Source organism: Pseudomonas sp. FG29, from assembly GCF_057809355.1.
The window spans coordinates 54,454-108,893 of record NZ_JBMDJU010000001.1 but is presented as its reverse complement, the minus strand read 5'-3'; the positions used below and the strand labels follow the sequence as shown (position 1 = coordinate 108,893).

The window sequence follows — 54,440 nt, the reverse complement described above, 5'->3', positions numbered from 1 at the left end:
CGGTGCGCAGCGCGGCGCAGACCCAACCGGGCCAGCGCCTCAAGGCACGCCTGAGTGAAGGCGAGCTGGACGTGCGTGTCGAAGACAACCACATACAACCGGCGACCCTGTCGCTGCTGGATTAAACGAATGGCGACATCCCTGCGTAGGAGCGAGCTCTGCTCGCGAACATTTATGATGCAGAAGCTTCGCGGGCAGAGCCCGCTCCTACACAAGCTAGGTCTCTTAGTCCTGACGCTGTGCCTGACCCTGCCCGCCCACGCCGAAGGCTTTATCACCCGCCTGCTGAACAAGCCAGTACCCGGTGGCGTGGCGGTGGTCGATCTGGGTGATCAGGCGCAGGCGCCCAAGGTGCGTTACCAGGGCAAGCCGGTACTGACCGTGCAAGAGGACGGCAAACGCTGGATCGCCATTGTCGGCATTCCGCTCAGCGTCAAACCCGGCGCTCAGCAAGTGACGGTCGAAGGCAGCCAGGCACTGAGCTTCCAGGTCGGCGCCAAGCATTACGCCGAGCAGCGCATCACCATCAAGAACCAGCAGCAGGTCACGCCCAACGCCAAGAACCTCGCGCGCATCGAGCGCGAGCTGGCCGAGCAGACCCGCGCCTATCAACAATTCAGCGCCCGCCAGCCAAGCAACCTGCTGTTCGACAGGCCGGTCAACGGGCCACTGTCGAGCCCCTTCGGCCTGCGCCGTTTCTTCAATGGCGAGGAGCGCAACCCACACTCGGGCCTGGACTTCGCGGCCAACCGTGGCACCTCGATCAAGGCCCCGGCAGCCGGCAAGGTCATCCTTATCGGCGACTATTTCTTCAACGGCAAGACGGTGTTCCTCGACCATGGCCAGGGGCTGATCAGCATGTTCTGCCACCTGTCGGCCATCGACGTGAAGCTGGGTGACGAGATCCCGCGCGGCGGCCACATCGGCAAGGTCGGCGCCACAGGGCGCGCCACCGGCCCGCACCTGCACTGGAACGTCAGCCTCAACGATGCCCGCGTCGATCCGGCCATTTTCATCGGTGCCTTCAAGCCCTGAGCCGACGCAACCGGCAACACCTGGCGTTTCGATTGGCAATGCTTTTTTGCTAGGGTACGGCGCCCCGGAACGCAGGCGCGACAAGGCCTGCTTTCTTCACTGCGTGCTTCGGAGCCGGATATGCCGAATGAGCTCACAATCTGGATGGACTGGCTGCAGCAACAGCCGAAACTGCTCACGCTGACCGCCACCCTGGCCCTGCTCGTCGCGGCCTGGCTGTCGAACTGGATAGTCAGGCGCATTCTGGTACGCGCCATCTACCGCGTGGTCGGAGCTACCGCACTGGGCCGCCATGGCCAGATCAAGGAAAGCGGCATCATCAAGCGCCTGTCGCATATCGTCCCGGCGCTGGTGCTGACCTCCGGCGTGGCGGTGGTGCCGGACATGCCCGAAGCCGTGGTGAAGGTCACGCAGAACGTCTGCAGTGCGTTCATCGTCCTGACCATCGCCCTGGCCATCGGCGCCCTGCTGGATATCCTCAACACCCTCTACCAGCGTCGCCGCGATGCCCACCTCAAGCCGATCAAGGGCTACCTGCAGGTCGTCAAGATCGCCATTTTCGCCATTGCCGCGATCCTCATGGTGGCCACCCTGATCGACCGCTCGCCGCTGATCCTGCTGTCCGGCCTCGGCGCCATGGCTGCGGTACTGATGTTGATCTTCCAGGACACCCTGCTGTCGCTGGTGGCCAGCGTGCAGATTTCCTCGAGCGACATCATCCGCGTCGGCGACTGGGTGGAGATGCCCCAGCTCAATGCCGATGGCGACGTGATCGACATTGCCCTGCACACGGTCAAGGTGCAGAACTTCGACAAGACCATCACCACCATCCCAACCAGGCGCTTCATCACCGACCCGTTCAAGAACTGGCGCGGCATGCAGGAATCCGGTGGCAGGCGAATCAAGCGTTCGCTGTATCTGGATCAGACTAGCGTGCACTTTCTCAGCGACGAGGAAATCGCCCGCCTGCGCCGCTTCATGCTGCTCGACGAGTACCTTGACCGCAAGGATCAGGAACTGCGCGAGTGGAACCTGAAACTGGCCGAGCACGGCAAACAGGCGGTCAACACCCGCCGCATAACCAACATCGGCAGCTTCCGTGCCTACATCGAGCACTACCTGCGGCACAACCCGAACGTGCACCAGCACATGACCCTGCTGGTGCGCCAGCTCAGCCCCACCGCCGACGGCCTGCCGCTGGAGATCTACTGCTTCACCAACACCACGGCATGGAATGCCTACGAGGGCATCCAGTCGGATATATTCGATCACCTGCTGGCCATCCTCCCCGAGTTCGGTCTGCGCGTGTTCCAGCACCCGAGCGGCGCGGACATGCGAGAGCTGCGCCCTGGCCTGCCAGCACCGGCCGAACAGCCCCACTGAGCCGCCCTCGAATCGATCGGAGCCTGCCATGATCACCGTGCATCACCTGAACAACTCGCGCTCGCAGCGCATTCTCTGGATGCTCGAAGAAATCGGCGTCGACTACCAGATCAAGCACTACCAGCGCGACCCGCAGACCATGCTGGCCCCCGCAGAGCTGCGCCAGGTGCACCCGCTGGGCAAATCGCCGCTGATCACCGATGGTGAACTGACCCTGGCCGAATCCGGCGCCATCATCGAATACCTGGCCGAACGCCATGGCGACTGGCTGCTGCCAGCCGCCGGCAGCCCGGAGCGCCTGCGCTGCCGTTACTGGCTGCACTACGCCGAAGGCTCGGCGATGCCGCCGCTGCTGCTCAAGCTGGTGTTCGACAAGCTGCGCAGCTCGCCCATGCCCTTCTTCATCAAGCCCATCGCCCGGGGCATCGCCGACAAGGTCAGCCAGGCCTTCATCACGCCGCAACTGAAGCTACATTTCGACTACCTGGAAAACCAGTTGAGCGAACACGACTGGTTCGCTGGCGACGCCTTCAGCGCCGCCGATATCCAGCTCAGCTTCCCGCTGGAGGCTGCCGCCGCGCGCGGTGTGCTGTCGAACCACCCGCGCCTGCACGACTTCCTGCAGCGTATCCACGCTCGTCCGGCCTATCGCCGCGCGCTGGAGAAGGGCGGCGCCTACGACTACGCCGACTGAGCCCGGATCAGGTCTGGCCAGCGAGGGTTCCCTCGCTGACCAGACGCAACAAACACGATTCGCTGAAAACGCCTCGTTTCGAGCAATAAAATCCATCGATAAAAACCAAACCGCAATAAATCGGCGTTTTTTTGGCAAGCATTGCCATATCCACGCACGATGGATAGGGTTTCCCCCATGAAAACCGCCAACGTCTTCTTTCTCGTCCGCCAGCTCGCATGTCTGCGACTGGTCAGCCCGCGACTGCGAAGCCTCATCTGAAGCTCCGTTTCCTGGCCGCTGCGGCCTCGTGTTCGCCTCCCTATTTCGCAGGACCTACTCATGAGCATGCTCAAAGACCCGTCGAAGAAGTACCGCCCTTTCACCCAGATCCAGATTCCTGACCGCACCTGGCCGGACAAGATCATCGACAAGGCGCCGATCTGGCTGTCCACCGACCTGCGCGATGGCAATCAGTCGCTGATCGAGCCGATGGACGCCGAGAAGAAGATGCGCTTCTTCAAGTGCCTGGTGGCCGTGGGCCTGAAGGAAATCGAAGTGGGCTTCCCGTCCGCCTCGCAGACTGACTTCGACTTCGTCCGCGAGCTGATCGAGGGTGGCCACATTCCCGATGACGTCACCATCCAGGTACTGACCCAGGCCCGTGACGACCTCATCGAACGCACCTTCGAGTCGCTCAAGGGCGCCAAGAAGGCCATCGTTCACTACTACAACGCCTGCGCGCCGAGCTTCCGCAAGATCGTCTTCAACCAGGACAAGGCCGGCGTCAAAGCCATTGCCGTGGCTGCGGGCACTACCATCAAGCGCCTGGCCGATGCTGCACCGGAAACTCAATGGGGCTTCGAGTATTCGCCGGAAGTGTTCAGCAGCACCGAAATCGACTTCGCCGTCGAGGTGTGCAACGCGGTAATCGAGGTGTTCCAGCCGACCCCGACGAACAAGCTGATCCTCAACCTGCCGGCCACCATCGAGTGCGCCACGCCGAACAACTACGCCGACCAGATCGAGTGGTTCGGTCGCCACGTCGACCGCCGCGATAGCGTGCTGATCAGCGTGCACACCCACAATGACCGTGGCACCGGCGTCGCCGCCTCCGAGCTGGCCGTCATGGCGGGCGCCGACCGCGTCGAAGGCTGCCTGTTCGGTAACGGCGAGCGCACCGGCAACGTCTGCCTGGTGACCCTGGCGCTGAACCTTTACACCCAGGGCGTCGACCCGGAGCTGGATTTCTCCGACATCGACGCCGTGCGCAAGGTGGTCGAGGACTGCAACCAGCTTCCGGTACACCCGCGCCACCCCTACGTCGGCGATCTGGTACACACCGCCTTCTCCGGCTCGCACCAGGATGCCATCCGCAAGGGCTTCGCCCAGCAGAAGGAAGACGCCCTGTGGGAAGTGCCCTATCTGCCGATCGACCCGGCCGACATCGGCCGCGACTACGAGGCGGTAATCCGCGTGAACAGCCAGTCCGGCAAGGGCGGCATCACCTTCCTGCTCGAACAGGAATACGGCATCAGCCTGCCGCGTCGCATGCAGATCGAGTTCAGCCAGGTGGTGCAGCGTGAAACCGACCGCCTTGGCCTGGAAATGACCGCCGCGCAGATCTACAAGCTGCTGGAAAGCGAGTACCTGCAAGCCACCCAACCCTATGCCCTGGAAGGCCATCGTCTGCAGGAAGAGAACGGCGAAAGCAGCGTCGAAGCGAAGGTCAGCGTCGACGGCCAGGAGCAACGCTGGAACGGCTCGGGCAAAGGTGCGCTGGAAGCCCTGGCTTCCTGCCTGCCGGTCGCCGTCGAGGTGATGGACTACCATGAGCACGCCATCGGTGGCGGCGCCAACGCCAAGGCGGCCTGCTACATCGAGATTCGCCTGGACGGCCAGCGCCCGCTGCATGGCATCGGTATCGACGAGAACATCACCACCGCCAGCTTCCGCGCCCTGTTCAGTGCGCTGAACCGCGCCGTCAAGCAAGCCGAGCTGAAAACCGAAGCAGCCTGATCTGCTTTACCGGTCAAGAAAAGGACGCTGCGGCGTCCTTTTTCTTTTGCAGGCAACTCACTTATGGGCATTGATGCGAAAGGGTCATGCAAACGAATCGACATGGCCAGCCTGCAGCCCTGACCTCTGCACTGTGCGTATCAAAAGCCGGTAATCATCAGCACGGCGAAAATCAAAGCCATCACGCCGATGGAAAACAAGACCGCGATACCCGCTGCGCGCCAGTTGGAGAGAAAGGCACCACCTGCCTGCTCATGATGCTGGATATCGGCTTCAGTCAGGTACTTGGCCAACATGACCATACCGACCAGTTGAGCGATGGCGAATGGCATCGCAGGCACTTCTTCGGGCAACACGAAGCCCGACGCGATGGTCAGGGCAAACAGTGCCACGGCGAAACCCCAAACCATCGCCACGCGGTCGGCCTTGCCTAGCAGTTGCAGGTTGTGCGCGAGCATCCAGGCACCGGCTAGCGGGGTGCCCAGGAATGTGCCGACACCGATGGCAGCGATGCGGTAGAGCGGCTGCACACTGGTGCCGGTACTGGCCGGTTGCAGATCCGCCTGCGGGGTCTGGAAGGGATTGTCCTGCTGTACGTCCATGTCTTGCAGCTCCAAGATCAGTTCAAGGTGAAGGTGTCGGCATCCAGGTGCGCCGGAAAGCGCTCGCGGTAAGCCGCTAACGCCTCGACCGAGAGCCGAGCGCGCAATACGCCGTCAGCGTCACCGGCGCCCGCGAGCGTCTCGCCCTGGAAATCCAGCACCTGGGAGTCGCCAGTATAGGCGTGTCCCTTGCCGTCCTCGCCGACACGGTTCACAGCCGCGACGTAACACAGGTTCTCGATGGCCCGAGCAGGCAGCAGACGGTTCCAGTGCTGACGGCGCGCGCCTGGCCAGTTGGCGGTATACAGCAGCAGATCAGTACCCGCCGCATCACGGCTCCACACCGGGAAGCGCAGGTCGTAGCAGATCAACGGACGCACGCGCCAGCCCTTGAGTTCCAGCACCACCTGCTCGTCACCGGCGCTGTAATGCTTGTGCTCACCGGCCATGCGGAACAGGTGACGCTTGTCGTAATGCGCCAGCGAACCGTCTGGACGTGCCCAGAGCAGGCGATTGCGGTAGCTGCCGTCTGCTGCCTGGATGATCAGGCTGCCGCAGATCACCGCCTCGATACGCTGCGCCTGCTCGCGCAGCCAACGCGTGGTCGGGCCATCCTCAGGCTCGGCCAGTTCGGCCGACTCCATGGAAAAACCGGTGCTGAACATCTCCGGCAGGATCGCCAGATCGGCGCCGCGCGCCTGCTCCAGCAGTGCCTGGAAATGTTCACGGTTGGCCGCCGGATCCTGCCAGGCCAGGGTGGTCTGGATCAGCGCCAGTTCGAGATCGGGTTTGTCGCTCATCGGGGTGCCTCACTCGCCGTAGGGCGGGTGAAACCCGCCAACTCCTCAGAGGCGGGTTGCACCCGCCCTAGTCTCACACCGCGCACAGCTTCTCGGCCGCCTGGCGCAAGGTTTCCTCACGCTTGGCGAAGCAGAAGCGCACCAGGCGCATGTCCGCAGGCGCCGACTGGTAGAACACCGACACGGGAATGGCCGCCACGCCGTGCTCACGGGTCAGCCACTCGGCCATGGCCACGTCGTCCAGATCGGGGCGAATCGCCGAGTAGTCGGCCAACTGGAAGTAAGTGCCCGGCGCACGGCTGAAGGTGAAACGCGAGTCGGCCAGCAAGTCGCAGAACAGGTCGCGCTTGGCCTGGTAGAAGGCTGGCAGCTCTTCGACGTGCTCAGGGTGCGCCGCCATGAAATCGGCCAGCGCGAACTGCAGCGGGGTTACCCCGCAGAAGTTGACGTACTGGTGGATCTTGCGCAGTTCGGCAGTCAATGCCGGCGGCGCCACCACGTAGCCGGTCTTCCAGCCGGTGACGTGGTAGGTCTTGCCGAAGGAGCTGACCACGAAGGCACGCTGATACAGCTCATCGTGAGCCAGCACGCTGGCGTGCGGCACACCGTCGTAGATCAGGTGTTCGTAGACCTCGTCGCTGATCACATGGATATCGCGCCCGCGAATCAGCTCAGCCAGCTTGTCCAGATCGGCAAGACTCAGCAGCGCACCACTGGGGTTATGCGGCGAGTTGAGGAAGATCAGCCGGGTACGCGGGGTGATGGCATCGGCGAGGCGTTGCCAGTCCACGGCGAAATCCGGCAGTGCCAGCGGCACATGCACGCAGCGGCCACCGGCCAGCTCAACCGAGGGCTCGTAACTGTCGTAGCAGGGGTCGAGGACGATGGCTTCGTCACCGGCACGGATCAGTGCCTGCACCGCGCAGAAGATCGCCTCGGTGGCACCGGGGGTGATGGTGATTTCGCTGTCGGCATCGCGCTGCACGCCATAGCTGCGGGCAATCTTCGCCGCCACCTGCTGGCGCAGCGTGGGCAGGCCAGTCATTGGGCAGTATTGGTTTCGCCCTTCCATGACGTGCCGCGCCACTGCCTCGCGCAGGGCCTGCGGCCCGTCAAAGTCGGGAAAACCCTGGGACAGATTGATCGCGCCGGTCTCCAGAGCGAGCTGGGACATGCGGGTGAAGATGGTGGTGCCGACGTTGGGCAGTTTGCTGACAATCATGGCTACAGGCTTCAAGCCCCGGGTGCAGGAAAGTGCGCCCAAGCTTATCGCCTGCAGCCTGTAGCTTGAAGCCTGGGGCTATTTTTTCTTGTCCCTGCGCTTCTTCTCGGCCTTCTTGTGATGACTCATCAGGCGGCGCTTCTTGTTCACCTGGCGGTCGGTGAGGGTGTTCTTCTTGCCCTCGAAGGGGTTCTCGCCACCCTTGTACTCGATGCGGATCGGCGTGCCGACCAGCTTGAGCACGCGCCGATAGGTGTTTTCCAGGTAACGGGTGTAGGCACGCGGTACGGCGTCGACCTGGTTACCGTGGATCACGATCAGCGGCGGGTTGGCGCCGCCCAGGTGGGCATAGCGCAGCTTGATGCGCCGGCCGTTGACCAGGGGCGGTGCGTGGTCGCTGACAGCGTCTTCGAGAATCTGCGTCAGGCGGCTGGTCGGCCAGCGGGTGATGGCCGATTTGAACGAGGCCTGTACCGACTTGTACAGATGGCCAACGCCGGTGCCATGCAGGGCGGAGATGAAGTGGATGTCGGCGAAGTCGACGAAGAACAGCCGGCGCTCCAGCTCGGTCTTCACGTAGTCCTTCTGGCCCTGATCCATGCCGTCCCACTTGTTCAGGGCGATGACCAGCGCGCGGCCGCTTTCCAGCACGAAGCCGAGCAGATTGAGGTCATGGTCGACCACGCCTTCGCGCGCGTCCATGACGAATACCACGACGTTGGAGTCCTGGATGGCCTGCAGCGTCTTGACCACGGAAAACTTCTCCACGGCCTCGAAGATCTTGCCGCGGCGACGCACGCCGGCGGTGTCGATCAGCGTGTACTTCTCGTCGTCACGCTCGAAGGGGATGTAGATGCTGTCGCGGGTGGTACCGGCCTGGTCATAGACGATGACCCGCTCCTCACCGAGCATGCGGTTGACCAGCGTGGACTTGCCGACGTTCGGCCGGCCGATGATGGCCAGCTTGATGCCGTCCTTTTCGCTCGGACCGGGGATGCGCGCGGCTTCCTGGCCTTCGAGCACTTCTTCCTCTTCAGCGCCCTCTTCCGGCTCGCCGGCATCCTTGGGGAAGCTGCCGAGCACCACTTCGAGCATCTGGGTGATGCCACGGCCATGAGCACCGGCAATCGCCAGCGGCTCGCCCAGCCCCATGGGGCTGAATTCGGCGCGAGCCAGATCGACGTCGAGGTTGTCGACCTTGTTCACCACCAGAAAGCTCTGCTTGTTACGCCGACGCAGGTGCTCGCCGATCATCTGGTCGGAGGCAGTCATGCCGGCGCGTGCGTCTACCAGGAACAGCACGGCATCGGCCTCTTCGATGGCCTGCAGCGACTGCTCGGCCATCTTCGCGTCGATGCCTTCCTCGTCACCGGAGATACCGCCGGTGTCGATGACGATGTAGGTACGCCCCTGCCACTTCGCCTCGCCGTACTGGCGGTCGCGGGTCAGACCGGAAAGGTCGCCGACGATGGCGTCGCGGCTGCGGGTCAGGCGGTTGAACAGTGTGGATTTGCCGACGTTCGGCCGGCCCACCAGGGCAATTACGGGAACCATCAGGCTCTCCACTTGGTTGATTCAGAAAATGCAAAGGCCGCTGCAGGGGCAGCGGCCAGGATGTTGCGTGCTACCGGAGGGTATCCGGCAGCATAGCCTTTCATTTGATCTTGAGGGCCACCAGCTTGCCGCTGTTGCCGTAGACGTACATCCAGTCACCCACGACCAGCGGTTGGGCACGCAGGCCGTCGCTGTCGATACGGGTACGACCGACGAAACGCCCATCGACCTGACTCAGCAGGTGCAGGTAACCCTCGAAGTCACCCACGGCCACGTAGCTGGAGAACACCGCCGGTGCCGACAGTTGACGGCGTGCCAGCGACTCGTTGCTCCACAGTGCCGAGGCACTGCGCTCGTCAATGGCTTCGACAGTGCCGCTTGCCAGGCTGACGTAGACGTTACCGAAGCCCTGGGCAACGCCCACCGAGCTGGAAGCCTCACGCTGCCAAAGGATACGACCTGATTCCAGATCCATCGCCGCCACACGGCCCTGGTAGCTCACCGCATACACGGTGCCACCGGACAGCAGCAGGCCGCCATCGATATCAACCACGCGCTCGAGCTCCGAACGCCCCTGGGCAATGGCCACGCGCTGTTCCCAGACCGGCAGGCCGCGCTGGGCGTCGACGGCGATGACCTTGCCGCTGGACAGCCCGGCGACCACCAGACGGTTGGTCACCAGCGGTGCGCCAGTGCCACGCAGGGTCAACACGGCCGGGGTGTTCTCGACGATCCAGCGCTGGCTGCCGGTGCTGGCGTCGAATGCGATCAGGCGGTCGTCCTGAGTCTGCACCACGACGATGTCACCATTGCTGGCCGGCGCAGCCAGCACTTCGCTGGTCACGCGCGAGCGCCATTGTTCTTCGCCGTTGCTGGCATCCAGCGCGATCACTTCGCCCTTGAGCGTGCCCAGCAGAACCTGACCATAGGCAGCGCCGATGGCACCGGAGACCGGGATGTCGAGCTTCTTGCGCCAGAGTACGTCGCCACTGGTGCGATCCATGGCCATGACCAGACCGTCGACGTCGGCGGCATAGATCACCTCGCCGTCGATGGCCGGAACCAGCATGTTGAAGGTTTCGCCCTGGCCATCACCGACCGAACGGCTCCATTCGGTGCGCAGCTCGACTTCTTCGTCGAACTTAGTCAGCTCGGCCGGTGGCAGTTCCTTCTTGCTATTGCTGCTGCAACCCACGGCCAGAAGGGCCAGGGCCAGCAGTGCGGCATTCTTCCAACGCATCACGTCAGGCATCCCCTTTAGCCAGGTCGTCCAGCTTCATCTGCAAACCGCCAACGGCGGCATCTTCTGCCAGGGCATCCTTGGCCTTCTGGTAGGCGGTATGCGCATCATCGCTACGCCCCAGTTGCACCAGCAGGTCACCCTTGAGTTCTTCACGGCTGGCCACGAAAGCATCGTCGACCTTGGCGTCGAGGAGCTTCAGTGCGGCATCGGCCTTGTCCTGCGCGGCCAGCACACGGGCCAGACGCTGACGCGCCAGCTCACCGAGAGTGGCGTCGGCCGGCTTGTCGACAACGGCCTGCAGTTCGACGGCGGCGTCATCCAGTTTGCCCGCTTCGACCGCGACTTTGGCCACGAACAGACGACCATACTGGGCGTAATGCGTGCCACCGTACTGGCTCTCGAGCTTGCTGCTGATCTCGGCGACCCTGGCAGCATCCGGTTTGCCGGACGGATCCAGCGCCGTTTCCAGCAGTTCCTGATAGAGCACGGACGCGCCCTGGGCCTGATTGGTCTGGTACTTGTGCCAGCCCTGCCAGCCGACCACAGCCACCAGCGCCAGCACGCCACCGGCGAGCAGAGGCTTGCCATTGCGATCCCACCAGTCCTTTATTTGCGCGATCTGTTCGTCTTCGGTCTGCATGTCTAACCCCGTACTCCTAATCGAGAGCCTGCTCAGGCGTGCTGAAGGCAGGCAGCCAGATGCTCGGCCAGAGCATCCCAGGCAACGCTTTGTTGTTCACTGTCGTCGCGCAGCGGCTTGCAACCTACCACGCGGCCTGCCAGTTCGTCGTCCCCCAGAATCAGTGCATAGCGTGCACCGCTCTTGTCGGCCTTCTTGAACTGGCTCTTGAAACTGCCACCACCGGAGTTGAGCAACAGACGCAGCCCCGGCACTTCGTCACGCAGGTGCTCGGCCAGCGTCAGCGCGGCCAGCTCGGCGGCCTCGCCAAAGGCGCAGATGTAGGCATCGGCGGCGCGATTGAGATCGGCCGGCAACAGCTCCAGAGTCTCCAACAGCAGCACCAGGCGCTCGACGCCCATGGCGAAACCGACACCCGGTGTGGCCTTGCCACCCAGCATGGAGACCAGGCCGTCGTAACGACCACCGGCGCACACCGTGCCCTGAGCACCGAGCTTGTCGGTGACCCACTCGAATACAGTGCGGTTGTAGTAATCCAGACCACGCACCAGCTTGTGATTGATCTGATAGGCGATACCGGCCGCATCCAGGCGCGCCTTGACGCCCTCGAAGTGCAAGCGCGATTCCTCGTCGAGGTAGTCACCCAGAGTGGGGGCGCCGACCAGCACGGCTTGCGTCGCCTCATTCTTGCTGTCGAGGATGCGCAGCGGGTTGGTGGTCATGCGGCGCTGACTGTCTTCGTCGAGCTGGTCGAAACGCTCTTGCAGGTAAGCCACCAGCGCATCGCGATAGGCCGCGCGCGCCTCGCTGGAACCCAGGCTGTTGAGCTGCAGGGTCACCGCATCGGCCAGGCCGAGTTTTTTCCACAGTCGCCAGGTGAGCACGATCAACTCGGCATCAACATCCGGGCCTGGCAGGTTGAAGGCTTCCACACCGACCTGGTGGAACTGGCGATAGCGGCCCTTTTGCGGCTTCTCGTAGCGGAACATGGGGCCGGCGTACCACAGCTTCTGCACCTGGCCACCACCGGCCAGACCATGTTCGAGCACGGCACGCACGCAACCCGCAGTGCCTTCAGGGCGCAGAGTCAGGGACTCTTCGTTGCGATCGAGGAAGGTGTACATCTCCTTGTCGACCACGTCGGTACCTTCGCCGATACCGCGAGCGAACAACTCGGTGTACTCGACGATGGGCAGGCGGATTTCCTTGTAGCCATAGCCATCGAGCAGGCTGGCCAGGGTACTTTCCAGGTAGCGCCAGGCAGGCGTCTGCTCCGGCAGGATGTCGTTCATGCCACGAATGGCTTGCAGGGACTTGCTCACTAAGAATCCTTAAAGCGCAGCGATCAGCTACGCACGATCACGGCAGCATCGGCGGCGGCCTTCTCGGCCGCCTTGTCGCGGATGAGCCTCTCCAGCTCATCCACCAGGTTTTCGTTGGTCAGCTTCGAGGCGGGTTTGCCATCGATATAAACCAGGTTGTTCGGGCTACCGCCGGTGAGGCCGATATGCGCCTCCTTGGCTTCGCCAGGGCCATTGACCACACAGCCGATCACGGCAACATCCAGCGGCACCAGCAGATCCTCGACGCGCGCCTCCAGCTCGTTCATGGTCTTGACCACATCGAAGTTCTGCCGCGAGCAGCTCGGGCAGGCGATGAAGTTGATGCCACGCGAACGCAGACGCAGGGACTTGAGGATGTCGAAGCCGACCTTGATCTCTTCCACCGGATCGGCAGCCAGGGAGATGCGGATGGTATCGCCAATGCCTTCGGCCAGCAGCATGCCCAGGCCGACGGCGGATTTCACCGTACCGGAACGCAGGCCACCCGCTTCGGTAATGCCCAGATGCAGCGGCTGCTCGATCTGCTTGGCCAGCAGGCGGTAAGCCTCGACCGCCATGAACACGTCGGAAGCCTTCACGCTGACCTTGAAGTCAGGGAAGTTCAAACGATCCAGATGCTCGACATGGCGCAATGCGGACTCGACCAAGGCCTCGGGAGTCGGCTCGCCATATTTCTTCTGCAGATCCTTTTCCAGCGAACCGGCGTTGACGCCGATACGGATCGGGATGCCCTTGTCGCGAGCGGCTTCGACCACCGCCTTGACGCGATCCTCGCGGCCGATGTTGCCCGGATTGATGCGCAGACAATCGACGCCCAGCTCAGCCACACGCAGGGCGATCTGATAATCGAAGTGGATGTCGGCCACCAGCGGCACACGCACCTGCTGCTTGATCCGGCCAAAGGCCTCGGCAGCATCCATGTCCGGCACGGAAACGCGCACGATATCGGCGCCGGCATCTTCCAGACGACGAATCTGCGCCACGGTAGCCGCCACATCGTTGGTGTCGGTGTTGGTCATGCTCTGTACGGCAATCGGCGCATCGCCGCCCACCGGTACCGAGCCAACCCAAATCTTGCGCGACAGCCGGCGCTTGATCGGCGATTCGCAATGCATGCTTTACAACCCCAGTTTCAGGCGAGCGGTCTCGCCAGTCATGTGCGGCGCAACGTCCACGCCTTGGCCGTTGTAGGTCACCTGGGCGCCGCGGGCGAAGCCCAGACGCAGCTCCAGCGGCGCCTTGCCGCTCAGCGCCAACTGATCACCTGCACGCTTGAGCCCACTCAGCAGAACCTTGCCATCGGCATCGGTTACCTGAGTCCAGCAATCGGCGGTGAACTGAACGTTCAGTTGCCCCTGCCCGGGAGCAGCGGCAACAGGCGCAGCGTTCGCCGGCTGTGCAGCGACAGCAGGCACTTGGGGCTGCGCCGGCGAAAGTGCCGGATTCGCACGAGGCGCCTCGGCAGCAGCAGGCGCCTGCGGAGCTTGATCAGTAGTCGGTTGAACAGGTTCCGCCTCTTCTCCCGGTTCGGTCGGAAGCAGCAAGGGGGTACTCGACTCGTCTACCTGGGCATCGACCACAGCCTGATCCTCAGGCTCGGCCAGCGAATGAATTTCCGTGGTGCCATCGGCCGCCTCGACCTCGACATGCTCGAGGCCCTGGTCGAGCAGGCGCAACGCGGTATCACTGCCCTTGTCCTGCCACCAGAAGAAACCACCGCCCACCAGAGCCAGCAGCAGCAGGAAACTGACCAGTCGCAGGATGCTCTGCGAATAACGCACGGGCTCCTCGATACGCCCCAATGCGTGCACGCTGCTACCTGTGGCATCGGTGCCGGTGAACTGGTCGAACTCCATTACCAGACGGTTCTGATCGAGCTCCAGCAACTTGGCGTAGGCGCGAATGTAGCCACGGGCGAAGGTGGTGCCGGGCAGCTTGTCGAAGGCACCTTCTTCGAGCTGCGACAGTCGCTGCGATGTCAGGTTGAGCTGGGTAGCCACTTCGGCGACGCTCCAGCCCTTCGCCTCACGCGCTTGACGCAGGGTCTCGCCTGGATTGCCTGCCATTGGCTGGCTGATTTCGGATTGCGCCGCTTTCATTGTTTCCCCGACTGGTATTGCTGGTATTCCTGAGACGCCGGATACAGGCGTTTCAACTGCAGCCCCAGACTGGCAGCCTTGTCACGATCCTCGAACACTTCGGCGAGCCGAGCGCCCAGCAGCAGGCTGCGGGCGTTCTGCGGTGCCAGTTCGCTGTAGGCATCGTAATAGCTACGAGCAGGGACATAGGCGCGATCCTCGTAGGACAGCTGCGCCATTTCCAGCAGAGCGCCGGGTTGGCGGCTGCTCAGGCGCAACGAGCGCTGGAAGTATTCCTTGGCCTGTTCGCGCTGACCGAGCTGCAAGGCGGTTAGGCCGAGGTTCTCGAACACACGCGAGCGTTCCGGATAAAGATTGTCTTCGGCGGCCTTGAGGTAGATCTCGTTGGCATCCTTGTAACGCTTCTGCTCGAACAGGAAGCCACCGTAATTGTTCAGCAGTCGCGCATCATCAGGACGCTGCGACAGCGCCTTGCGGTAATGTTCGTCGGCCAGCTTCGGTTCCATTTCCACCTGGAAGGCCAGGGCCAGCGCGGCGTGTGCGTCGGCGTTGGAGGAATCGATGTCCAGCGCGTTCTTCAGCGGCACCTTGGCGCGCTGCGTATCGCCTTGCTGGATATAGGCGATGCCCAGCTGCACATAGGCGTTCACCGCCTCCTTGCGCCCCTTGTCCGTCTTCATGGGATCCACATCGCCAGTGGTCACACAGGCGGTGAGCAGACTGACCAGTAACAACAGCAGGCTGGGGCGCAGGGGCATCGGCATCCTCTCTTCTAGTTTCGGTTGACGGCAGCAGGCGCTGCGTCACCGGCCAACTGGCGCACGGCGATGTAGCGCTCACTGCGACGGGTACGATCCATGACCTGGCCAACCAACTGGCCACAAGCGGCATCGATGTCGTCACCACGGGTGGTGCGCACCGTGACATTGTGCCCGGCCTTGTGCAGCAGATCCTGGAAACGGCGGATGGCGTTATTGCTCGGCCGCTCGTAACCCGAGAAGGGGAATGGATTAAACGGAATCAGGTTGATCTTGCAAGGTACGTCGGCCAGAAGTGCGATCATCTGCTCAGCATGCTCGGGCTGATCGTTCACCCCCTTGAGCAAGGTGTACTCGATGGTCAGCACGCGTTTCTCGCCCAGCTTGGAGATGTAGCGCTTGCAGGCCGCCAACAACATGTCCAGCGGGTACTTCTTGTTGATCGGCACCAACTGGTTGCGCAACTCGTCGTTGGGCGCGTGCAGCGACAGTGCCAGGGATACGTCGATGACTTCGGCCAGCTTGTCGATCATCGGCACCACGCCAGAGGTGGACAGCGTCACCTTGCGCTTGGAAATGCCGTAGCCGAGGTCGTCCATCATGATCTGCATGGCGGAAACGACGTTGTCGAAGTTCAGCAACGGCTCGCCCATGCCCATCATCACCACGTTGGTGATGGCGCGATCGATCTTCGCCGGCACGGTGCCGAAGGACTTGTTGGCGATCCATACCTGGCCAATGATCTCGGCACTGGTCAGGTCGCTGTTGAAACCTTGCTTGCCGGTGGAGCAGAAACTGCAATCCAGGGCACAACCGGCCTGCGACGACACACACAGGGTGCCGCGGCCGTTCTGCGGGATGTAGACCGTTTCCACGCAGCTACCCGACGCCACACGCACCACCCACTTGCGCGTGCCATCGGCAGAAATATTTTCGCTGACCACTTCCGGGCCGCGAATCTCGGCAGAGGCCTCGAGCTTCTCGCGCAAGGCCTTGCCGACATTGGTCATGGCGGCGAAATCATCGACGCCAAAGTGGTGAATCCACTTCATTACCTGGCCGGCACGGAAGCGCTTCTCGCCAATGGACTCGAAGAACTGTTCCATTTCCGGCTGGGTCAGGCCCAGCAGGTTGATCTTGCCGGTGGTATTGGTCATGGCTTCACCCTCGCTTCATTCGCCAATCAGCGAATGCGCGCGCACAGCTCGGTAGCGGAGAAGAAGTAAGCGATCTCGCGAGCAGCGGAGGCTTCAGAATCCGAACCGTGAACGGCGTTCTCGTCGATGGAAACGGCGAAATCGGCGCGGATGGTGCCGGCAGCCGCTTCTTTCGGGTTGGTCGCGCCCATCAGCTCACGGTTTTTCAGGACGGCGTCTTCGCCTTCCAGAACCTGAACGATAACCGGGCCGGAAGTCATGAAAGCAACCAGATCCTTGAAGAAGCCGCGCTCGCTGTGCTCGGCGTAGAAGCCAGCAGCTTCACGCTCGGACAGTTGCACCATCTTCGAAGCCACGACGCGCAGGCCGGCCTTTTCGAAACGGGTGGTGATCTCACCGATGACGTTCTTGGCGACAGCGTCAGGCTTGATGATGGAGAAAGTACGTTGAACGGCCATTGTGTAGCTCCAGAGAAACTTAGGGTTAAAGCGAAAAATTAAACCCGCGAATTATACGCGGGTTCCGGTTAAAAGCGTAGGGCAGGCGCCGTAAGCGCCTGTTTCAATCGAGTTCTTCGATCCAGGCGGCCTGTATCGCCTCCAGCACCTTCTCCCCCCCGCGCTGCGGGTCATCGGAGAACTGCGGCAACGACACCACCCAGCGGTGCAAATCGACGAAGTTCACGTAACGCGGATCGACGTCCGGCTTCTGCTCACTCAGTTCGATGGCGATATCCAGCACATCGGCCCACTTCAAACTCATGACGACGCTCTCCGGAGGTCAGTGCGGCGCTTCGGCCGCGTGATTCAGCGAATACTTGGGAATCTCGACGGTGAGGTCTTCCTCGCCGACGATGGCCTGGCACGCCAAACGGGACTGCGCCTCAAGCCCCCAGGCCTTGTCCAGATAGTCCTCTTCCAGCTCGTCGGCTTCGTTCAGCGAATCGAAACCTTCACGCACGATGCAGTGACAAGTGGTGCAGGCACACACGCCACCGCAGGCACTTTCCATCTCGATATGGTGCTCGTGCGCCAGCTCCAGAATGGAGATACCGGGCTCGGCCTCGACCACCAGGCCTTCCGGGCAGAAACGCTCGTGCGGCAGAAAAATCACCTGTGGCATGGGTTATTCCTCGATCTCGTTAAGGCTGCGGCCTGCCAGGGCCGCCTTGACGCTGGCGTCCATCCGGCGCGCCGCGAAGGCATCGGTAATTTGACTCAGGCGCTTGGTCTGCTGCTCGATGAGGTGCACGTCATCGCCAGCGACCTGCTCCCGCAGCACATCAATCTGCGCCTCGATGGCCAGACGCTCTTCGGCATCCAGCAAACGATCGCCGTCGACATCCAACGCGGCCTGGACAGCTTCGAGCAGACGCTCGGCATCGACCTGCTGCTCGCGCAGCGCGCGCGCCGCCTTGTCACCGCCGGCATTCTGGAAGGAATCCTGCAGCATGCGGGCGATCTCGCCATCGGTCAGGCCATAGGACGGTTTGACCTGAATGCTCGCCTCGACACCGGAGGCCAGCTCACGCGCGGCAACACTGAGCAAACCGTCGGCGTCGACCTGAAAGGTGACGCGAATCTTCGCAGCACCAGCCACCATCGGCGGAATGCCGCGCAGCTCGAAGCGCGCCAGCGAACGGCAGCCGCTGATCAGCTCGCGCTCGCCCTGCAGCACGTGAATCATCATGGCCGTCTGGCCATCCTTGTAGGTGGTGAAATCCTGCGCACGCGCCACCGGGATGGTGGTGTTGCGTGGAATCACCTTTTCCATCAACCCGCCCATGGTTTCCAGGCCGAGCGACAGCGGAATCACGTCGAGCAACAGCAGCTCTTCACCGTCGTCGCGCTTGTTGCCCGCCAGGGTATCGGCCTGAATCGCCGCACCGATGGCGACCACCTGATCAGGGTCGATATTGGTCAGCGGCTGGCGACCGAACAGCTCCGCCACCGCCTGACGAACACAGGGCACGCGGGTCGAACCACCCACCATCACCACCGCGCCAACCTCTTCCAGCTCGACGCCAGAATCACGCACGGCGCGACGGCAGGCCTTGAGGCTGCGCGCCACCATGGGCTCGATCAGCGCGTCGAAGACCTCGCGGGTCAGCGTGCCGCGCCAGTCGCCATAGGTGATTTCGATACTCGCTTCAGCGGTCAGCGCTTCCTTGGCGGCACAGGCAGCCTGCAGCAGACTGCGCTGAGCCGACGGATCCAGATCACTGGACAGCCCGGCCTGCGCGATCACCCAATCCGCCACGGCATGATCGAAGTCATCACCACCCAGGGCGCTGTCGCCACCGGTAGCCAGCACTTCGAAGACCCCGCCGGTCAAACGCAGAATGGAAATATCGAAGGTACCGCCGCCCAGGTCATATATCGCAACCACGCCCTCGGCCTTCTGATCGAGGCCATAGGCGACAGCGGCGGCGGTCGGCTCGTTGAGTAGACGCAGCACGTTGAGCCCCGCCAGACGCGCGGCGTCCTTGGTGGCCTGACGCTGGGCGTCGTCGAAATAGGCAGGCACGGTGATCACCGCCCCGACCAACTCACCACCCAGGGTCTGCTCGGCACGCAGACGCAGCGTCTTGAGAATTTCAGCGGAAATCTCGACCGGGCTCTTCGCGCCCTGCACCGTCTCGATGAACGGCATGTGCGACTCGCCGACACTGAAGCGATAAGGCAACTGCTCGCCCAATTGATGGACATCAGCAAGGCCGCGCCCCATCAGACGCTTGACCGAAACCACGGTATTGAAGGGATCCTGCGCCGCAGCCCGCTTGGCCGCCTCGCCCACTTCAATACCGGCATCGAGGTAACGCACAGCCGAAGGCAGAATCACCGCCCCCGCCGCGTCGGCCAAGGGTTCGGCCAGACCGCTGCGCACGGCAGCAACTAAGGAGTTGGTGGTACCCAGGTCGATACCCACCGCCAGACGACGCTGATGGGGCTGCGGGCTCTGTCCTGGCTCGGCGATCTGCAATAAGGCCATGGTCGCTCTGAAATCATCGGGCAGGCTGCCTGCGCAGCCCACGGTTAGTCGTCGAGGCGCTCTTCCAACTGGCGCACTTCATGAGACAGCTTGTCGAGGAACTGCATGCGCCGCATCAGGCGCTCGGCTTCCTCGCGCCGGGCTTCGTCATCCCAGCAGCCGGCAAAACGCTCACCCAGTTCTTCCTGGGCCTGCTTGAGGCGGCGCTTGAACGAGGCCACACCTGCGAGGTCGGCCTCGTCCTGCAACTCTTCGAGTTCTTCGCGCCACTGCATCTGCTGCAGAAGGAAGTCCGGATCCTGCACGGTGACTTCGAGCGGTACCTCGCTGCCACGCAGCGTCAGCAGGTAGCGAGCGCGCTGAGAAGGACTCTTGAGCACCTGATAAGCCTCGTTGAGGCTCGCCGAGCGCTCCAGCGCCAGACGCTGCTCGCGCTCGTCGGCATCGGCGAAACGATCAGGGTGCACCTGGCGAGCCAACTCGCGGTAGCGCACACCCAACTGATCAAGATCGATGCGGAAGGCCGGCTGCAGGTCGAACAGGGCGAAATGACAGGGTTTACCCACAGCGACCTCAGACGTTGAAGCTTTCGCCGCAGCCGCATTCGCCACGCACGTTGGGGTTGTTGAACTTGAAGCCTTCGTTCAACCCTTCCTTGACGAAGTCCAGCTCGGTGCCATCGAGATAGACCAGGCTCTTGGGATCGATGATCACCTTGACGCCGTGGTTCTCGAACACCTGATCCTCGGCCGCCAGTTCATCGACGAACTCGAGCACGTAGGCCAGGCCGGAACAGCCCGTGGTACGCACGCCGAGACGAATGCCCTCGCCCTTGCCGCGCCCCTCGAGGGAGCGCTGGACGTGACGGGCCGCTGCTTCAGTCATGGTGATGGCCATTACGCACCCCGCCTCAGGCCAAGCCTTTCTTCTGCTTGTAATCGCGCACGGCCGCCTTGATGGCGTCCTCGGCGAGTACCGAGCAGTGGATTTTCACTGGCGGCAACGCCAGTTCTTCGGCCAGCTGGGTGTTCTTGATGCTCTCGGCCTCGTCCAGGGTCTTGCCCTTCATCCACTCGGTAGCGAGGGAGCTGGAGGCGATAGCCGAACCGCAGCCGTAGGTCTTGAACTTGGCGTCTTCGATCACGCCCTGCTCGTTGACCTTGATCTGCAAGCGCATGACGTCACCGCAGGCCGGCGCACCGACCATGCCGGTACCGACATCCGGATCTTCTGCGTTCAGCTTGCCGACGTTGCGCGGATTTTCGTAGTGGTCAATGACCTTGTCACTGTATGCCATGGTGTACTTCCTCTCTCATCAGGTGCCGCTCTTAAGGCAGACCGCCTCTGCAGCGATCTGCCTCGGCAGCTTGTCAGTGTGCTGCCCATTCCACGGAGGAAAGGTCGACACCTTCTTTGAACATATCCCACAGGGGCGACAACTCACGCAGCTTGTCCACGGCTTCGCGAACCTTGGCAGCGGCGTAGTCGACTTCTTCTTCGGTGGTGAAGCGGCCGAAGGTGAAACGGATCGAACTGTGCGCCAGCTCGTCGTTACGACCCAGAGCACGCAGCACGTAGGAGGGCTCAAGCGAGGCCGAGGTGCAGGCGGAACCGGACGACACGGCCAGATCCTTGAGCGCCATGATCAGCGACTCGCCTTCGACGTAGTTGAAGCTCAGATTCAGGTTGTGCGGTACGCGAGCGGTCAGGCTGCCGTTGACGTAGAGCTCTTCCATGCTTTCGAGCTGACGGTAGAAGCGATCCCGCAGAGCCGCGATACGCTGGTTCTCGGCGACCATTTCTTCCTTGGCGATACGGAAGGCTTCACCCATGCCGACGCACTGGTGCGTGGCCAGGGTGCCGGAGCGCATGCCGCGCTCGTGACCACCGCCATGAGTCTGCGCTTCCAGACGCACGCGCGGCTTGCGGCGCACGTACAGCGCACCTACACCTTTCGGGCCATAAGTCTTGTGCGCGGAGAAGGACATCAGATCGACCTTCATCTTCTCCAGATCGATTTCCACCTTGCCGGTGGCCTGAGCCGCATCGACATGCAGCAGCACGCCGCGGGAGCGGGTCAGCTCACCAATGGCGGCGATGTCGTTGATGGTGCCGATTTCGTTGTTGACGTGCATGAGCGACACCAACACGGTGTCTTCACGCAGCGCGGCCTCGACCATGGCCGGCGTGATCAGACCGTCTTCACCGGGCTCCAGATAAGTGACCTCGAAGCCTTCACGCTCCAGTTGGCGCGTGGTGTCCAGCACCGCCTTGTGCTCGATCTTCGAGGTGATGATGTGCTTGCCCTTGCTGGCGTAGAAGTGCGCTACACCCTTGATGGCCAGGTTGTTGGACTCGGTGGCGCCACTGGTCCAGACGATTTCACGCGGGTCGGCATTGACCAGCTCGGCAACCTGACGACGTGCGTTTTCCACGGCTTCCTCGGCTTTCCAGCCAAAGACGTGAGAGCGCGAGGCCGGGTTGCCGAAGTTACCATCGACCAGCAGACACTCGCTCATCTTCTGCGCAACACGCGGATCAACCGGTGTAGTGGCGGAATAATCGAGGTAGATCGGCAATTTCATTGGGTTTCTCCTATCAGGCAACGCCCTGCTCACTCGATGGCGGACGCTTCGATCTTGTCCAGGTGCGGTGTCGCGCCAGAGCAGCGACGCTGATCCTGGCGTGACGCGACTTCCTGCACCTCGTGGCGCGCGACCAGATCGGCCAGGCTGATGCCACTGAGGAATTCATGAATCTGCTGACTGAGGTCGCACCACAGGTGGTGGGTCAGACAGGTATCACCGGAATGGCAATCACCCTGCCCCTGGCACCGCGTGGCATCGACCGACTCGTTGACCGCATCGATCACCTGCGCTACCTGGATACCGCGCATGTCGCGCGACAATTGATAGCCACCACCCGGACCACGCACGCTGGAAACCAGATTGCCACGGCGCAACTTGGCGAACAGCTGCTCCAGATAGGACAGGGAAATCCCCTGGCGCTCGGAAATATCGGCGAGAGAGACCGGGCCGTGCTGTGCATGCAGCGCCAGATCGAGCATGGCCGTAACGGCATAACGGCCTTTGGTGGTCAGTCGCATGGCTCTACCACGAATCACTTGAATGCTGGCGAGTATGCGATTTCCGAGTATTTAAGTCAACTATAAGACCTATTGATTTACTCGGGATTGACCAAAAGAAGAGGCAGCATGATAGCAGAGGCCGCCTCGCCACGCATCAAGCTGCGGGCTTGTCGTCCGCGTGCTGCTGATCCTTGCAGACCCCAGCGAAATCCTCGTCGCGCAACACCGGCAAGTCCTTGGCGCAGTAATCACTGCCCAACGCCGTCAGCGCCTTGCACATCCCCTCAAGACGGCCATCGACGGCATGCAGGTGATCGAGCAACTGGCCAATGGCTCGCGCCACCGGATCCGGCATGTCCTGACCAACGCCATAGGCATCGAAACCGATCTTCTCGGCCATGGCCTGACGCTTGGCCTCCTGCTCATCATCGGACTTGACGATGATCTTGCCAGGAATGCCCACCGCAGTCGCGCCCGCCGGTACTGCTTTGGTCACCACCGCATTGGAGCCGATCTTGGCGCCCGCACCCACCGTGAAAGGCCCAAGCACCTTGGCACCCGCACCGACCACGACGCCGTCCTCCAGGGTCGGATGGCGCTTGCCCTTGTTCCAACTGGTGCCGCCCAGAGTCACCCCCTGATAGAGAGTCACGTCGTTACCGATCTCGGCGGTCTCACCAATGACGATGCCCATGCCGTGATCGATGAAGAAACGCCGCCCGATCCTGGCACCAGGATGAATCTCGATACCGGTCATCCAGCGCCCGAAGTTGGAAACGACCCGTGCCAGCCACTTCCAGCCCGACACCCACAGCGCATGAGCAACGCGGTGCAGCCAGACTGCGTGCAGCCCGGGGTAGCAGGTGACCACCTCGAAGGCATTACGCGCCGCCGGATCCCGATGGAATACGCTCTGAATATCTTCCCGCATGCGCTCAAACATCTGTCTTTCCCCGCTTGTGGTGCTCACCGCGCGCCGCCTTCTCCGTCTCGGTCAGGATGCCGCGCAGAATGTTCATTTCCAGCTTGCTCACATCGCTACGCCCATACAGGCGGCGCAGACGGCTCATCAGGTGCCGAGGCTTCTCCGGATCGAGAAAGCCAATCGCAACCAGCGCACGCTCCAGGTGCCCATAGAAGGACTCCAGTTCGTCCGCGGTCGCCAGTTGCGTATTGAGCATCGCCGTGGTCTCCAGCTTTGCCACCTTGGTCGGCAACTGCTGCGCCGCCAACCAGGCCATACGCACTTCGTAACTCAGCACCTGCACAGCAGCCGCGAGATTGAGCGAACTGAAGTCAGGATCGGATGGAATGTGCACGTGATACTGACATCGCTGCAGCTCTTCGTTGGTCAGGCCGGCGTACTCACGGCCAAACACCAGCGCCACTTCGCCGCCCGCTGCGGCCTGCTCGCAACTCGCCACACCGCATTCGCGCGGATCGAGCATGGGCCAGGGAATGCGCCGATCGCGAGCACTGGTACCGACTACCAAGGTGCAGCCGACGAGGGCATCTTCCAGCGTCTCGACCACCTGCGCAGCATCGAGGATATCGGTCGCCCCCGAAGCACGCGCCACGGCTTCGCTACTGGGAAAGTCCTCTGGCGCCACCAGCACCAGCCGCGACAGCCCCATGTTCTTCATGGCCCGCGCGGCACCGCCGATGTTCCCCGGATGACTGGTGCCGACCAGCACAACGCGAATTCTTTCCAGCACGGCCAAACCATCCACGCAAGCAAAAGGGCCAACGATCTTACCGAAGCCCAACCCTCATTGCCATGCAGCGCCGGCACCACTGCGCGCGTACCGCTGATCCGTCGCATGCAGATCGCGCTACGCAAGACTACAGGCGGCGCTTCATCAGCAACGGTTTTCTGCTAACATGGCCGGCTTTCTTTAACGCCCCAGGTGAACCTCCCATGCAGCCCATGCTGAATATCGCCCTGCGCGCCGCCCGCAGCGCCGGTGAAATGATCTTTCGCTCCATCGAGCGCCTGGATGTCATCTCGGTCGACGAGAAGGATGCCAAGGACTACGTGACCGAAGTCGACAAGGCCGCCGAACTGATGATCGTCCAGGCCATTCGCAAGGCCTATCCGACTCACAGCTTCCTGGGCGAGGAAGGCGGCGTGCTGGAAGGCAGCGGCGAAGGCGCCGACTACCAGTGGATCATCGACCCGCTGGATGGCACCACCAACTTCATTCGTGGTGTTCCCCACTTCGCCATCAGCATCGCCTGCAAATATCGCGGCCGCCTCGAACACGCCATCGTCCTCGATCCGGTGCGTCAGGAAGAGTTCACGGCCAGCCGTGGCCGTGGCGCCGCCCTCAATGGTCGCCGCCTGCGCGTGAGCAATCGCAAGAGCCTGGACGGCGCCCTGCTGGGTACCGGCTTCCCCTTCCGTGACGGCCAGATGGATCACCTGGAAAACTACCTGGGCATGTTCCGCAGCCTGACCGGGCAGACTGCCGGCATCCGTCGCGCCGGCGCTGCCAGCCTGGATCTGGCCTACGTTGCGGCCGGTCGCTTCGATGCCTTCTGGGAGTTCGGCCTGTCGGAGTGGGACATGGCCGCAGGCGCCCTGCTGATTCAAGAAGCAGGCGGCCTGGTCAGCGATTTCACAGGTGGCCATGAGTTCCTCGAAAAAGGCCAGATCGTCGCCGGCAACACCAAGTGCTTCAAGGCCGTCCTGACCGCCATTCAGCCGCACCTGCCAGCCTCGATGAAACGCTGAGAATAACTACTGGAGCGAACTCATCCGCTCCAGGCAGCCCAATAAAAAACGCCCCGAAGGGCGTTTTTTATTGGGCTGAATTTATTGCGCCTGCTGCACCAGCACCAGCTCACCCTGTTTATTGACCGGAATCTGGCTGCCCGGATCACGATCCATGCGCACGCTGCCAATCTTCTCGTCCAACTTGTACTTCACGTCGTAACCGACCACCTTCTCGCTGGTATCGGTGACCGTGTTGCAGCGGGTTTCGGTCGTGGTGTAGGTGTCACGCTGCTGCATGCCTTCCTGAACCTTGTTGCCCGCATAACCCCCACCGATGGCACCGGCGACGGTGGCGATCTTCTTGCCGTTCCCGCCACCGATCTGGTTACCCAACAGGCCGCCAGCAATGGCGCCGATCGCCGTACCTGCAATCTGGTGCTGATCCTGCACCGGACGCTGACGCGTCACGGTAACGTCCTTGCAGACCTCACGCGGGGTCTGGATGGTTTCCTTGACCGGCGTGACCGCCAGCACTTCCGCGTAATCAGGGCCGCGATCCACGAGACTGTAAGTGGCAACCGCCCCACCCGCCGTCACACCCACAGCGCCCAGCACGGCACCTACCAACATCGACTTGTTCATGATTGTTGTCTCCTCGCACGGCGCCTTGCGCCTTTCTCCCTGCCTAGGACAGCAAAAGGCCGCGGCAAGTTCGACTTGCCGCGGCCTTCGTCATGTTTCATGAACCACATCACAGTGTCTGGCGCCCTCTTTCCAAGCGCCAGACAACACGTGGGTCAGGGGCGTCCGTCGTCTGCCTCGGCTTCGGCCGCAGGCGGAATCAGATCCTCGACGCTCAATTTCAGCCATACCAGCACCACGGCACCGATGTAGACCGAGGAGTAAGTACCGACCACCACGCCGATCAGCAGCGTCAGGGCGAAGCCTGCCAGCACGTCACCACCGAAGAACAGCAGAGCCAGCAGCGCCAGAGCCGTGGAGAGCGAGGTAGCGATGGTACGCAACAGCGTCTGGGTAACCGAGATATCGATGTTCTCGATCAGCGACGCTTTGCGCAGCATGCGGAAGTTCTCGCGGATACGGTCGTAGATGATGATGGTGTCGTTGAGCGAGTAACCGATCATCGCCAGCACCGCCGCCAGCACCGTCAGGTCGAACGGCACCTGGAAGAAGGCCAGCACGCCCAGGGTGATGATCACGTCATGCACCAGCGAGGCGATGGCGCCCATGCCGAACTTCCACTGGAAGCGGAAGGCCAGGTACAGCAGCACGCCACCGAGCGCCAGCAACATGGCGATACCGCCCTTGTCGCGCAGCTCTTCACCGACCTGCGGGCCGACGAACTCGACGCGCTTGACCTCGAACTTGGCGGCACTGTCCGCCTTGCTCAGGGCCGCAGCGACCTGATTACCCAGCTCGGGGGAATCCCCCGCCAGACGCACCAGCACATCGGTACTGGCACCGAAGTTCTGTACCACGGCATCGGTATAACCGGCCTGAACCAGCTCACTCTTGATCTGGTCGAGATTGGCCGCCTGCTCGTAGCGCAGCTCGATCAGCGTACCGCCCGTGAAATCCAGGCCGAAGTTGAGACCCTTGGCGAAAAGAGCGCCAAGGCCGATCAGCGTGAGCACGACAGTCATGCCGAAGGCGATGTTGCGCACCGCCATGAAACGAATGGTTGATTTGATCATGACTGCACCTCAGATCCACAGCTTCTTGAAGTTACGGCCACCGAAGATCAGGTTGACCATGCCGCGGGTGAACATGATGGCGGTGAACATCGAGGTGATGATGCCGATCGACATGGTCACGGCGAAGCCCTTGACCGGGCCGGTGCCCATGGCGAACAGGATGCCGCCGACCAGCAGCGTGGTCAGGTTACTGTCGAGAATCGCCGAGAACGCGCGATCGAAACCTTCGTGCAAGGCTCGCTGCACCGGCAGACCATTGGCCAGTTCCTCTCGTATGCGCGAGAAGATCAGCACGTTGGCATCCACCGCCATCCCCAGGGTCAGCACGATACCGGCGATACCCGGCAGGGTCAGCGTCGCACCGATGGCCGACATCAGACCAACCAGCAACACCAGGTTGAATGCTAGGGCAATCGCAGCCAGCACACCAAAGAAGCGGTAGATGGCCACGATGAACAGGGTCACAAAGATCATCGCCCACTCGGTGGACTGAATGCCCTTGATGATGTTCTCGGCACCCAGGCTCGGGCCAATGGTGCGCTCTTCGGCGAAGTACATCGGCGCAGCCAGGCCACCGGCACGCAGCAGCAGCGCCAGCTCGGAGGACTCACCCTGACCATTCAGGCCGGTGATACGGAATTGACTCCCCAGCGCCGACTGAATGGTCGCCAGGCTGATGATCTTCTTCTCTTCGACGAACGACGGCACGGCCACTTCCTGCTCGACACCGTCGACAGTCTGGCGCACGTAACGGGTTACCGGCTTCTGCTCGATGAACACCACGGCCATGCTGCGCCCGACGTTGTTGCGGGTCGCGCGGTTCATCAGATCGCCGCCATGACCATCGAGGCGAATGTTCACCTGCGGACGGCCATTTTCGTCGAAGCTGGCCTGCGCATCGGTCACCTGATCACCGGTGATGATCAGCTCACGCTCGAGCTGCACCGGCGGACGACCCGCCTCGCGGAACTCGAAAGCCTCGGTGGAAGCACGGGAAGCATCGAGCGCAGCCTGCAGACGGAACTCCAGGTTGGCGGTCTTGCCGAGAATACGCTTGGCCTCGGCGGTGTCCTGCACACCCGGCAGCTCGACCACGATGCGATTGGCGCCCTGGCGCTGCACCAGCGGCTCAGCCACGCCCAGCTCGTTGACGCGGTTGCGTACGGTGGTCAGGTTCTGCTTGATCGAATATTCACGAATCTCGGCGACCTTCGCCTGAGTCAGGGCCAGTTGCAGCACCTGCTGACCACCGCGCTCGACGGTGCTCAGATCGAAATCCTTGTAGTCCTTGCGGATCAGGCGCTCGGCCTTGTCCAGCGACTCGCTATCGGCAAAGCCAAGCTGAATGCGGTCATTGCTTTCCGGCATGCTGCGGTAGCGCACCCGCTCCTTGCGCAGCAGGCTCTTGATCTCGCCTTCATAGACCTTGCGGCGCACGTCGAGCGCCTTGTCCATGTCGACTTCCAGCAGGAAGTGCACACCGCCGGACAGGTCCAGGCCCAGCTTCATCGGGCTGGCACCCAGGTTACGCAGCCACTGCGGCGTGGTCTGCGCCAGGTTCAGGGCAACGACGTAGTCGTCACCGAGGGTGCGACGCACCACGTCCTTGGCCGGCAACTGGTCGTCCTGCTTGGTCAGGCGGATCAGGCCACCACGACCGCGCTCGGCAAGGCTCGCCGCCTTGACCGCGATACCGGCATCCTGCAGCGCCTTGCTGGCGCGATCGAGATCGGCCTGCTCGATGGTCAGCGCCGAACTGGCACCGCTGATCTGCACGGCCGGATCATCCGGATAGAGATTGGGAATGGAGTACACCAGCCCCACCGCCAGCACGGCGACAATCAGCAGGTACTTCCACAGAGGGTATTTATTGAGCATGAACGAGACGCCCGCTTAAGACGCGGGGCGCTAGAAGCGCCCCGTCGAGTGGAAAAACTAACAACCGGATCAGATGGCTTTCAGCGTGCCCTTGGGCAGGGTGGCTGCGATGGCTTGCTTCTGGAACTTCAGCTCGACGTTGTCGGAAACCTCGACCACCACGAAGTCATCGGCCACTTTGGTCACCTTGCCGGCGATACCGCCGTTGGTCACTACTTCGTCGCCCTTCTGCAGGCCGCCGAGCAGGTTCTTGTGTTCCTTGGCGCGCTTGGCCTGGGGACGCCAGATCATCAGGTAGAAGATGACCAGGAAACCGATCAGGAACACCCACTCGAAACCGCTACCGGCAGGGCCTGCGGCCGCGGCGGTGTCAGCGTAAGCGGCGGGGATGAAAAAGCTCATGTAACACTCCTAATAGAAAGAACTTTTTGGAACGTGAGTCGGTCAGTCCAATGGCGGCACAGGCAGGCCACGCTTGGCATAGAAGGCTTCGACGAAGTCGGCCAATGTACCCTGTCCGATAGCCTCACGCAAACCAGCCATAACCCGCTGATAATGCCGCAAGTTATGGATGGTATTGAGCATGCTACCGAGCATTTCGCCGCATTTGTCCAGATGATGCAGATAGGCACGGGAGAAGTTTGAGCAGGTGTAACAATCGCAGGTCGGATCCAGCGACGAGTCGTCGTGCTTGTGCACGGCGTTGCGGATTTTCACCACGCCGGTATCGATGAACAGGTGGCCGTTGCGCGCATTACGCGTCGGCATCACGCAGTCGAACATATCCACACCACGGCGCACGCCTTCGACCAGATCCTCCGGCTTGCCCACCCCCATCAGGTAGCGCGGCTTGTCGGCCGGCATCTGCGGCGGCAGGAAATCCAGCACGCGGATCATCTCTTCCTTCGGCTCGCCCACCGACAGCCCGCCAATGGCCAGACCGTCGAAGCCGATTTCGCACAAGCCCTCAAGCGAGCGCATGCGCAGCTCTTCATGCATGCCGCCTTGGACGATGCCAAACAGTGCAGCAGTGCTTTCGCCATGGGCGACTTTCGAGCGTTTGGCCCAGCGCAGCGACAACTCCATGGAGCGCTTGGCCACGTCGAACTCGGCCGGATACGGCGTGCATTCGTCGAAGATCATGACGATGTCCGAGCCCAGGTCGCGCTGCACCTGCATCGACTCTTCCGGCCCCATGAACACCTTGGCGCCGTCGACCGGCGAGGCGAAGTACACGCCCTCCTCCTTGATCTTGCGCATCGCCCCCAGGCTGAACACCTGGAAACCGCCGGAGTCGGTGAGGATCGGCCCCTTCCATTGCATGAAGTCATGCAGGTCGCCGTGTTTCTTGATCACCTCCATGCCCGGGCGCAGCCACAGGTGGAAGGTATTGCCAAGAATGATCTGCGCGCCGATACCCTCGATATCACGCGGCAACATGCCCTTGACCGTACCGTAGGTGCCCACTGGCATGAACGCTGGCGTTTCCACCACGCCACGCGGGAAGGTCAGGCGACCACGACGAGCCTTGCCGTCGGTGGCGAGCAACTCGAAAGACATGCGGCAAGTGCGCGACATACTCAAACCTCGGGTCCGCGCGCGGCGGGATTGCGGGTGATGAACATGGCATCACCGTAACTGAAGAAGCGATAGCCCTGAGCCACGGCCTCGCGATAGGCCGCCATGGTCTCGGCGTAGCCAGCGAAGGCCGACACCAGCATCAGCAGGGTCGACTCGGGCAAATGGAAGTTGGTAACCAGGGCATCGACCACATGGAACGGGCGGCCCGGGTAGATAAAGATGTCGGTGTCGCCACTGAATGGCTTGAGCTGGCCATCACGCGCCGCCGTTTCCAGGGAACGCACGCTGGTCGTACCTACGGCAACCACTCGCCCCCCACGCGCACGACAGGCGGACACGGCCTCGACCACATCCTCACCGACCTCCAGCCACTCGCTGTGCATGTGATGGTCTTCGATGCGCTCGACCCGCACCGGCTGGAACGTGCCTGCGCCCACGTGCAGGGTAACGAAGGCGATGTCCACGCCCTTGGCGCGAATCGCCGCCAGCAGCTCGTCATCGAAATGCAGCCCGGCGGTGGGCGCCGCCACAGCGCCGGCCTTCTGCGCATAGACCGTCTGATAACGCTCGCGGTCGGCCTCGTCATCCGGTCGATCTATATAGGGAGGCAACGGCATGTGCCCGACCCGCTCCAGCAGCGGCAGAACCGGCTCGGCGAAACGCAACTCGAACAGCGCATCATGGCGAGCCACCATCTCGGCCTCACCACCGCCCTCGATCAGGATGCTCGACCCCGGCTTGGGCGATTTGCTCGCTCGCACATGCGCCAGGACTCGGTACTGGTCGAGCACACGCTCAACCAGAATCTCCAGCCGACCACCGGATGCCTTCTGGCCGAACAGGCGCGCCGGTATCACGCGCGTATTGTTGAACACCATCAGGTCACCGGAGCGCAATTGCTCCAGCAGCTCGATGAACTGCCCGTGGCGCAGCGCACCGCTCGGCCCATCGAGCTGCAACAAACGACTGGCGCGTCGCTCGGCAAGAGGATGGCGAGCGATCAGCGTTTCAGGGAGATCGAAGTGAAAGTCGGTAACACGCATGGCGGATGGGGAGAGATTCTGCAGGGCGGCGAAGCTTACCGGATTTCGCCCTGCGCGGCCATGCGCGCCTGCTCCCCGGCCTCTTCCGGTGACAGGTAGCGGGTGAGGATGCGCCGAATGCTGCCATCCTTGTGCAAACCGCTTATGGCAGCGTTCAAGGCATCGAGCCACTGCGCCTGATCACGATGCAGGCGAATCCGCAGCTCGGAACGATTGATCACGGGCCCCTCCTCGACCTGCCAGCGTGGCGACTCGAACTGCCCGCGAGTTCTGCGCAGATAGTGCCACTCCAGGCGGTCGACGATTCCGGCCTCACTGCGCCCCTGCGCGACGTTGTAGACCAGGGCCAAGGCATCGGCACCGTCGTTGCGCTGAAAATATTCGCTGCCGGCATAGCCATAGCCACGAACCGTGGCGATGGAGCGCCCGCGCAGATCCTCAAGACGCTGATAGCCAAAAGCCCGCCCGGGTGGAAACAGCAACATTTCCTGGGCTTCCAGTACCGGAATCGACCAGAGCGAGACCTCGGCCTGCTCCGTAGAAGAACGCCAAGCCCGACTCACACAGCACTCCAGTTGCAACTGCCCCTGGCGGAACAGCTTCTGCGCGCGCAACGGCGGCAGCGGATGACTGGCCTCGAGCTGCACCGGCATCCGCTCGCGCAAGGCCTGCATGACCTCCTGCAGAATACCTCCGACCTGCCCATCCTCGACGATCCAGTAAGGCGTCCAGCTCTCGTCAGTGACGGCATAGGTCAGCGTGTCAGCCAGCAGCAACGTTGGGCATAGCCCAAGCAGCACCCCGCAGATAGCCTGCCGCAAGACTGTCGCCACGCCCACTCCTTAAGACTCTTCGCTTCGACACGTGCGCAGAGTATCAGCGCCCTCGATGATGCGCGCCACTCTGCTAGCAACCCTCGTACCTTGGCCCGACTTGTTGCTGCACAGCACCAGGAACACGCCAAACGACACAGACTGCAGCGCCGATTGACCCGCGCCAGGCGCATCCCTATACTGCGCCGCCAATGTGCCCCGGTGGCGGAATCGGTAGACGCGGCGGATTCAAAATCCGTTTTCGAAAGGAGTGGGAGTTCGAGTCTCCCCCGGGGCACCAGAAGACAAACGAAAGGCCTTGATTTTCAAGGCCTTTTTTTTATGCCTGGCGTAATTTTGGCGTAACCATTCGCCGGCAGTAGTACCAAATCGCAGACACAAAAAAAGGCCCGGCGCCGCAGGGAATCCCCCCACGGCGCCGGGCCTTTGTGTTTCACGCTTCACTGGCACGCTTCGATAGCGGCCTCCAACCGCCTCTCGTACCCCTTGCGCTGCAGCCGCTCGGCACGCAACGCCCGCATCTGCTCGCCGATGTCGGCACCGACGGGCAACGCGTCGACGGCGAACGCCGGCCGAGGAATGCGCTCGGTGCGGCATGGCACCTGTACAGGCACCTCGACGCGCACCACGGCCGGCTCCGACGGCTCAACCACCTGGCCGGCACACCCTGCCAGCACCAGGCACAGCACAACGAATACCGGCTTCATTGCGCACGCTCCCGCCGTAGCTCATTGTCGAATGCTGCCGATGCAGCGGCACAGGTATCAACGCCGGCAGGCGTGCGCTCCTGCAGCACCTGCTGTGCCTGCGCGTCGGCCTGCCGAGCATCGCCCTCGGCCTGCTGCTGCACGTCGCGCGCACGACTGGCGCGCTCCAGCTCATCAGCGCGCAGATCCGCTAACGCATCGTTCTGCTCAATCACCTGGCCGAGTAAGTTGGTGCGGGTGGTGCGGCAGGCGCCGAGCTTGGCGGCATCATCTAGCCTGGCTTGCCGCTCGGTCTCCAGCTCGGCCTGCAGAAGGCTGACGCGGATCTGCTGGCCCGCCACCAGCACCAGCCCGAGTAGTAGCGCCCAGCCCCAGGCCGGAACCAGTTTCACCAGCGCGCCCATGCTTCCTCCCAATTCGGCAACTCAATCGTCTTGCCGGCCAGATGATGCGTGCAGTCGCCGAGGTACTGGATCTGCCCGTCAGTGATGAACGAGTGACAAACGCGCTGACCATCGCTCCACTGGTAGCGACAGAGCACCGAGGGCGTGAAGGTCGGCACATCAGCGTTGCCGTTGTAGCCCCAGCGAGGCCCTGGCCCGTCACCGGTCTGGATGGTGTGCGGCATATCGCACCCCAGGCAGAAGAATGAAAGCGCCCCAGGCGCCGATTCAGCCAGGCACCGCGATATGGCCTTGAACTCATAGCCACTCATGCCAGCGCTCTCCGCACACCTTCATCGATCACTTCCGCCTTGTAGGGCTGAGCGCCGTTCTCGTGCGTGATGATCTCGACCACCAGCGCGCGCAGCACGGGCCGCTGGCGGACGTCGATGACGGTATCGGATTTGACGCCGAGCGCCCGCGCGACAGCCGAAATGTAGGCTTCGGTATCGTTTTCGTTACCCGGCGCCCAGCGGTTAATGGTTTCGCGCACAGTGTCGATACCTGGGCCACCAACACCGGGCATGCCATCCTTGCCGCGATAGTTCAGCAGCAACTTGCCCAGTGCGCGGATGCCATTCTCCGGCGTGTCGAAGCGGGCAAAGCGCGGCCGAGGCACACCCAGCTCTAGGCCGAGCTGGCCTTGCCAGTTGTTGCGCGGGTTGAAGTCGATGTTGCCGGGGTTGTTGTTGCGGACGCCACGTGGTGTGGACATAGTTTCCTCCAGACGAAAAAAAGCCCGCAAGTGGCGGGCGTAGATTGGTCAGTTCAAGAGGTGGTCATGGGTGACAAGCTGGTGCGGCGAGGGCTCGCCCGCAGAGTGGCGAGGCAGTTCGCAGCGGCGCAGATCCTCGATGCCGAAGCGGCCGCGCTGACATTCGCGGACGAAGCGCTATCAGCCGAGGAAAGGCTGGAGGCTCACGCTGAGCTGCGAAGGCTGGCGAAGAGCATCATCGAGCCCAACCCCGAGGACTACCCCGCCTAAACATCCACATCAAAATGCGGCAGATCCGGCGCCGGGCCGGTGATAACGCCGTCCGCGATGTAGGCCTTGCTGTTCACAGGCACGTCGACGCCGCGAACGGTGACGCGCGTACCAGTGCGTAGCTCGGCCTCGCTCGTGCCGGTCGACGTGTTGATGCTGCGCACGGTGGCCACGGTGCGCACGCCGCCAGGTAGCAGGCCGATGAAACGCCTCCAGGGATTGATCGTTGCCATCAGTGGTGCCGCTCCAGTTTGATCTGCTGCTTGACCCGTACCGCTCCAGTGCCCTCGGCGCTGATATCAACACCCAGGCACAGGCCGACCCAGGGGCCGGTCTCCTCGGGCACACGGTACAGGTGCGCAGGCAGGATCAGCCCCACTCCGTTGTCATCGCTGAACGGGAACAGCGGGATGGTCACGCTGACAATCTCGATATTCCCGCCCTTGCTCAACTCATGCGCGCCGCGCGCTTGGTTGGCCGGCTGATCGGTCAGCCAGTCATCGAACACGTCCGGAGTCGGGTTGTCGCCTGCAGTGCCGGCACGGCGCACGAGCATCGAGCAGCCGACCGAGGTGCCGCTGGTGTAGCAGGCATTCCACGCCGGTTGCGGCGTCCACTCCCCGCCCAGGTCGGTCATCATCGCGACCGGGATGATGCGCTCGATGGGCGCATCGACCTGATTCCATTCCCATGGCGGCACCGGGTAGCGCGGCACGATGTCGAGGTGATCGCTATCGCGAGCCGGCAGCACCACGGCGCCCACCGTCTCGGCCAGCCGGGCGATGACCTGAATCGCGGTCTGGCTTTGGTAGCTCAGCGAGCCAGCCGGGAATGTCCAGTCAGTTGCCTGCCAGTCCAGCGTAAAGCCGGTGAACTGCAGCTCAGCCTCGGCGGCTTGCGCCGCATTGATCGGCGCCGAGTTCAGCGCACTGCGCAACGGTGCATAGGGCGCCGCCAGCAGCTGGCCACGTGTCGCGCCGTTGATGGTGTAGGCCTCGGCAGGAAACTGCAGCTTGCGGCTGTAGCGCTCGACCCGTACGACCCACTTCCAACCGTTGATGTCGAGTTCCAGCTCGCCGGCACCGTCAGCATCTGGCTGCACCAGCTCAAGGGCGGCACGGGTGAAGATATCGGCGCTGAACGACCAACTGAACGAGTCGGCATCAAGGCCGATGCGGATGTTCTTCGCTTCGATTGGCGTGCGCGAGGGCAGCGCCACGAGGTTGACGGTATTCGCGATCATGTAGGTATCCAGAATGGTTGGATCTGGCGGCGGCTCCGGCAACGGTTTGACCGGGCCGGGGTAGTCGACGTAGGGCAGATCGGTGAGCACGCCGTCGACCTGCCGGGCCTTTCCCCAGGGCAACGCGCGGCCGAGGTTCAGACGCCGTGCCGACTGCCAGCGCACGCCCGTGCGGCGCATGTCGGTCGGCTGAATAGCGGGCGTCTCCGGCACGTAGCGGAAGTCGAAGAACACCTCCGGCGACGTGCTGGGGAAGTACGGCCGGCCGCCAAACTCGAACACAAGCCAGTTAGGGCCAGGCACGTATAGGCTGTCCTGCAGGGCTGTTTCGGCATTGAAGCGCGGGCCGTACTCATTGACCCGCCGATGCCCTGCCGCCACCTTCATATCCTCGCGCGCCGGCCTGGGGTTGTAGATCAGCCGTAGCCGCAGGTCGCGCGGCTTGATGGTGTGATCCCAGCCGCTGACCAGAGCCAGATCCTTCGCCGGCACCCAGCCCCAAGGCTGCGCGCTGGCTTGTGCATCGAGCCGGCCGGCAACACCCCAACGCGCCGCCCGCTGCAGATCCCGCGTTGGCACCCGCGACCAGGGCACGGCTGTTGCGCGACGATCCGCAATGCCAGCGATTCGCCAACGCGCAGAGGCGCGGCGGTCAACCTGGCGCAGCGCGTCCCACGGAATTGCAGATGCAGCGCGGTCGGCCGAGGCCGCACGGCCCCAGCCTCCACTGATTGAAACGCTGATCATCAGGTCACCTCGACCGGCCCCGGCCCCAGTGCAATCGGCTGAAAGTACCGGCGCGCGACTGCACGCGCAGTGCCCAATGGCCTCGATGGGTTTTCCCCAACTGCCGCCCACCAGTTAGGCTCAACGGCCGGCAGTTGGCCGGCCTCGGTGATCTCATACACCCAACCGGTGTACTGCGTCGGGCGGATGCGCTGGCCAACCTGCACTGCCAGGTCAGCGACGAACTGCACGCCGTAGTCATCGACTGCCAGTGCATAGACATCGCCCCCCACCACGCGCAGACCGATCTCACCAGAGCCACCGGGCGTAGGCCCATAGCCTGCGATTCGCCACTCTCCATCAATGGGGCGCTCCACCAGTACAACCTCACGCCTCGCCGGCACACGCTCGACACGCACACGCGCATCGACATGGGCAGGCTCGCCGGCCTGGCCGCCGTCGCCGCTGGTGATGTTGAAGGTGTAGGTGCCGGACTCGCTGAATGTCATGTAGACAGCGCGGGCTCGACGGGGAAGTGCATCGTCCTGTCCAGTTACCAACCACTCCCCTTGCGCTAAAAGCTCCGATAGCAGTACGCGGCAAGGCCGTGTAGTTTCACCGTCAACTGTTTCAAACGCTAAAGCCAGGTAACCAACGTCTGTCCAGTCACGATAAAACCGAACAATCTTCTTGCCGGGCGTAACCTCCCCATCGCGGAGTAGCCTGAAAGCTAGCGATATGAAAGGCGGGCTAACATAACCGGGGATTATTAGATTCTCAGCGTGTGCAACCTGCATCACCAATACCCCGGATTATCCGTCACAAGAAACATACTATTATAGAACGCACCAACTCGTAGAAAGTAGTTATAACCATCCCCAAGATCAAAAACTCTGGCCGCCTCACGTGTATTCATACCCAAGCCAGATAACGCACTAGACGCAGCATCGCCGTATCTCAAGACAAACAACTCAGGAGATATCGCAATACCGCGAAACTGCCCACAGAAGTAATTAGGGACATACCAACCAGCCCGCCCTAGAGTCAACCGACTAAAAAGCGAAATTGACGTATCATTGTCGACTGGCGCGGAGGCACTTGCCGGAGTTGAAACCCCATGGATCTTAAACGAGATCGACCCGGTATCTACAAGCAAGCCGGTGCTGGGGTTTCTCAAGGAAGTCAAGCCGCAGCCTGACCCGAAGTAACAAGTAGGAAAGCCGCTGGCGGTTGAATTTGTTCGCTCTCCACCAACAACCATAAAATTGCCTGAAGTATCTTCTCCCACATAGATTGTGTATGGGTAATTAGACGAAACAGCATTTGTCATTGAAACGACACCGCTATTCGCCACCCACGAAAAGATAAATGTTCTTTCATCGGCAACCATATACCACGAACTGGTTCCAGCAGAGTAAGCAAAGTACGTCAAGCCTATGGAATGAGCCGTTGCATTATTAGCCGCAATACCAGTCTTTACACCCGAACCAAGGATAACGCCAGAGCCATTCACTCCATCAAACGTATCCGCAACATAAACCCGTAGCACACCACCCGTCAGCCAAGTGAAGCACACATACCCAGAATGCGACCCATTGCGAAGTACAATATGGTTAGTGCCCTCCGCGATTAACTCCCAGCCTGCCGCTGCGGCACTTCCGTATCCAGAGACCAAGCATGCCTTTAAAACTTCCTTGAAATTCGCAAATTGAGCAACGGCATATGCTGCGGATGAATAAACGGCCGGCGCGCCGGCCTGATCCCGATGATAGATCCTGGCCATCAGTCCGCATCCCCCCTTACCTGAAGTTCAAACTTGTCATCGTCCACCGTGCCCTGCCCGCTGATGACAGTGCGGATGCACCACATCGGGCCTAGCGCCGAGTCCGTGTTGAAACGCACGACATTGCTGGCCGCCCACCCGGAGCCCCAGCCGTCGCGCCGAATCGTGAAATACGGCTGCCCGGTCAGGGCATTGATCGGCGCGCAGTCGGTGCTGGTGTTGCCGGTGGCGATAACCCCGAGCTTCTCTTCGACCACGCTGAACGCGGTAGCAGAGCTGAACACCAGCGCCCACTTGCCGTCGATTGCACCCGCGTTGGTGATGATGGGCGGGTAGCTGAGCCGGTTGTATTGCGCCGTCGTGGTGTTGCCGATGGGCGCATCAGTCCAGTTCGGGGCGCCCTGGCTCCACGTCTGCTGCGTGAACCACGTGTGGATCCGCGACTGCAAATCACCCCACGCCACCGCGCTCGACACCATGGCCTCGCCGGCTGGCAGATCCCACGGCAGCGGCGAGCTGATGCCCAGCGCACCGGTAATCTGCACCTCGGTGCACATCGCCATGTGCTCAACGCGGTCGCGCACGATCAGCGGCAGGCCCACAGGGTTGCCCTCCTCGTCCTGCAACACGAGCGGGTTGGCCCAGGTGACGGTGCCCAGTTCGCGATCAGCCGTGAACGATGCCGCACGCAGCACCGTGCCGGCGCCGTCCACCACCTCGATATCAGCCTGCTGCGCGCGGTCGAGTTGCAGCGTGCCGCCAGCCGTTGGCGAGGCCACCACGGTTTCGGCGGTGTGGTGGATCACAAGCACGTCGCCGTCCCGGTAGATCGGCACGCGACCATCAGCAGGCAGGCGCACAGGGTCGAGCCCCAGCAGCCCGGCGTCGAGCGGCAGCCGCGTTTGCACAGTAGCGTTGTAGCGCAACAGCAGCGGAATCACCGGGATGTCGCTTGCGCCGGTATCGTCCGCAGGGTTGGTGGTGAACGTCAGCCGCGTAATGCCGGTGGTCGCGTCGACCGTGCCACGGATGATGCCGGTGCTGAACTCGCCGTTGAGGTTGCTCACCGCCGTTACCACGGCACCGGTATCGGCCCGCACCGCCGTGACCTGCATACTGCCCGCACGCAGCGGCGCACCTGGCGTGCGGTAGGTTGCAGCCGTAACGCTGAAGCCCACCGCTGCCGTCAGGCAGGCCAGCAGTGTGACAGCCCCAGTGGCGTTGCCGCTGTAGCTGTTCACCGTAGCGGTGCGGTCGGCATAGTTGACCGCACCCACCGCCGTGCCGCCGTTGGTGTTGCTGGCCACGTCGCGGTAGAGAATGCCCGAGCGGTCGCAGTAGACCGAGCCATTCCAACTGAACAGCAGCGAGCCAGGCACAATCGGCTCGGCCACGCCGGGCAGCAGCTCCAGCGTGATCGGCGGTTGGGCCTGGCTGGCGGTTTGCGGATCCGTGCTCACGCTGTCGGCCTGGGCCGCGTGCGTGAGGGTGCCGCCGAACTGCTCGCGCAGTTGTACGTTTGTCGTGACCAGTACGGGCTCTGTCTTGCGCAGAAAACCCGAGCCTGTGGCGCGGTTGGTGTAAGTGTATTCGGTGTAGTCATACAGCGCCGCCACCTGCAGGGTGACCTGCCCGGTGGTGTAGTTGATGCTGCCAGCACGACCACCCTGCCAGCCGCCGTTGCCGTTGTCGTTTGCGACGTTGGCCACGTCGCGATAACCGTCGTAAACCGGCAGCACGTTGCCTGCCTCAATCACGCTCCAGTTGATTGCGGGCGCAGCCTGCCGACGGGTGGTCATCCAATCCACGCGCACGGAACCGGGCTTGAGCGGGGCGCCCGGGATGGTGAATGTCGTCATCCCACTGCCGTCACTGGAGACCGAGGCGCTGCCGCTGTTCAGTGCGCCCTTCTGCCAGGTGTAGGCAATGCCAGCACTAGGCGTGGCGCTAAGCACCATCACAACCTCGCCCGAGGCATAGGCGATAGTGCCGGTGCCACCGGTGCCGCTCAGCACACCCTGGCCGTTATCGGTGAGGGTACGCACGGTGCCGGCAGTGAAGGTGGCCGAGAACGAGCCAGGCAGCACGCCGCCATCGGGAAGCGTGTAGCGCACCTCGATTTTCGGCACGATGCTGCCGCCAGCCCGCTCGGTGATGGCGTTGTCCGCCGAGCTGACGTAGCTGTACACCAGCGAGCTGTCGACATCAGGCAGCGCGTTGAGTGTGAGCGATACCGAGCCAGTGGCGAAGGTGATGGTGCCGGCGCCCTCGCCGGTCAGCAGGCCGTCACCCAGGTCACGCAGTTCGTACCACTTGCCCAATGCCATGTAGCTGACGCTGAGCGTGCCAGCGCGAGGCAATGCGCCGGACAGATTCAGCGTGTACACATAGCCGCGATTGCCGAGGCTGATTTCCACCTCGCCGGTAATCGTGTCGCCCGTCGCCGCGGCGCCCGGGCGGTAGGTGCCGGTGGCACTGCCCGTCCAGCTCGTGCCGGTGCGGGCAAGGGTGATCTCGCCGGTCTGGTAGTCCACGCGGCCGGAGCTGAGCCAGTTGCTGCCGCTCACGAAGCGCAGGCCGCCCTTACTGTCGTCAGCATAGGTGCCGCCATTGGCCACGATGGTCAGGGTGCCAGGCGCACAACCGGTGCCGAGGAACGTGCGGGATTCGCCCGCCAGCGCGCCGGCAGCAACGGTGAGCGCGACCGAACGGGACGGCCCCGCCGGTACGTAGATCTGCCGTTGGTAGCCGCCCAGCACGTCGACCAGAGCCGACTCTTTCGTGGTGCTCGGCACCAGTTGGCTGTAAACCGACTGCACCTTCAGATTGAGCGCGCCGGCTGCAACAGCCTCGGCGAGCGGGCTGATGCTGTAGTAACGCGCGGCGTCGGCTACCTGGGTGCTCAGCACGCGCGCTTTCGCGGCGCCGCTCAGCGACGTGCCCGAGGTGCCGGCAGGCGTGACCTGGCCACCGGGGAACTCGTTCAGCAGCGGCGCGCTGATCTGCAGATCGAGCCGGCGCCGGGTGAAGTTCACGAAGTTGCCGTTGCCGTAGTCGTAGGTGAACTGTTCCAGACTGGCGTCCACGCCGGTCACGCGCACGTATTGCGAGGCGCTGGCGGTGACGAGCTGGAACACATCGCCAATTTCAGGCACGCGCTGTTCCTCACGCTGAACGCACGCGATCGCGCGCTGCCCGGCCAACTGAGTGCCGAGCAGCTCGAACTGCGCAGTGGTCGCCGCCGCGACGTAGCTCTCGATTGCATTGCGCGCATCGCTACGCATGTCGGTCTGGCTGCCGGTATTGAACAGCAGCACGCTGACGCGCGGGTCGGCCGGCGCCTTTGTGACGATGCCATGGGCACCCAGGTAGGCGTCGGCGTTCTGCGTCATCGGCCCGCCGTACAGCTTGCGCAGGTTGATGCGCCCCGTCGTGCGGTCGAGCCGGCTGATGTCGGGGAACACGTTGTTCACCTGGCCGTCGACCACGGCGTTGCCAGTGGCGCGGCCACCGCCGTCGGCTTCGTCGGTCAGGCGTTCGCTTTGCAGCAGTTTTACGTCAGTTGCGGCGATGGTCATGCCATATCTCCGGGCAACAAAAAGCCCGCACGGGGCGGGCTGTCAGGGTTCGGGGTCAGGTTCGGTCGGCGGTGGCGCGACAGTGATCAAACGCAGGGTGAGCTGGTAGAGCCAGTCCGGCCCGGGGGCGACGGTGCGGTGAACGGGCGTGGCCTGCACCACCGGGCCGGCTACGCGGTTCCACGTCACGTAATACTGATCGCCAGTCGGCAACGTGAGCAGATGCACGGCGCCCGGCACGCTGGACATGGCCTGCAGGGCGCGAACCTTCGCCAAGGTGAACCAGGCGCCGTTGTTACTGCTGAGCGTGATCGGGCGGCCGTATAACTTGACGCCCTCCTGCACGATCAGCGCCCCGGTCAGCGAGCGTTCCTGCTCCTGCTCGATGCTGTTCCAATCGAACTCGTCCACCCATTCCATCTGCTCGCCGCCCAGGTCGGGGTTGTCCGCCAGATCGAGGTCATCAAGGGTCAGTTGCATTACAGGCTCCTCAAGCCGGCTTGTTCCAGCAGGGTTAGCAGCTTGGTTTCGTCCGCATCCGATCTGACGCCAACATCAACAGCGCCGCGCCCTGGCACCTCCAGGCGAATGGTTTTGCTCGGTGCCTGATCAGCTTGCTGTGCAGCGGGCTGGGCGGCCTGTTGCGCTTCCATGCGTTTTTTCTGTTCCTCAGCCTGGCGGGCTTGCGCGCTCTCGCTCTCGATCTGCCGCAGCAGGCCGAGTGCTTTGCTGGCATTCGCCACAGCCTGGGCATCCCCGCCCGCCTGCGCCTCGGCCAGCTGCGCCTGCAGCTCGCGCCGGCGGGCTGCAAACCGGCGACGCTCGATGTCGTCCGTGCGCCCCTGCAACCCGTCCAGCTCGTCCTGCAGGCTCTCAAGCGTGCCGCGCGTCGAGTCGCCCATCTGCTTCATGCGCTGGTTCGCGGCCTCGATAGCCGACTCCAGGCCACTCAGGTCGGAGGCATCGAGCAGGCTCAGCGCGTCCTTCATGCCGCTTGCCTGGCGCACGAATTGCCGCGCACTGAGGCCGCCGCGCTCGTAGTCCTGCATCAGCGACTGCAGCGCTTTCTTCTGCGACAGGAATGCCTGCTGAGTGGCCAGGCTGTCGCGCTGCGTTTCCAGCGACCAGCGCCCCAGGCTACTGAGCATCGGCCGAGCTAGGTCGGCGCGCACCGCCTCCAGCGCCTTGGTGACCGACTCCAAGCTGGTGCGCGTTGCGTCTAGCCCGCTGGTATCGATGCTCGGCGCCGCCGTGTTCAAGCCGCGCAGGCGGTCGTACAGCTCCAGCGCGCCACGGCTCAACGCAGCCACCGGCTCGCGTGCACGGCTCATGACACCGCTGAAGAAGCCCTCCATGGCACCCATGTCGCGCTGCGCGTCGCTGGATTCCTTGCGGCGGCGCTGCATCGCCTCATCGCCCGCGCGGCGCTCGGCTTCCATGCGCTTGCCGCTCTCGCGGCGCAGTTGCTCGCTGGTGACGATGGCCTGCTGGTCTGACTTGTTCTTGTCGTCCTGAGCTTTCTTGCCGGCCTGCACGGCCTGAATCAGCTCCTTCTGACGGGCGTTCAGCTTGGTCAGTTCGGCGTTGTACTGCGCCGCCGTCACCTGCCCGGTGCTGTACAGCGCCTGCAATGCCGTGCGGATGGCGGCGATATCGCGATCCGTCTTGGCATCGCTGATAGCGCGCTGTACATCGGTAAGGGTTTTCAGCTCACGGCCAACAGCCTTGATGGTGCCGGTCGCCTTGGCGCTTTCGCTCTCCAGCTTGCGGATGGCTTCGGCTGCAGCGTTGTGGCCGTCCTGCCACTGCTGCAGCGTGATGTTGCCAGCATCGTACTCAGCCTTCAGCCGGGCCTGTTCCTTGCGCAGTTGCTCCAGCTCGGTGGTGGTGCGCCTGGCGTCATCCGCGACAGTAACGAAACCACGCTTCTGCCCCAGCGCTTCCATCGCTGCGCCGAGTTCCTCGGTGGTCAGCTTGGAGTCACCCAGCGCCTTCTCGATCTCAGCGAGATCTGCCGCCGTCTCGGCAAAGCTGATCGCAGCCAGCGCCTGCTCGAGCGTGGTGATGTTCGAGCGGAAGAACGAGGCGATATCTTCACCCGTTTTCTGCATCGACTTGTGGGTGTCTTCTGCCGCCTTCGCTGCAGCTCTGGCCTGGCGGTCAGCACTGCCTTCTGCGGCCTGGGCCACGCTGTCCCAGGTGGCGGCAATATCACGGCCGTCCTGAGCTACCTGGCCGGCCAACATCTGAAACATGCTCAGCGCTGTGTCACGCGCACTCTCAAGCCCCGCGACGATCTTCTGCCCGCCGAAGGCATCAGGGATCGCGCGCGCAATCAGAGCCATGCCAGTCAGCGATGCCGAGATAAGCCCGGTGAAGGCCATCCCTATTGCCGAGATACCGCCGGTAACCACATTAACCAGCACCCGGAATGGCGCGGCGATCAAAGTGATCCAGCGACCGGCGGTGTCGAGCTTCTCGCCGAAGTCATCGAGCCAGCGGCTGGCGTCGCTGGTCAATGTGCTGAAGTCCACATCCAGCAGCTTCTTGGCAAACTCCTCCGCCCGTTCAGTAGCGTCAATGAATGCATTGCTCAACGCTTCGGCCAATGCATCCAGCCGGCCATCGTTGGCCATCTCGTCCAGCTTGTCACTCAACTCCAACAGCTTGCGCTGCATGAAGTCGAAGGCCCCAGAGTTACCGACACGGCTAGCGAAGTCGCCAAAGCGATCAGAGATGCCCTTGAGCAACCCCTGAAAGGTGTTCATCCGCGCCGCCGCTGCCGAGCCACCATAGGCCTCGGTCAGCATGTCCATGATGATGGCCTGGGCCTCGGCCGTTTTGCCGGTAGCCTCCAGCTGTTTCAGCAGGCGCTTCTGGTTGTCCTCCAGCTTGAAGCCCTGCCGGCCCAGCGCTGCCATCGCCTCAGAAGGCGATTGCAGAGCGCGGCCGACTATCTCAGCGGACTGCTCAACGCTGATGCCCTGCCGCTGCTGCTGGTCGATCACGATCTGCAGGGCGCGCGGGAACTCCTTCGCAGCCACGTCGGTGTAAGACAGCAAACGCGCCTGCGCCGATTGCACCTGCTCGGCGGTGAGCATCGAGCTGGCTTCCATGGCATCGGCCATGTCCAGCAACTGTTTGGTCGTGAACTCGGCTTGCCGGCCTGTGGAAGCCAGCGTGGCCTCCAGTTGCGCGAGCGCGCCCTGCTTGTCGGCTCCATCAGTGGCAACCGCGCGAATGCCCTGCGCAACCAATGAAAGGCCACGCTGCACCAAACCCACAGCGGCGTTGAGGGACACGTAAGCCGCTGCGAACGCCAGCACTTTACGACCGGCATCCGCCATTACGCTTTTTGCTGCATCCACGCGCTCGGCGTGTTCTTTGGCCGTGTCGGCGGCCTTCTTTTCCTCAACGCGCTTTTCGCGAATCGCCTCACGGTTGGACGCCAGCGCCCGCTTGCCATCCTCAAGCTCGTTGGTAAGCCGCTTTTCCTCAGCCACCACGTTGTCGGTATCCACCCCCAGCTTTTTAAGCTCACTGGTGGTGTTCTTGATGGCCTGCTGGTTGCGCTTGTAGGCGCGTTCGGCTTCCCCCAGCGTCCGCCGCGCTTCGCGCAGGGCGATACGCTGCCCAGCCGTAGCGGTGGCGTTTTCGCCAATCTCGCGGGTAAGGTCATCCAGCGTCGCGCGGGCGTCGGCCTGGCTACGCGCCAAACCCTCAGTGGCCTGCTGGTTATCGCGCAGGGTGCGAGCCAGGCCACGGGCGCGGCCTACCTCGTCCATGCTCGCCTTGAGCCGGCGCCCTTCCTCGGTTAGCTCGCGCATCGACTCGGTAGCCGGCGCCACGTCGCCGCTCAGGAAGTTGCGGGCGCGCAGGGTGAGCTGGATCAGGCGATCACGAACGGACATCACTTTTCTCCAGGCAATAAAAAACCCGCCGAAGCGGGTTTCTAGATATTCACTATCAGGGCGTATTGGCGTAAGTCAAAGCCAACTCTTTGGCTTCCAAAATATCGTCCACCGCCCTCAGTATGCTTTGTAACTCGGGCTTAGCTTGGGCAATTTCATCAGGCGTGAAGCTTGCAGCACGCTCCATTGCCTGACTGTAGGTTGAGCCTTCAACCATGTACGCCAGCAAATCCATGCACTTCACTGGACTCTTGTGTACCTTCAAGTCCCAGTCACATTCGCGGGCCTTGATACGGCCAATATCCACCACAGCCTTAATTTTTCTGACCTGCTGCCGGACATCTCCACTAAGGTCTAGGGGCTGTACGTACTTATCAGCAGGCGGGCCAAGTCGCTCATTGGCAGAATTGTTCTTGCCATTGGCAGGCCTAATGGCTACTTCTTCCCCAGCATGCCCTGATGGACAAGCAGCCTGCGTGAATAGGATCTTCCCATCGGGGGCAACACACTTGTTTACAGAGGCTGCGCCCGCAGCAAGCGGCAACATTGCCAAGACAACCATCAGTATTCGCATCGGATTCCCTCCCTATTCACTCGGCGGGAATCTAACACCACGACGGCAGCACGAAAACCCGGCCAAGGCCGGGTTCCGTATTCAAAGGGCCATCGACCGGCTTTCGTATGTTACATAGGCAGAGGTCAACTCCGACCTATTGCAAAACCAGATTTCACCAATTCGCCAAGGATGTCCTAATGCAAGCCATATTTCCGTTTTACTTGATCACCACAGAACAGAACGTCGTCGATGCCGCCGAGAAGCTGGCGGTAAGCGGCGTTTTCACTGCAAGGGAAATGCTGCACTCGTTTCAAGCCGAAGCTGAGCTTCCGCTTGTTCATGAAAAGCTAAAGCAAGCAGGTAAAGACTTCGTTTTGATTCAAGCTGCAGACTCAGCTGAAGAAGGCGTACTCCGCGACCTCTCAGATCTCGTACAACATACCAGGCGAACCTAAACAAGGTACGAGCCCGGCAAGGCGCCGGGCTCGCTGTCATCAGGCCGCAGCCTTCATGCCCAAGGTGTAGAACTGCGACATGGGCGTGGCGTAGCCGTCCACGCTGGTCACGCGCATGTCGGCCAGCAGCTCGCCCGTGACCTGATAGGCGGCATAGGCCGTGCCACTGAGCGGCAGGCTCTGAACCAAGCCAGGCTTGAAGCGGTGCAGGCGAGCCGGGGTAGGCGCCCCACCCTGCGCGGCGTTGAGGCCGGCAAAGTAAAGCTCCAGCTCCAGTTGCGAGCTGGTCAGCATCTCGACGAAATCCGCCTTGAGCTTGGTGTACATGGCCGTGATGCCGGCATTGCTGATCGTGGTGCCGCTGGTGAGCTGGATGCCGTAAGGCGTGATCAGGTAGTCCGTACCCGCCTCGAAGGTAGTCGCACCATCGGGGCTTTTGATCTCATACGCCACCGAGGTGTCCGGCAGGTTGTCGAAGGGGATCAGCTCACCCGGCAGCCCCTCGCACACATGCGCCTCAGGCGCAGTGAGCGCCCCGGCCGACACGCCGCGAATGGTGCCACGGCCCATCATCGCCAGGTTTCGGGCGTTCGGGTCGTACACGGTGAAGCTGGCGGTTACGCCCGTAACGCGCGAGGTGCTGTTACGGTTGCCGACGCCCGTGATGTAGTTGGGCAGCGTCTGCGTATCCTCGGTGTGAGCGATCTGCAATTCACTGGTGTTGCCCAAGGGCAGTAGCGCCTTCTGCGATTGATAGGCGCGCGTGAAGATATCGCCGTAGCCGATAAGGCTGGCGTCTGGAACGGTGTTCATGGGTTTACCTCGATGTCAGAGAGCGGCGCAGGTGGCCAGGTGTAGCGGGGCTGGATGGCGGGTTACTTCGGCTCAGCGGCTGGCTTGGCCTCGGCCTTGGGCTTTTCCGGTTCAGGTTTCAGCGCGAAGCCGTTGGCCTGGGCATGCGCGAGCGCAGCGCCGCTCAGCTCCTGGCCTTTCTTGTACAGCGTGACCTTGCCGCCCTCGCGGAAGGTGAAGGCATGGGTTGCTTTGGGGTTGGACATATCACCCTCCTAGGGTTGGTATTGCTCGACGAAAACAGCGTTGACCTGGGCCTGCACAATGGCGAGCGAATGCCCAGGCGCCGGATAGTTGAATTGCACGTCACCGAGGGTGACGCTCTGCAGCATCCCGCGCAGCTCAGGCGGGGGCCGCTCGCGCAAAGCGCGGCCGATGCCCCACTCGATCAGATCGAGCAGCGCATGCCGCTCAATGTCGGGATGCTGGTCGAAGTTAACGACGACCTCGACTTGATAGGCCCGGCCGCGCATGCCAGACATCACTACACCATTCGGCGTGACAGCATCACTGGTGGACGCCGCCACCAACGTAGCCAGCGGTAGCGGCTCGCCCTGCGGCAGATCCTCATAGAACTGGCCAACGTGCACCCCGGCCAGATCCAGCGGGTAGCCGTTGGCGGCGGTGACCCGGCGAAGCTGCCCGGCCAGGAAGTCGGTCACGCGCGTGGCGATCAGTTGCATCAGAACAGTTCCTTATCGAGGTCGATGTTGAACTCCAGCGCCAGGCGCTCGGCGGCCTTCTCGCGGGTGCCGTCATCCACGGCAACGCGGAACAGCGCGGCGGCCGATGGGCCGTTGGCATCGCGCGGCACTACGTAGTCGTACCGGTATTCCTTGACGCCAGGATTGCGGGTGGTCGGCCGCACGTTGCGCTCGCGCACACTGCGCGTGGCCAGCGGCAACTTGCGGGCGCTGGCCGGGTTGATGAAGCCGGCCGCGACCTTCTCACCGCGCCACCAGTCCACCAGCACCCGCGCGCGGATCTTGGAGCCGCTGAGAGCGTCCGCCCGGTGCCGATAGCAGCGAGCCGGTATGCTGGCCGACGACGGCACGATGCTCGCCTCGGGCCGGTTGGTGTTGGCCAGGTCAAGCCGAATGCGGTCATTGAATATCACGCGCCGCACACCGGTCGCCTTGGAAAACGGCTCCACCAGCAGCACCCGCTTGACCCAGCGCGCCGCCCGGTTGGTCGAGTTGATCTCGATACGGGCGAAGCGCTTTTCGTCGATGCCAAAAGCAGCGGCGCCGCCCTCGAAGGGCGGCAGGCTCACGTCGATGCGGTTCATACCTTCTTAACCCACATGCGCCGCACCACGCGGTCATCCTCGGTCTCGACCAGGCCAGCCACCCGCCAGGCCACGCCATCGACCTCGAACACAGCACCAGGCTGCGGCCGGCCAACCTCAACCACCGCCGCCTCCAGCTCGGTCACGTGCTCAACAGCCCCGGAGAACTGCCCCGGACGGCTGACGCCATAGGCCAGGAACACCCGACAAGGCAGCGCCGTGGCGCCTGGCGTTGCGGTGTAGGTGGCGGGTGTGCCCGCCAGCTCCTCGGCGGACACGACCAGCTCGGCGCCATTACCAACCGGACGCGGGCTGACCAAGTGAAACAGCCGGCCGCCGTGCTGCAGGTAGCGACCAGATCGGAAAATGTCGGAGAACCGCGCGCGGATCTCCACCAGGGAACTCTGACGTAACCCGGCAGGCGCCGGGGTGGCGCCCTCTTTCGTGCGAATGTCTACCCAGCGCTGCCCCAGCTCGACCACCTGCAGCTGGTCACCCAGCGCAAGCAGCGTGGCGCGGGAGCGCAATCGTCCTGCTCTCATGTCAGAACCTCGGTGGCACTTCGATCTCGGCCAACAGTGAGTCGGTGAACTGGCTAGGCAGCTCGGCGAGGATGGTGCCGACCACCAGCGTTTCGCGGAACTCGTGCGCAGTAGCCGCTGCCATCAGCAGCCACGACTTCACGCCCGGATACGCGGCGAGATCCGCGCCGGCCTTGTAGCGGATCACCAGGCGGCCAGGCGGGCGCCCCTGCGGAAAGTGCAGGAAGCTCTCGCGCTGGCCTTGCTGGAGACGATGCGCGGGCAACGGCTGCAGGTCGGTAACGCTGCCGTCACTCTCCACACGGCCAATGCTCACAACCTCGCTCGCCTGGCCAACGTCGAGCGCGTGGCCCGAGCCGTAAGACTCGGGCCATTCCTCGACGTACTCAGCAGCCCGAATGGCCGCGCCAGTTTTCGCCTCGGCTTGAGTCGTGACGCCTGGGATGATGACCTGCTCGACGAGATCCGCCTGCAGATCATCAGCTTCTACCCGACACTGTGCCGCCACCTCGGCCACGGTGATCGCTGCCGCCCCCGTGTACGCGATGCGGCGGGCCATTAGGGTTTGGGCTCGTCGTCGGCGCCCGATTCAGCATCGGCGGACGCGGGGTCATCGGCGGCCGGGGTCTGATCAGTGCTGCCAGCTTCCTGAGAAGCCTCACCGCTGGAGGCCTTGGCAGCGCCACCCTGGCCGCCGCCCTTGTCAGTGGACGGCTTGGCCGCCCCCTTACCACCCTTCACCAGTTCGGCAACCTTGCCATCCACCAAGGCCTTGGCCTGGCCATCGTCGAAGCCAGCCTTTTCGCCCTTGGAGTAGCCGCGCCAGGACTTGGTGAACACCACCATTACTTTTTTGTTGCTCATGTCATCACCTTGAATATGGGAAACAGAAAGGGCCCTGCCCGAAGGCAGGGCGGCGGATCACATGCCTGCGCCCCACTTCACGCCGATGCCGACCGCGATGCACTCGACGTGGCGAGGGCCGAAGTCGTGGCGCGCGATAGCACGCACCAGGGTCTGGTCGCGCTGGAAGCTGCTGATCCACTGCCCGCCAACTTGGTAGGCAGCCTCTTTGCTGAAGTCGAGGATGATGTCCATGTCCTCGCCGATCATCATGTCGGCGAAGTTGACGAAGTAGATTTCGGACTCGTCGCCGTCGTCGCCCAGGTTCACCGGGATCTGGTTGGTCAGACCTACCGGGTAGCCCTTCAAGTAACCCTGCTCGATTTCCGGGTAGGCCTTATTGCCGTTACCATCGCGCAGCGACTGCAACCAGCGCAGGGTGCGTGGATTCATCAGCCAGCCGCAGGAGTTCATGACCACGTTGGCGCTTTCGATGCGAAGCATCAGGCCGCCCAGGAACAGATCGATCTGCTGCAGGGTCGGCGTAGCAGTGGCCGGCGCCGGCACAACGTGCTGCGGAATGGCCCAGTGGCGCAGCCCCTTCGGCAGATCGCCCGAACCATCGGAGCGGATGAAGTGCAGATCCTGCGACAGCCCCATGCTGGTCACCAGATCGTTTGCCGCAATTGCATCGGCACGCGGGTTGACGCCCTGCACTCGAATCAGGTCGTTCGATACAGGCACCAAGGCTGCGGCCTTCTTGGCCGAAAGCTTGGTGTCACCGAAGGTCATACCGGTGACCGGGATATCCGTCTCGGAGCCGATGTAGGTCACCACGGTGTTGCCGGTGATGCGAGGCATGGTCAGGTTGCCATTCACCAGCGGGAGGCTGGTAACACCCATGCGGCGCAGCACTGCAACCGGGCGCAGCGCCTCGATCACCTCGGCCGCCATGTTGGTTGGCACCAACACACCGCCAGCACCTGGCGTCACGGTGGAAAGCGCCATATACACGTCGCCGGGAAAGTTGCCGTCCTTCGCCATCTGCGCGGCAACCTGCTGGTTACCCTGCGCAGCAGCGAGGAGGCGCACCATCTGACCGGCCTTCATGCCCGGCACAGGCTTGGGCGTGAACGGGCCTTCGATCCGGCCGGCAGGCGGGCTCTGTGCGCCCTGAGCGCCCTCCTCGACCGGCACCGCAGTCAGCGCCGCCGCTTTCTCGGCAGCCTCGGCACGGGTGATCTTGGCGGACAGATCCGCGATCTGAGTTTCCAGGCTGGCGAACTCGGTCAGTTGCTCGGCGTTCAGGCTACCGCCAGTTGCCTCGATTTTTGCCAGCGCCTGCAGCTTGGTATTCAGCTCGGCGCGTTCGCTACGCATTTGAAGTACAAGGGACATACTGCCTCCTGGGCATGAAAAAGCCCGCACTAGGCGGGCTTGGGTGACTGCCGCGAACGCGGTCAGAGTTGGGATTGAATGGCCGCAGCGCGGGCGCGTACCGAGATACCGCCAGCGCCACGCCCTGCGCGGCTCTCGGCCACGGCGCGAGCCAGGTGGTCGACGGCATCCTGTGGGCTCTGGATGCGGTCAGCCAGGCCAGCGGCGATACCGTGCTGGCCTTGGTACAACGCCGCCTCGGTGGCCTTGACCTGCTCGATGCTCAAGCCGCGATACTCGGCCACGGCGCTGACAAACATCTGGTAGCTCTCCTGCACGAGGTCGTTGAGGAATTTCAACGACTGATCGGTGAGCGGTTCATGCGGGCTCAGGTCGTTTTTATGCGCACCGGCATACACAGTGGTGACCTTCACGCCGGCCTTTTCCTCCATCGCCGAGCGGTCGAGGTGCTTGGCGATCACACCGATGGAGCCGACGCCGCTGGTCTGGCTCATGACCACTTCGCTGCAGGCCGAGGCCAGCAGGTAGCCACCGCTGTAAGCCATGAAGTTGACCAGGCCGGTGATGGGCTTCTGCTGAGTCATGGCGCGAATCTCGCTGGCCAGCTCGAAGGCACCAACGGCAGAGCCGCCAGGGCTGTCTATGTCCAGCACGATGCGTTCGACCATGGGGTCAGCCACTGCCGTGCGCAACTGGCGGCGCAGATCCTCATAGCTGGTCATGACCTCGCAGGCATCGAGGTGAGCGCCACGGCTCACCAGAATGCCGCTCACCGGAATGACCTCGACGCCGGTACGGCCGATGGCAGCGCGGCGGCTTTCCTCCATGCGCTCAATGCGCGAGGTGTAGCCAGGTTCATCGGCGTCATTCCAGAGCTTGGCGTCACCGCCAGCGCCGGCACCGATGTTGATGATGTTCAGGTGCATGACCCGGTTCGCCCAGCTCACGCCGAGGTCGAGCATGTCAGGCGTCACCAGCAGCGGCTGATTGAACAGCAGGCTGGACGCTCTCAAGTGACGTTTCATTGCTGGAGAATCCTCGTGATATCGGCGACCTGCAGCTCCAGCTGCGCGCGCACGTTGGGGTTTGTCAGGTCGGCGGTTTTGCTCACGTCCACCATGTTCAGCGGCTGCAGGTACAGGTCGCCGCCCGGAACGGGTGGCATGTTCTCCAGCCGGCGAATGTCGTTGACCGACAGCCAGCCCCACTGGCGGCCGATGGCGTAGGCCTCATAGCGGCTTTTCTGGTCGCCGCGCATCAGGCCGGAAAGGTTGAACTCGATGAAGTACGTGCGCCGATCCTTCGGCAGCAGGAAGTCGCGCATCATTGCCTGCTCGTGGCGCTTGGCCCACGGCAGCAGGGCGAACACCACGAACTGAATCAGCAGCTGCTCGATGGTGTTGTAGTTCGCTTTCTCCAGGTCATTCACCATCGGCAGCGGGATCTTGTAGATCCGCGCGATGTTGGTGCCGGTCAGCTTGAGCACGTTCACCACGTCGGCATCGACGTTGGTCATCGAGATGGGCTTGAAGGTCATGCCCTCCTGCAGCAGCGCGACCTTCTTGGCGTTGTCGATGCCGCTGTACTTCTGCCCCCACTGCTCAACCAGCTTGTCGACGCTCGCCTGATCCTTGATCGGCGGCGCCTCACGCGGGCGCTCGATCACGCCGGATACCGTGGCGCCATTGGCGAACGACTTGCCGGTATAGCGGGTAATGGCCTGAGCCATGCCCACCGTCTCGGCGTGCAACTCGATGGGCGAGAGCCCCACGTAATGGTTGGTGGATGTCCAGCGAACGTGGTGAATCATCCGCGCCGGCACCGGGTCAGAGGTGCCAACGCGGTAGTAGGGCAGCAGGTCGCCGCCCTTGAGCACCTGCACCTTATTGTTGTCCAGCGGCCACAGCGCCGTGACGTTGCCATCCTCGCGCCGGTCAATCCACGAGTAACCGTTGCCGCGCAGGCCGCATGCCATCTGCCCGCACTCGATCAACTCGAAAGGCGTCTGGAAGCCGTTGGGCTGGTAGCGCAGCACGTCGTAGAGCGGGTGGTTGATGGCCGACTCACGCTGGCCCTTGTCCTTACGTTCGTAGACCTCCAGCGGCAGCTGTGCCAGCGTCTCGGCCAGCAGGGTGACGCAGTTGTGCAGGATGGGCACGCCCAGCGCCGTCTCGGGCGTGACGGATACCCCGGCGCTGTTGCCGCCGCCAGAGCCGATCAGGCTGCGCCAGAAGTCGCCGAAGCTCTCCAGCGTGCCCTGTTGGCCGGTGCCGCGCAGGCTCGAAAAGAACATGCTCAGCCCCCTTGGTTTTTGATGGCAGCCGCTGCACGGTCAGCAAGCAGCGACCAGGCCAGCAGGCCGAGGCCAGCGACGATGAACGCAGCCGGCACGTTGAGTTGAGCCACGCCCGCAACCAGCAGGCCGAAGCCCACCAGCCCGGCAAGCCAGGAAAGGATCTGTAGCAGCCGGCTCATATGCCCACGCCCTTGTCGTAGATGGATGTTCCGCCACCAGGCGGCGCCGAGCCGCTGATGCCGGTGGCAATGACCGAGGCGACGATGCCGTCGATGCGGCCGTTCGACTTGGCCTTGTCGACCTTGCGGTTGTTCGCCGGGTCGGAGGTGGTCACGGCGTTGGCCGCGCACATGGTCAACACAGGGTTGCCGTCGTGCCGCAACGTCTCCACCACCTCATAGTCAGCCGGGTCGAGATCGATCACGTTGCCGTCGTCGTCGAGCTGCTGCGGCGGCATACCC

General features: G+C 62.8%; 61 protein-coding genes and 1 tRNA gene (2 of these 62 only partly in view). 9 read left to right on the top strand and 53 right to left on the bottom strand.

Going from position 1 to position 54,440, the window contains the following annotated elements:
• From xseA to leuA, 5 genes are all read left to right on the top strand, one after another.
• Positions 1-125 carry the end of an exodeoxyribonuclease VII large subunit gene (gene xseA / locus ACODS1_RS00610; RefSeq protein ID WP_489084117.1) on the top strand. The gene continues 1,255 nt to the left of window position 1, outside the view, so the window shows 125 of its 1,380 coding nt (coding positions 1,256-1,380); its start codon lies off the left edge, out of view; the stop codon is at positions 123-125.
• A gap of 52 nt (positions 126-177) precedes the next feature.
• Positions 178-1,035, top strand: a complete 858-nt coding sequence (locus ACODS1_RS00605) for a peptidoglycan DD-metalloendopeptidase family protein (protein ID WP_489084537.1) — start codon at positions 178-180, stop codon at positions 1,033-1,035.
• 120 nt (positions 1,036-1,155) lie between these two features.
• Positions 1,156-2,418, top strand: a complete 1,263-nt coding sequence (locus tag ACODS1_RS00600; protein ID WP_489084116.1) for a mechanosensitive ion channel family protein — start codon at positions 1,156-1,158, stop codon at positions 2,416-2,418.
• Positions 2,419-2,446: 28 nt separating this feature from the next.
• Complete coding sequence (locus ACODS1_RS00595) at positions 2,447-3,112, top strand: glutathione S-transferase family protein (protein ID WP_489084115.1); 666 nt, start codon at positions 2,447-2,449, stop codon at positions 3,110-3,112.
• A 321-nt stretch (positions 3,113-3,433) separates the two neighbouring features.
• Positions 3,434-5,110, top strand: a complete 1,677-nt coding sequence (gene leuA, locus ACODS1_RS00590; RefSeq protein ID WP_489084114.1) for a 2-isopropylmalate synthase — start codon at positions 3,434-3,436, stop codon at positions 5,108-5,110.
• 140 nt (positions 5,111-5,250) lie between these two features.
• Here leuA and ACODS1_RS00585 read toward each other — a convergent pair whose 3' ends face one another.
• The 22 genes from ACODS1_RS00585 to trmJ all read right to left on the bottom strand — a co-directional run bounded on the left by ACODS1_RS00585 (position 5,251) and on the right by trmJ (position 24,322).
• Positions 5,251-5,712, bottom strand: a complete 462-nt coding sequence (locus ACODS1_RS00585; protein ID WP_322981111.1) for a hypothetical protein — start codon at positions 5,710-5,712, stop codon at positions 5,251-5,253.
• Positions 5,713-5,729: 17 nt separating this feature from the next.
• Complete coding sequence (locus tag ACODS1_RS00580; protein ID WP_322981112.1) at positions 5,730-6,512, bottom strand: amidohydrolase; 783 nt, start codon at positions 6,510-6,512, stop codon at positions 5,730-5,732.
• 73 nt (positions 6,513-6,585) lie between these two features.
• A complete protein-coding gene (locus ACODS1_RS00575; protein ID WP_489084113.1) occupies positions 6,586-7,734 on the bottom strand; it encodes a pyridoxal phosphate-dependent aminotransferase in 1,149 nt (382 codons plus the stop codon).
• A 78-nt stretch (positions 7,735-7,812) separates the two neighbouring features.
• Entirely contained in the window at positions 7,813-9,288 is a 1,476-nt protein-coding gene (gene der, locus ACODS1_RS00570; protein WP_322981114.1) for a ribosome biogenesis GTPase Der, read from the bottom strand.
• 100 nt (positions 9,289-9,388) lie between these two features.
• On the bottom strand, positions 9,389-10,540 hold the full coding sequence (gene bamB / locus ACODS1_RS00565; protein ID WP_322981115.1) for an outer membrane protein assembly factor BamB: 1,152 nt from the start codon (positions 10,538-10,540) through the stop codon (positions 9,389-9,391).
• Complete coding sequence (locus ACODS1_RS00560; protein WP_322981116.1) at positions 10,533-11,171, bottom strand: tetratricopeptide repeat protein; 639 nt, start codon at positions 11,169-11,171, stop codon at positions 10,533-10,535. Before ACODS1_RS00560 ends, bamB begins: the two co-directional genes overlap by 8 nt.
• Positions 11,172-11,203: 32 nt before the next feature.
• Positions 11,204-12,493, bottom strand: a complete 1,290-nt coding sequence (gene hisS / locus ACODS1_RS00555; RefSeq protein ID WP_489084112.1) for a histidine--tRNA ligase — start codon at positions 12,491-12,493, stop codon at positions 11,204-11,206.
• Between the two features lie 23 nt (positions 12,494-12,516).
• Positions 12,517-13,629: a flavodoxin-dependent (E)-4-hydroxy-3-methylbut-2-enyl-diphosphate synthase gene (ispG, locus tag ACODS1_RS00550; RefSeq protein WP_489084111.1), complete on the bottom strand. Its 1,113-nt coding sequence runs from the start codon at positions 13,627-13,629 to the stop codon at positions 12,517-12,519.
• 3 nt (positions 13,630-13,632) lie between these two features.
• Positions 13,633-14,613, bottom strand: coding sequence for a RodZ domain-containing protein (locus ACODS1_RS00545; RefSeq protein WP_489084110.1), 981 nt, complete (start codon positions 14,611-14,613; stop codon positions 13,633-13,635).
• On the bottom strand, positions 14,610-15,371 hold the full coding sequence (gene pilW / locus ACODS1_RS00540) for a type IV pilus biogenesis/stability protein PilW (protein WP_322981120.1): 762 nt from the start codon (positions 15,369-15,371) through the stop codon (positions 14,610-14,612). Before pilW ends, ACODS1_RS00545 begins: the two co-directional genes overlap by 4 nt.
• Before the next feature lie 14 nt (positions 15,372-15,385).
• Entirely contained in the window at positions 15,386-16,528 is a 1,143-nt protein-coding gene (gene rlmN / locus ACODS1_RS00535) for a dual-specificity RNA methyltransferase RlmN (protein WP_322981121.1), read from the bottom strand.
• A 26-nt stretch (positions 16,529-16,554) separates the two neighbouring features.
• A complete protein-coding gene (gene ndk, locus ACODS1_RS00530; RefSeq protein WP_072426064.1) occupies positions 16,555-16,986 on the bottom strand; it encodes a nucleoside-diphosphate kinase in 432 nt (143 codons plus the stop codon).
• Between the two features lie 103 nt (positions 16,987-17,089).
• Positions 17,090-17,290 carry a Fe-S cluster assembly protein IscX gene (iscX, locus tag ACODS1_RS00525; protein ID WP_037001993.1) on the bottom strand — a complete coding sequence of 67 codons (201 nt, stop codon included), beginning with the start codon at positions 17,288-17,290 and terminating at the stop codon, positions 17,090-17,092.
• Positions 17,291-17,308: 18 nt separating this feature from the next.
• A complete protein-coding gene (gene fdx / locus ACODS1_RS00520) occupies positions 17,309-17,650 on the bottom strand; it encodes an ISC system 2Fe-2S type ferredoxin (protein WP_322981122.1) in 342 nt (113 codons plus the stop codon).
• A 3-nt stretch (positions 17,651-17,653) separates the two neighbouring features.
• A complete protein-coding gene (gene hscA / locus ACODS1_RS00515; RefSeq protein ID WP_489084109.1) occupies positions 17,654-19,519 on the bottom strand; it encodes a Fe-S protein assembly chaperone HscA in 1,866 nt (621 codons plus the stop codon).
• Positions 19,520-19,563: 44 nt separating this feature from the next.
• Positions 19,564-20,085 (bottom strand): co-chaperone HscB, encoded by a 522-nt coding sequence (gene hscB, locus ACODS1_RS00510; RefSeq protein WP_489084108.1) that lies wholly within the window; start codon positions 20,083-20,085, stop codon positions 19,564-19,566.
• Between the two features lie 7 nt (positions 20,086-20,092).
• Positions 20,093-20,416 carry an iron-sulfur cluster assembly protein IscA gene (gene iscA / locus ACODS1_RS00505; RefSeq protein WP_268178766.1) on the bottom strand — a complete coding sequence of 108 codons (324 nt, stop codon included), beginning with the start codon at positions 20,414-20,416 and terminating at the stop codon, positions 20,093-20,095.
• 13 nt (positions 20,417-20,429) lie between these two features.
• Positions 20,430-20,816 (bottom strand): Fe-S cluster assembly scaffold IscU, encoded by a 387-nt coding sequence (gene iscU / locus ACODS1_RS00500; protein WP_322981125.1) that lies wholly within the window; start codon positions 20,814-20,816, stop codon positions 20,430-20,432.
• 73 nt (positions 20,817-20,889) lie between these two features.
• Entirely contained in the window at positions 20,890-22,104 is a 1,215-nt protein-coding gene (locus ACODS1_RS00495) for an IscS subfamily cysteine desulfurase (RefSeq protein ID WP_489084107.1), read from the bottom strand.
• Positions 22,105-22,133: 29 nt separating this feature from the next.
• Positions 22,134-22,625 carry a Fe-S cluster assembly transcriptional regulator IscR gene (gene iscR, locus ACODS1_RS00490; RefSeq protein ID WP_489084106.1) on the bottom strand — a complete coding sequence of 164 codons (492 nt, stop codon included), beginning with the start codon at positions 22,623-22,625 and terminating at the stop codon, positions 22,134-22,136.
• 136 nt (positions 22,626-22,761) lie between these two features.
• Positions 22,762-23,550, bottom strand: coding sequence for a serine O-acetyltransferase (gene cysE, locus ACODS1_RS00485; RefSeq protein WP_322981128.1), 789 nt, complete (start codon positions 23,548-23,550; stop codon positions 22,762-22,764).
• Positions 23,543-24,322, bottom strand: a complete 780-nt coding sequence (gene trmJ / locus ACODS1_RS00480; RefSeq protein ID WP_489084105.1) for a tRNA (cytosine(32)/uridine(32)-2'-O)-methyltransferase TrmJ — start codon at positions 24,320-24,322, stop codon at positions 23,543-23,545. Before trmJ ends, cysE begins: the two co-directional genes overlap by 8 nt.
• Positions 24,323-24,525: 203 nt before the next feature.
• Here trmJ and suhB point away from each other — a divergent pair, with 203 nt between their 5' ends.
• On the top strand, positions 24,526-25,341 hold the full coding sequence (gene suhB / locus ACODS1_RS00475; RefSeq protein ID WP_489084104.1) for a type III secretion system regulator SuhB: 816 nt from the start codon (positions 24,526-24,528) through the stop codon (positions 25,339-25,341).
• 81 nt (positions 25,342-25,422) lie between these two features.
• Here the strand turns inward: suhB and ACODS1_RS00470 are convergent, their stop codons facing one another.
• The 7 genes from ACODS1_RS00470 to ACODS1_RS00440 form a co-directional block, all read right to left on the bottom strand.
• Positions 25,423-25,965, bottom strand: coding sequence for a glycine zipper 2TM domain-containing protein (locus tag ACODS1_RS00470; RefSeq protein WP_322981131.1), 543 nt, complete (start codon positions 25,963-25,965; stop codon positions 25,423-25,425).
• A gap of 155 nt (positions 25,966-26,120) precedes the next feature.
• Positions 26,121-27,038 (bottom strand): protein translocase subunit SecF, encoded by a 918-nt coding sequence (secF, locus tag ACODS1_RS00465; RefSeq protein ID WP_489084103.1) that lies wholly within the window; start codon positions 27,036-27,038, stop codon positions 26,121-26,123.
• Between the two features lie 9 nt (positions 27,039-27,047).
• Positions 27,048-28,916 carry a protein translocase subunit SecD gene (gene secD / locus ACODS1_RS00460; RefSeq protein WP_322981132.1) on the bottom strand — a complete coding sequence of 623 codons (1,869 nt, stop codon included), beginning with the start codon at positions 28,914-28,916 and terminating at the stop codon, positions 27,048-27,050.
• Positions 28,917-28,985: 69 nt separating this feature from the next.
• On the bottom strand, positions 28,986-29,318 hold the full coding sequence (gene yajC, locus ACODS1_RS00455) for a preprotein translocase subunit YajC (protein WP_322981133.1): 333 nt from the start codon (positions 29,316-29,318) through the stop codon (positions 28,986-28,988).
• A 42-nt stretch (positions 29,319-29,360) separates the two neighbouring features.
• Positions 29,361-30,476: a tRNA guanosine(34) transglycosylase Tgt gene (gene tgt / locus ACODS1_RS00450; RefSeq protein ID WP_489084536.1), complete on the bottom strand. Its 1,116-nt coding sequence runs from the start codon at positions 30,474-30,476 to the stop codon at positions 29,361-29,363.
• Between the two features lie 20 nt (positions 30,477-30,496).
• On the bottom strand, positions 30,497-31,540 hold the full coding sequence (gene queA, locus ACODS1_RS00445; RefSeq protein ID WP_489084102.1) for a tRNA preQ1(34) S-adenosylmethionine ribosyltransferase-isomerase QueA: 1,044 nt from the start codon (positions 31,538-31,540) through the stop codon (positions 30,497-30,499).
• A gap of 35 nt (positions 31,541-31,575) precedes the next feature.
• Complete coding sequence (locus tag ACODS1_RS00440) at positions 31,576-32,373, bottom strand: substrate-binding periplasmic protein (RefSeq protein ID WP_489084101.1); 798 nt, start codon at positions 32,371-32,373, stop codon at positions 31,576-31,578.
• 195 nt (positions 32,374-32,568) lie between these two features.
• On the opposite strand from ACODS1_RS00440, the gene ACODS1_RS00435 reads away from it, so the two are divergent.
• Positions 32,569-32,653, top strand: a tRNA-Leu gene (locus tag ACODS1_RS00435).
• A 160-nt stretch (positions 32,654-32,813) separates the two neighbouring features.
• On the opposite strand, the gene ACODS1_RS00430 is transcribed toward ACODS1_RS00435, so the two are convergent.
• From ACODS1_RS00430 to ACODS1_RS00415, 4 genes are read right to left on the bottom strand one after another with little or no spacing between them, the layout of a single operon-like run.
• Positions 32,814-33,080, bottom strand: a complete 267-nt coding sequence (locus ACODS1_RS00430) for a hypothetical protein (RefSeq protein WP_489084100.1) — start codon at positions 33,078-33,080, stop codon at positions 32,814-32,816.
• Positions 33,077-33,484, bottom strand: a complete 408-nt coding sequence (locus ACODS1_RS00425) for a hypothetical protein (protein ID WP_489084099.1) — start codon at positions 33,482-33,484, stop codon at positions 33,077-33,079. Before ACODS1_RS00425 ends, ACODS1_RS00430 begins: the two co-directional genes overlap by 4 nt.
• Positions 33,469-33,795, bottom strand: coding sequence for a ubiquitination-like system serine protease family protein (locus ACODS1_RS00420; protein ID WP_489084098.1), 327 nt, complete (start codon positions 33,793-33,795; stop codon positions 33,469-33,471). Before ACODS1_RS00420 ends, ACODS1_RS00425 begins: the two co-directional genes overlap by 16 nt.
• Positions 33,792-34,238 (bottom strand): structural protein P5, encoded by a 447-nt coding sequence (locus tag ACODS1_RS00415; RefSeq protein ID WP_489084097.1) that lies wholly within the window; start codon positions 34,236-34,238, stop codon positions 33,792-33,794. Before ACODS1_RS00415 ends, ACODS1_RS00420 begins: the two co-directional genes overlap by 4 nt.
• Positions 34,239-34,304: 66 nt before the next feature.
• Between ACODS1_RS00415 and ACODS1_RS00410 the strand changes: the two genes are divergently transcribed.
• On the top strand, positions 34,305-34,508 hold the full coding sequence (locus tag ACODS1_RS00410; protein ID WP_106734635.1) for a hypothetical protein: 204 nt from the start codon (positions 34,305-34,307) through the stop codon (positions 34,506-34,508).
• Here the strand turns inward: ACODS1_RS00410 and ACODS1_RS00405 are convergent.
• The 8 genes from ACODS1_RS00405 to ACODS1_RS00370 all read right to left on the bottom strand — a co-directional run bounded on the left by ACODS1_RS00405 (position 34,505) and on the right by ACODS1_RS00370 (position 46,323).
• Positions 34,505-34,741 carry a hypothetical protein gene (locus ACODS1_RS00405; protein ID WP_489084096.1) on the bottom strand — a complete coding sequence of 79 codons (237 nt, stop codon included), beginning with the start codon at positions 34,739-34,741 and terminating at the stop codon, positions 34,505-34,507. The two genes, ACODS1_RS00410 and ACODS1_RS00405, sit on opposite strands and share 4 nt — an antisense overlap.
• A complete protein-coding gene (locus tag ACODS1_RS00400; protein ID WP_489084095.1) occupies positions 34,741-36,498 on the bottom strand; it encodes a hypothetical protein in 1,758 nt (585 codons plus the stop codon). The genes ACODS1_RS00405 and ACODS1_RS00400 overlap by 1 nt, the downstream gene beginning before the upstream one ends.
• The gene (locus tag ACODS1_RS00395; RefSeq protein WP_489084094.1) at positions 36,498-36,986 is read right to left on the bottom strand and encodes a hypothetical protein; all 489 of its coding nucleotides are present in this window, start codon (positions 36,984-36,986) and stop codon (positions 36,498-36,500) included. Before ACODS1_RS00395 ends, ACODS1_RS00400 begins: the two co-directional genes overlap by 1 nt.
• A 287-nt stretch (positions 36,987-37,273) precedes the next feature.
• Positions 37,274-38,260: a hypothetical protein gene (locus ACODS1_RS00390; protein ID WP_489084093.1), complete on the bottom strand. Its 987-nt coding sequence runs from the start codon at positions 38,258-38,260 to the stop codon at positions 37,274-37,276.
• Complete coding sequence (locus ACODS1_RS00385) at positions 38,260-41,838, bottom strand: RHS repeat domain-containing protein (RefSeq protein WP_489084092.1); 3,579 nt, start codon at positions 41,836-41,838, stop codon at positions 38,260-38,262. Before ACODS1_RS00385 ends, ACODS1_RS00390 begins: the two co-directional genes overlap by 1 nt.
• Positions 41,839-41,880: 42 nt before the next feature.
• A complete protein-coding gene (locus ACODS1_RS00380) occupies positions 41,881-42,318 on the bottom strand; it encodes a hypothetical protein (protein ID WP_489084091.1) in 438 nt (145 codons plus the stop codon).
• Positions 42,318-45,749, bottom strand: a complete 3,432-nt coding sequence (locus ACODS1_RS00375; protein WP_489084090.1) for a tape measure protein — start codon at positions 45,747-45,749, stop codon at positions 42,318-42,320. The genes ACODS1_RS00380 and ACODS1_RS00375 overlap by 1 nt, the downstream gene beginning before the upstream one ends.
• A gap of 55 nt (positions 45,750-45,804) precedes the next feature.
• The gene (locus ACODS1_RS00370; protein ID WP_489084089.1) at positions 45,805-46,323 is read right to left on the bottom strand and encodes a DUF4124 domain-containing protein; all 519 of its coding nucleotides are present in this window, start codon (positions 46,321-46,323) and stop codon (positions 45,805-45,807) included.
• 179 nt (positions 46,324-46,502) lie between these two features.
• Here ACODS1_RS00370 and ACODS1_RS00365 point away from each other — a divergent pair, with 179 nt between their 5' ends.
• Positions 46,503-46,760 (top strand): hypothetical protein, encoded by a 258-nt coding sequence (locus tag ACODS1_RS00365; protein WP_489084088.1) that lies wholly within the window; start codon positions 46,503-46,505, stop codon positions 46,758-46,760.
• A 39-nt stretch (positions 46,761-46,799) separates the two neighbouring features.
• Here ACODS1_RS00365 and ACODS1_RS00360 read toward each other — a convergent pair whose 3' ends face one another.
• The 12 genes from ACODS1_RS00360 to ACODS1_RS00305 form a co-directional block, all read right to left on the bottom strand.
• The gene (locus tag ACODS1_RS00360) at positions 46,800-47,573 is read right to left on the bottom strand and encodes a phage tail tube protein (protein WP_489084087.1); all 774 of its coding nucleotides are present in this window, start codon (positions 47,571-47,573) and stop codon (positions 46,800-46,802) included.
• A 62-nt stretch (positions 47,574-47,635) separates the two neighbouring features.
• A complete protein-coding gene (locus ACODS1_RS00355) occupies positions 47,636-47,818 on the bottom strand; it encodes a hypothetical protein (protein WP_489084086.1) in 183 nt (60 codons plus the stop codon).
• A 9-nt stretch (positions 47,819-47,827) separates the two neighbouring features.
• A complete protein-coding gene (locus ACODS1_RS00350) occupies positions 47,828-48,295 on the bottom strand; it encodes a hypothetical protein (protein ID WP_489084085.1) in 468 nt (155 codons plus the stop codon).
• Complete coding sequence (locus ACODS1_RS00345; protein WP_489084084.1) at positions 48,295-48,900, bottom strand: hypothetical protein; 606 nt, start codon at positions 48,898-48,900, stop codon at positions 48,295-48,297. Before ACODS1_RS00345 ends, ACODS1_RS00350 begins: the two co-directional genes overlap by 1 nt.
• Positions 48,897-49,442 carry a head-tail adaptor protein gene (locus ACODS1_RS00340; RefSeq protein ID WP_489084083.1) on the bottom strand — a complete coding sequence of 182 codons (546 nt, stop codon included), beginning with the start codon at positions 49,440-49,442 and terminating at the stop codon, positions 48,897-48,899. Before ACODS1_RS00340 ends, ACODS1_RS00345 begins: the two co-directional genes overlap by 4 nt.
• Before the next feature lies 1 nt (position 49,443).
• Positions 49,444-50,001, bottom strand: a complete 558-nt coding sequence (locus ACODS1_RS00335; RefSeq protein WP_489084082.1) for a hypothetical protein — start codon at positions 49,999-50,001, stop codon at positions 49,444-49,446.
• Entirely contained in the window at positions 50,001-50,306 is a 306-nt protein-coding gene (locus ACODS1_RS00330; protein ID WP_489084081.1) for a hypothetical protein, read from the bottom strand. Before ACODS1_RS00330 ends, ACODS1_RS00335 begins: the two co-directional genes overlap by 1 nt.
• Positions 50,307-50,363: 57 nt before the next feature.
• Positions 50,364-51,683, bottom strand: coding sequence for a phage major capsid protein (locus tag ACODS1_RS00325; protein WP_489084080.1), 1,320 nt, complete (start codon positions 51,681-51,683; stop codon positions 50,364-50,366).
• A gap of 62 nt (positions 51,684-51,745) precedes the next feature.
• On the bottom strand, positions 51,746-52,708 hold the full coding sequence (sppA, locus tag ACODS1_RS00320) for a signal peptide peptidase SppA (RefSeq protein ID WP_489084079.1): 963 nt from the start codon (positions 52,706-52,708) through the stop codon (positions 51,746-51,748).
• Entirely contained in the window at positions 52,705-53,976 is a 1,272-nt protein-coding gene (locus ACODS1_RS00315) for a phage portal protein (protein WP_489084078.1), read from the bottom strand. The genes sppA and ACODS1_RS00315 overlap by 4 nt, the downstream gene beginning before the upstream one ends.
• Positions 53,977-53,978: 2 nt before the next feature.
• On the bottom strand, positions 53,979-54,158 hold the full coding sequence (locus tag ACODS1_RS00310; protein WP_489084077.1) for a hypothetical protein: 180 nt from the start codon (positions 54,156-54,158) through the stop codon (positions 53,979-53,981).
• On the bottom strand, positions 54,155-54,440 hold the final stretch of the coding sequence (locus ACODS1_RS00305; protein ID WP_489084076.1) for a terminase large subunit. The gene runs 1,529 nt beyond the window's last position; the window shows 286 of its 1,815 coding nt (coding positions 1,530-1,815); the start codon falls outside the window, past its right edge — the gene reads right to left on this strand; it ends in the stop codon at positions 54,155-54,157. The genes ACODS1_RS00310 and ACODS1_RS00305 overlap by 4 nt, the downstream gene beginning before the upstream one ends.

Excerpts from the sequence above, each read along its gene's own strand:
- ACODS1_RS00605 (WP_489084537.1), top strand. The coding sequence starts at position 178 with ATGCAGAAGCTTCGCGGGCAGAGCCCGCTCCTACACAAGCTAGGTCTC.
- ACODS1_RS00600 (WP_489084116.1), top strand. The coding sequence starts at position 1,156 with ATGCCGAATGAGCTCACAATCTGGATGGACTGGCTGCAGCAACAGCCG.
- ACODS1_RS00595 (WP_489084115.1), top strand. The coding sequence starts at position 2,447 with ATGATCACCGTGCATCACCTGAACAACTCGCGCTCGCAGCGCATTCTC.
- leuA (WP_489084114.1), top strand. The coding sequence starts at position 3,434 with ATGAGCATGCTCAAAGACCCGTCGAAGAAGTACCGCCCTTTCACCCAG.
- ACODS1_RS00585 (WP_322981111.1), bottom strand. The coding sequence starts at position 5,712 with ATGGACGTACAGCAGGACAATCCCTTCCAGACCCCGCAGGCGGATCTG.
- ACODS1_RS00580 (WP_322981112.1), bottom strand. The coding sequence starts at position 6,512 with ATGAGCGACAAACCCGATCTCGAACTGGCGCTGATCCAGACCACCCTG.
- ACODS1_RS00575 (WP_489084113.1), bottom strand. The coding sequence starts at position 7,734 with ATGATTGTCAGCAAACTGCCCAACGTCGGCACCACCATCTTCACCCGC.
- der (WP_322981114.1), bottom strand. The coding sequence starts at position 9,288 with ATGGTTCCCGTAATTGCCCTGGTGGGCCGGCCGAACGTCGGCAAATCC.
- bamB (WP_322981115.1), bottom strand. The coding sequence starts at position 10,540 with ATGCCTGACGTGATGCGTTGGAAGAATGCCGCACTGCTGGCCCTGGCC.
- ACODS1_RS00560 (WP_322981116.1), bottom strand. The coding sequence starts at position 11,171 with ATGCAGACCGAAGACGAACAGATCGCGCAAATAAAGGACTGGTGGGAT.
- ispG (WP_489084111.1), bottom strand. The coding sequence starts at position 13,629 with ATGCATTGCGAATCGCCGATCAAGCGCCGGCTGTCGCGCAAGATTTGG.
- ACODS1_RS00545 (WP_489084110.1), bottom strand. The coding sequence starts at position 14,613 with ATGAAAGCGGCGCAATCCGAAATCAGCCAGCCAATGGCAGGCAATCCA.
- pilW (WP_322981120.1), bottom strand. The coding sequence starts at position 15,371 with ATGCCCCTGCGCCCCAGCCTGCTGTTGTTACTGGTCAGTCTGCTCACC.
- rlmN (WP_322981121.1), bottom strand. The coding sequence starts at position 16,528 with ATGACCAATACCACCGGCAAGATCAACCTGCTGGGCCTGACCCAGCCG.
- ndk (WP_072426064.1), bottom strand. The coding sequence starts at position 16,986 with ATGGCCGTTCAACGTACTTTCTCCATCATCAAGCCTGACGCTGTCGCC.
- iscX (WP_037001993.1), bottom strand. The coding sequence starts at position 17,290 with ATGAGTTTGAAGTGGGCCGATGTGCTGGATATCGCCATCGAACTGAGT.
- fdx (WP_322981122.1), bottom strand. The coding sequence starts at position 17,650 with ATGCCACAGGTGATTTTTCTGCCGCACGAGCGTTTCTGCCCGGAAGGC.
- hscA (WP_489084109.1), bottom strand. The coding sequence starts at position 19,519 with ATGGCCTTATTGCAGATCGCCGAGCCAGGACAGAGCCCGCAGCCCCAT.
- iscA (WP_268178766.1), bottom strand. The coding sequence starts at position 20,416 with ATGGCCATCACCATGACTGAAGCAGCGGCCCGTCACGTCCAGCGCTCC.
- iscU (WP_322981125.1), bottom strand. The coding sequence starts at position 20,816 with ATGGCATACAGTGACAAGGTCATTGACCACTACGAAAATCCGCGCAAC.
- ACODS1_RS00495 (WP_489084107.1), bottom strand. The coding sequence starts at position 22,104 with ATGAAATTGCCGATCTACCTCGATTATTCCGCCACTACACCGGTTGAT.
- iscR (WP_489084106.1), bottom strand. The coding sequence starts at position 22,625 with ATGCGACTGACCACCAAAGGCCGTTATGCCGTTACGGCCATGCTCGAT.
- cysE (WP_322981128.1), bottom strand. The coding sequence starts at position 23,550 with ATGTTTGAGCGCATGCGGGAAGATATTCAGAGCGTATTCCATCGGGAT.
- suhB (WP_489084104.1), top strand. The coding sequence starts at position 24,526 with ATGCAGCCCATGCTGAATATCGCCCTGCGCGCCGCCCGCAGCGCCGGT.
- ACODS1_RS00470 (WP_322981131.1), bottom strand. The coding sequence starts at position 25,965 with ATGAACAAGTCGATGTTGGTAGGTGCCGTGCTGGGCGCTGTGGGTGTG.
- secF (WP_489084103.1), bottom strand. The coding sequence starts at position 27,038 with ATGATCAAATCAACCATTCGTTTCATGGCGGTGCGCAACATCGCCTTC.
- secD (WP_322981132.1), bottom strand. The coding sequence starts at position 28,916 with ATGCTCAATAAATACCCTCTGTGGAAGTACCTGCTGATTGTCGCCGTG.
- yajC (WP_322981133.1), bottom strand. The coding sequence starts at position 29,318 with ATGAGCTTTTTCATCCCCGCCGCTTACGCTGACACCGCCGCGGCCGCA.
- tgt (WP_489084536.1), bottom strand. The coding sequence starts at position 30,476 with ATGTCTTTCGAGTTGCTCGCCACCGACGGCAAGGCTCGTCGTGGTCGC.
- queA (WP_489084102.1), bottom strand. The coding sequence starts at position 31,540 with ATGCGTGTTACCGACTTTCACTTCGATCTCCCTGAAACGCTGATCGCT.
- ACODS1_RS00430 (WP_489084100.1), bottom strand. The coding sequence starts at position 33,080 with ATGAAGCCGGTATTCGTTGTGCTGTGCCTGGTGCTGGCAGGGTGTGCC.
- ACODS1_RS00425 (WP_489084099.1), bottom strand. The coding sequence starts at position 33,484 with ATGGGCGCGCTGGTGAAACTGGTTCCGGCCTGGGGCTGGGCGCTACTA.
- ACODS1_RS00420 (WP_489084098.1), bottom strand. The coding sequence starts at position 33,795 with ATGAGTGGCTATGAGTTCAAGGCCATATCGCGGTGCCTGGCTGAATCG.
- ACODS1_RS00415 (WP_489084097.1), bottom strand. The coding sequence starts at position 34,238 with ATGTCCACACCACGTGGCGTCCGCAACAACAACCCCGGCAACATCGAC.
- ACODS1_RS00410 (WP_106734635.1), top strand. The coding sequence starts at position 34,305 with ATGGGTGACAAGCTGGTGCGGCGAGGGCTCGCCCGCAGAGTGGCGAGG.
- ACODS1_RS00405 (WP_489084096.1), bottom strand. The coding sequence starts at position 34,741 with ATGGCAACGATCAATCCCTGGAGGCGTTTCATCGGCCTGCTACCTGGC.
- ACODS1_RS00400 (WP_489084095.1), bottom strand. The coding sequence starts at position 36,498 with ATGATCAGCGTTTCAATCAGTGGAGGCTGGGGCCGTGCGGCCTCGGCC.
- ACODS1_RS00395 (WP_489084094.1), bottom strand. The coding sequence starts at position 36,986 with ATGACATTCAGCGAGTCCGGCACCTACACCTTCAACATCACCAGCGGC.
- ACODS1_RS00390 (WP_489084093.1), bottom strand. The coding sequence starts at position 38,260 with ATGGCCAGGATCTATCATCGGGATCAGGCCGGCGCGCCGGCCGTTTAT.
- ACODS1_RS00385 (WP_489084092.1), bottom strand. The coding sequence starts at position 41,838 with ATGACCATCGCCGCAACTGACGTAAAACTGCTGCAAAGCGAACGCCTG.
- ACODS1_RS00380 (WP_489084091.1), bottom strand. The coding sequence starts at position 42,318 with ATGCAACTGACCCTTGATGACCTCGATCTGGCGGACAACCCCGACCTG.
- ACODS1_RS00375 (WP_489084090.1), bottom strand. The coding sequence starts at position 45,749 with ATGTCCGTTCGTGATCGCCTGATCCAGCTCACCCTGCGCGCCCGCAAC.
- ACODS1_RS00370 (WP_489084089.1), bottom strand. The coding sequence starts at position 46,323 with ATGCGAATACTGATGGTTGTCTTGGCAATGTTGCCGCTTGCTGCGGGC.
- ACODS1_RS00365 (WP_489084088.1), top strand. The coding sequence starts at position 46,503 with ATGCAAGCCATATTTCCGTTTTACTTGATCACCACAGAACAGAACGTC.
- ACODS1_RS00360 (WP_489084087.1), bottom strand. The coding sequence starts at position 47,573 with ATGAACACCGTTCCAGACGCCAGCCTTATCGGCTACGGCGATATCTTC.
- ACODS1_RS00355 (WP_489084086.1), bottom strand. The coding sequence starts at position 47,818 with ATGTCCAACCCCAAAGCAACCCATGCCTTCACCTTCCGCGAGGGCGGC.
- ACODS1_RS00350 (WP_489084085.1), bottom strand. The coding sequence starts at position 48,295 with ATGCAACTGATCGCCACGCGCGTGACCGACTTCCTGGCCGGGCAGCTT.
- ACODS1_RS00345 (WP_489084084.1), bottom strand. The coding sequence starts at position 48,900 with ATGAACCGCATCGACGTGAGCCTGCCGCCCTTCGAGGGCGGCGCCGCT.
- ACODS1_RS00340 (WP_489084083.1), bottom strand. The coding sequence starts at position 49,442 with ATGAGAGCAGGACGATTGCGCTCCCGCGCCACGCTGCTTGCGCTGGGT.
- ACODS1_RS00335 (WP_489084082.1), bottom strand. The coding sequence starts at position 50,001 with ATGGCCCGCCGCATCGCGTACACGGGGGCGGCAGCGATCACCGTGGCC.
- ACODS1_RS00330 (WP_489084081.1), bottom strand. The coding sequence starts at position 50,306 with ATGAGCAACAAAAAAGTAATGGTGGTGTTCACCAAGTCCTGGCGCGGC.
- ACODS1_RS00325 (WP_489084080.1), bottom strand. The coding sequence starts at position 51,683 with ATGTCCCTTGTACTTCAAATGCGTAGCGAACGCGCCGAGCTGAATACC.
- sppA (WP_489084079.1), bottom strand. The coding sequence starts at position 52,708 with ATGAAACGTCACTTGAGAGCGTCCAGCCTGCTGTTCAATCAGCCGCTG.
- ACODS1_RS00315 (WP_489084078.1), bottom strand. The coding sequence starts at position 53,976 with ATGTTCTTTTCGAGCCTGCGCGGCACCGGCCAACAGGGCACGCTGGAG.
- ACODS1_RS00310 (WP_489084077.1), bottom strand. The coding sequence starts at position 54,158 with ATGAGCCGGCTGCTACAGATCCTTTCCTGGCTTGCCGGGCTGGTGGGC.